Annotated in this window: 52 protein-coding genes, 3 pseudogenes and 2 riboswitches (1 of these 57 running past the window's edge); of the genes and pseudogenes, 8 read left to right on the top strand and 47 right to left on the bottom strand. The window is 47.9% G+C overall.

What is annotated here, in order from left to right; translation table 11 throughout:
• Positions 1 to 29: the 5' end (the start) of a DegV family protein gene (locus tag QOS03_RS03595; protein ID WP_056967742.1), read on the bottom strand. The gene continues 814 nt to the left of window position 1, outside the view; only the first 29 of its 843 coding nucleotides appear in the window; it begins with the start codon at positions 27 to 29; its stop codon lies off the left edge, out of view.
• 197 nt (positions 30 to 226) lie between these two features.
• Between QOS03_RS03595 and trhA the strand changes: the two genes are divergently transcribed.
• The gene (trhA, locus tag QOS03_RS03590) at positions 227 to 865 is read left to right on the top strand and encodes a PAQR family membrane homeostasis protein TrhA (protein WP_283575359.1); all 639 of its coding nucleotides are present in this window, start codon (positions 227 to 229) and stop codon (positions 863 to 865) included.
• Here the strand turns inward: trhA and QOS03_RS03585 are convergent.
• The 4 genes from QOS03_RS03585 to QOS03_RS03570 all read right to left on the bottom strand — a co-directional run bounded on the left by QOS03_RS03585 (position 862) and on the right by QOS03_RS03570 (position 5,532).
• Complete coding sequence (locus tag QOS03_RS03585) at positions 862 to 1,359, bottom strand: dihydrofolate reductase (RefSeq protein WP_169461526.1); 498 nt, start codon at positions 1,357 to 1,359, stop codon at positions 862 to 864. The genes trhA and QOS03_RS03585 overlap by 4 nt on opposite strands.
• A gap of 11 nt (positions 1,360 to 1,370) precedes the next feature.
• A complete protein-coding gene (locus QOS03_RS03580) occupies positions 1,371 to 2,333 on the bottom strand; it encodes a thymidylate synthase (RefSeq protein WP_283575358.1) in 963 nt (320 codons plus the stop codon).
• Positions 2,334 to 2,404: 71 nt separating this feature from the next.
• Positions 2,405 to 4,318: an ABC-F family ATP-binding cassette domain-containing protein gene (locus tag QOS03_RS03575; RefSeq protein ID WP_283575357.1), complete on the bottom strand. Its 1,914-nt coding sequence runs from the start codon at positions 4,316 to 4,318 to the stop codon at positions 2,405 to 2,407.
• Entirely contained in the window at positions 4,318 to 5,532 is a 1,215-nt protein-coding gene (locus QOS03_RS03570; protein ID WP_283575356.1) for a CCA tRNA nucleotidyltransferase, read from the bottom strand. Before QOS03_RS03570 ends, QOS03_RS03575 begins: the two co-directional genes overlap by 1 nt.
• A gap of 273 nt (positions 5,533 to 5,805) precedes the next feature.
• Here QOS03_RS03570 and QOS03_RS03565 point away from each other — a divergent pair, with 273 nt between their 5' ends.
• Positions 5,806 to 6,633: a site-specific integrase gene (locus QOS03_RS03565; RefSeq protein ID WP_240936853.1), complete on the top strand. Its 828-nt coding sequence runs from the start codon at positions 5,806 to 5,808 to the stop codon at positions 6,631 to 6,633.
• A gap of 228 nt (positions 6,634 to 6,861) precedes the next feature.
• Here the strand turns inward: QOS03_RS03565 and QOS03_RS03560 are convergent, their stop codons facing one another.
• The 19 genes from QOS03_RS03560 to QOS03_RS03470 all read right to left on the bottom strand — a co-directional run bounded on the left by QOS03_RS03560 (position 6,862) and on the right by QOS03_RS03470 (position 26,917).
• Positions 6,862 to 8,121: a tetratricopeptide repeat protein gene (locus QOS03_RS03560; RefSeq protein ID WP_283575355.1), complete on the bottom strand. Its 1,260-nt coding sequence runs from the start codon at positions 8,119 to 8,121 to the stop codon at positions 6,862 to 6,864.
• A 293-nt stretch (positions 8,122 to 8,414) separates the two neighbouring features.
• Positions 8,415 to 8,690 (bottom strand): HU family DNA-binding protein, encoded by a 276-nt coding sequence (locus tag QOS03_RS03555; RefSeq protein WP_033934753.1) that lies wholly within the window; start codon positions 8,688 to 8,690, stop codon positions 8,415 to 8,417.
• 307 nt (positions 8,691 to 8,997) lie between these two features.
• Positions 8,998 to 10,308, bottom strand: a complete 1,311-nt coding sequence (gene der, locus QOS03_RS03550; protein WP_272209106.1) for a ribosome biogenesis GTPase Der — start codon at positions 10,306 to 10,308, stop codon at positions 8,998 to 9,000.
• 141 nt (positions 10,309 to 10,449) lie between these two features.
• Positions 10,450 to 11,679, bottom strand: a complete 1,230-nt coding sequence (gene rpsA, locus QOS03_RS03545; RefSeq protein WP_283575354.1) for a 30S ribosomal protein S1 — start codon at positions 11,677 to 11,679, stop codon at positions 10,450 to 10,452.
• Positions 11,680 to 11,757: 78 nt separating this feature from the next.
• Positions 11,758 to 12,438 (bottom strand): (d)CMP kinase, encoded by a 681-nt coding sequence (gene cmk, locus QOS03_RS03540; protein ID WP_169461520.1) that lies wholly within the window; start codon positions 12,436 to 12,438, stop codon positions 11,758 to 11,760.
• 19 nt (positions 12,439 to 12,457) lie between these two features.
• On the bottom strand, positions 12,458 to 13,051 hold the full coding sequence (locus tag QOS03_RS03535) for an SAG1386/EF1546 family surface-associated protein (protein WP_283575353.1): 594 nt from the start codon (positions 13,049 to 13,051) through the stop codon (positions 12,458 to 12,460).
• 63 nt (positions 13,052 to 13,114) lie between these two features.
• On the bottom strand, positions 13,115 to 14,566 hold the full coding sequence (locus tag QOS03_RS03530) for a RecQ family ATP-dependent DNA helicase (protein WP_408612067.1): 1,452 nt from the start codon (positions 14,564 to 14,566) through the stop codon (positions 13,115 to 13,117).
• Entirely contained in the window at positions 14,556 to 15,617 is a 1,062-nt protein-coding gene (locus QOS03_RS03525; protein ID WP_283575351.1) for a helix-turn-helix domain-containing protein, read from the bottom strand. Before QOS03_RS03525 ends, QOS03_RS03530 begins: the two co-directional genes overlap by 11 nt.
• A gap of 132 nt (positions 15,618 to 15,749) precedes the next feature.
• Positions 15,750 to 16,325 carry an ECF transporter S component gene (locus tag QOS03_RS03520; protein ID WP_283575350.1) on the bottom strand — a complete coding sequence of 192 codons (576 nt, stop codon included), beginning with the start codon at positions 16,323 to 16,325 and terminating at the stop codon, positions 15,750 to 15,752.
• A gap of 107 nt (positions 16,326 to 16,432) precedes the next feature.
• Positions 16,433 to 16,563: riboswitch (FMN riboswitch) on the bottom strand.
• 68 nt (positions 16,564 to 16,631) lie between these two features.
• Positions 16,632 to 17,348, bottom strand: coding sequence for a pseudouridine synthase (locus QOS03_RS03515; protein WP_283575374.1), 717 nt, complete (start codon positions 17,346 to 17,348; stop codon positions 16,632 to 16,634).
• Positions 17,320 to 17,940, bottom strand: coding sequence for an SMC-Scp complex subunit ScpB (scpB, locus tag QOS03_RS03510; RefSeq protein ID WP_283575349.1), 621 nt, complete (start codon positions 17,938 to 17,940; stop codon positions 17,320 to 17,322). Before scpB ends, QOS03_RS03515 begins: the two co-directional genes overlap by 29 nt.
• A gap of 2 nt (positions 17,941 to 17,942) precedes the next feature.
• The gene (locus QOS03_RS03505) at positions 17,943 to 18,713 is read right to left on the bottom strand and encodes a segregation and condensation protein A (protein WP_169461515.1); all 771 of its coding nucleotides are present in this window, start codon (positions 18,711 to 18,713) and stop codon (positions 17,943 to 17,945) included.
• The gene (locus tag QOS03_RS03500) at positions 18,700 to 19,062 is read right to left on the bottom strand and encodes a reductase (RefSeq protein WP_169461514.1); all 363 of its coding nucleotides are present in this window, start codon (positions 19,060 to 19,062) and stop codon (positions 18,700 to 18,702) included. Before QOS03_RS03500 ends, QOS03_RS03505 begins: the two co-directional genes overlap by 14 nt.
• Positions 19,063 to 19,064: 2 nt before the next feature.
• Positions 19,065 to 19,976, bottom strand: a complete 912-nt coding sequence (locus tag QOS03_RS03495) for a tyrosine-type recombinase/integrase (RefSeq protein WP_169461513.1) — start codon at positions 19,974 to 19,976, stop codon at positions 19,065 to 19,067.
• On the bottom strand, positions 19,976 to 20,860 hold the full coding sequence (locus QOS03_RS03490) for a CvfB family protein (RefSeq protein WP_283575373.1): 885 nt from the start codon (positions 20,858 to 20,860) through the stop codon (positions 19,976 to 19,978). The genes QOS03_RS03495 and QOS03_RS03490 overlap by 1 nt, the downstream gene beginning before the upstream one ends.
• A 133-nt stretch (positions 20,861 to 20,993) precedes the next feature.
• On the bottom strand, positions 20,994 to 22,415 hold the full coding sequence (gene pyk / locus QOS03_RS03485) for a pyruvate kinase (RefSeq protein WP_169461512.1): 1,422 nt from the start codon (positions 22,413 to 22,415) through the stop codon (positions 20,994 to 20,996).
• A gap of 158 nt (positions 22,416 to 22,573) precedes the next feature.
• Positions 22,574 to 25,900 (bottom strand): DNA polymerase III subunit alpha, encoded by a 3,327-nt coding sequence (gene dnaE / locus QOS03_RS03480; RefSeq protein ID WP_283575348.1) that lies wholly within the window; start codon positions 25,898 to 25,900, stop codon positions 22,574 to 22,576.
• A 194-nt stretch (positions 25,901 to 26,094) separates the two neighbouring features.
• A complete protein-coding gene (locus QOS03_RS03475) occupies positions 26,095 to 26,565 on the bottom strand; it encodes a serine aminopeptidase domain-containing protein (RefSeq protein ID WP_283575347.1) in 471 nt (156 codons plus the stop codon).
• The gene (locus tag QOS03_RS03470) at positions 26,492 to 26,917 is read right to left on the bottom strand and encodes a serine aminopeptidase domain-containing protein (protein ID WP_283575346.1); all 426 of its coding nucleotides are present in this window, start codon (positions 26,915 to 26,917) and stop codon (positions 26,492 to 26,494) included. The genes QOS03_RS03475 and QOS03_RS03470 overlap by 74 nt, the downstream gene beginning before the upstream one ends.
• Before the next feature lie 274 nt (positions 26,918 to 27,191).
• Between QOS03_RS03470 and QOS03_RS03465 the strand changes: the two genes are divergently transcribed.
• Positions 27,192 to 27,395, top strand: coding sequence for a YjzD family protein (locus QOS03_RS03465; protein ID WP_272216253.1), 204 nt, complete (start codon positions 27,192 to 27,194; stop codon positions 27,393 to 27,395).
• Positions 27,396 to 27,679: 284 nt separating this feature from the next.
• Here the strand turns inward: QOS03_RS03465 and QOS03_RS03460 are convergent.
• Positions 27,680 to 28,453, bottom strand: a pseudogene (locus QOS03_RS03460) (DNA/RNA non-specific endonuclease); the annotation flags it as partial.
• A gap of 170 nt (positions 28,454 to 28,623) precedes the next feature.
• Between QOS03_RS03460 and QOS03_RS03455 the strand changes: the two are divergent.
• A pseudogene (locus QOS03_RS03455) lies at positions 28,624 to 29,094 on the top strand (low molecular weight protein-tyrosine-phosphatase).
• Positions 29,095 to 29,147: 53 nt separating this feature from the next.
• Here the strand turns inward: QOS03_RS03455 and QOS03_RS03450 are convergent.
• The 11 genes and pseudogenes from QOS03_RS03450 to lysA all read right to left on the bottom strand — a co-directional run bounded on the left by QOS03_RS03450 (position 29,148) and on the right by lysA (position 40,327).
• Positions 29,148 to 29,997: pseudogene (locus tag QOS03_RS03450) on the bottom strand (aldo/keto reductase).
• A gap of 120 nt (positions 29,998 to 30,117) precedes the next feature.
• On the bottom strand, positions 30,118 to 31,362 hold the full coding sequence (pepT, locus tag QOS03_RS03445) for a peptidase T (RefSeq protein ID WP_283575344.1): 1,245 nt from the start codon (positions 31,360 to 31,362) through the stop codon (positions 30,118 to 30,120).
• A gap of 88 nt (positions 31,363 to 31,450) precedes the next feature.
• Positions 31,451 to 32,275 (bottom strand): Nif3-like dinuclear metal center hexameric protein, encoded by an 825-nt coding sequence (locus QOS03_RS03440; protein ID WP_283575343.1) that lies wholly within the window; start codon positions 32,273 to 32,275, stop codon positions 31,451 to 31,453.
• A complete protein-coding gene (locus QOS03_RS03435; RefSeq protein ID WP_272221193.1) occupies positions 32,272 to 32,967 on the bottom strand; it encodes a tRNA (adenine(22)-N(1))-methyltransferase in 696 nt (231 codons plus the stop codon). Before QOS03_RS03435 ends, QOS03_RS03440 begins: the two co-directional genes overlap by 4 nt.
• A gap of 117 nt (positions 32,968 to 33,084) precedes the next feature.
• A complete protein-coding gene (locus QOS03_RS03430) occupies positions 33,085 to 34,143 on the bottom strand; it encodes an aspartate-semialdehyde dehydrogenase (protein WP_169461500.1) in 1,059 nt (352 codons plus the stop codon).
• A gap of 15 nt (positions 34,144 to 34,158) precedes the next feature.
• Complete coding sequence (locus tag QOS03_RS03425; protein WP_283575342.1) at positions 34,159 to 35,352, bottom strand: aminotransferase class I/II-fold pyridoxal phosphate-dependent enzyme; 1,194 nt, start codon at positions 35,350 to 35,352, stop codon at positions 34,159 to 34,161.
• Between the two features lie 20 nt (positions 35,353 to 35,372).
• Positions 35,373 to 36,158, bottom strand: a complete 786-nt coding sequence (dapB, locus tag QOS03_RS03420) for a 4-hydroxy-tetrahydrodipicolinate reductase (RefSeq protein ID WP_408612066.1) — start codon at positions 36,156 to 36,158, stop codon at positions 35,373 to 35,375.
• Entirely contained in the window at positions 36,145 to 37,077 is a 933-nt protein-coding gene (gene dapA / locus QOS03_RS03415) for a 4-hydroxy-tetrahydrodipicolinate synthase (RefSeq protein WP_408612065.1), read from the bottom strand. Before dapA ends, dapB begins: the two co-directional genes overlap by 14 nt.
• A gap of 12 nt (positions 37,078 to 37,089) precedes the next feature.
• Positions 37,090 to 38,241 carry an N-acetyldiaminopimelate deacetylase gene (locus QOS03_RS03410; protein ID WP_283575340.1) on the bottom strand — a complete coding sequence of 384 codons (1,152 nt, stop codon included), beginning with the start codon at positions 38,239 to 38,241 and terminating at the stop codon, positions 37,090 to 37,092.
• Positions 38,242 to 38,247: 6 nt separating this feature from the next.
• Entirely contained in the window at positions 38,248 to 38,958 is a 711-nt protein-coding gene (gene dapD, locus QOS03_RS03405) for a 2,3,4,5-tetrahydropyridine-2,6-dicarboxylate N-acetyltransferase (RefSeq protein ID WP_283575339.1), read from the bottom strand.
• A gap of 55 nt (positions 38,959 to 39,013) precedes the next feature.
• Positions 39,014 to 40,327: a diaminopimelate decarboxylase gene (gene lysA, locus QOS03_RS03400; RefSeq protein WP_283575338.1), complete on the bottom strand. Its 1,314-nt coding sequence runs from the start codon at positions 40,325 to 40,327 to the stop codon at positions 39,014 to 39,016.
• A 127-nt stretch (positions 40,328 to 40,454) separates the two neighbouring features.
• A riboswitch (Lysine riboswitch) is annotated at positions 40,455 to 40,634 on the bottom strand.
• Between the two features lie 204 nt (positions 40,635 to 40,838).
• On the opposite strand from lysA, the gene QOS03_RS03395 reads away from it, so the two are divergent.
• The 4 genes from QOS03_RS03395 (at position 40,839) to codA (ending at position 46,027) form a co-directional block, all read left to right on the top strand.
• A complete protein-coding gene (locus QOS03_RS03395; RefSeq protein WP_283575337.1) occupies positions 40,839 to 42,197 on the top strand; it encodes an aspartate kinase in 1,359 nt (452 codons plus the stop codon).
• A gap of 20 nt (positions 42,198 to 42,217) precedes the next feature.
• The gene (gene dapF, locus QOS03_RS03390) at positions 42,218 to 43,222 is read left to right on the top strand and encodes a diaminopimelate epimerase (protein WP_283575336.1); all 1,005 of its coding nucleotides are present in this window, start codon (positions 42,218 to 42,220) and stop codon (positions 43,220 to 43,222) included.
• A 189-nt stretch (positions 43,223 to 43,411) separates the two neighbouring features.
• On the top strand, positions 43,412 to 44,773 hold the full coding sequence (locus tag QOS03_RS03385; protein WP_283575371.1) for a cytosine permease: 1,362 nt from the start codon (positions 43,412 to 43,414) through the stop codon (positions 44,771 to 44,773).
• A 3-nt stretch (positions 44,774 to 44,776) separates the two neighbouring features.
• Positions 44,777 to 46,027, top strand: coding sequence for a cytosine deaminase (gene codA / locus QOS03_RS03380; RefSeq protein ID WP_283575335.1), 1,251 nt, complete (start codon positions 44,777 to 44,779; stop codon positions 46,025 to 46,027).
• 88 nt (positions 46,028 to 46,115) lie between these two features.
• Here codA and QOS03_RS03375 read toward each other — a convergent pair whose 3' ends face one another.
• The 11 genes from QOS03_RS03375 to QOS03_RS03325 form a co-directional block, all read right to left on the bottom strand.
• Positions 46,116 to 46,544, bottom strand: a complete 429-nt coding sequence (locus QOS03_RS03375; RefSeq protein ID WP_283575334.1) for an MmcQ/YjbR family DNA-binding protein — start codon at positions 46,542 to 46,544, stop codon at positions 46,116 to 46,118.
• A 186-nt stretch (positions 46,545 to 46,730) separates the two neighbouring features.
• Positions 46,731 to 47,873, bottom strand: coding sequence for an RNA polymerase sigma factor RpoD (gene rpoD / locus QOS03_RS03370; RefSeq protein WP_169461488.1), 1,143 nt, complete (start codon positions 47,871 to 47,873; stop codon positions 46,731 to 46,733).
• A 2-nt stretch (positions 47,874 to 47,875) separates the two neighbouring features.
• Positions 47,876 to 49,855 carry a DNA primase gene (gene dnaG, locus QOS03_RS03365; protein WP_283575333.1) on the bottom strand — a complete coding sequence of 660 codons (1,980 nt, stop codon included), beginning with the start codon at positions 49,853 to 49,855 and terminating at the stop codon, positions 47,876 to 47,878.
• A gap of 161 nt (positions 49,856 to 50,016) precedes the next feature.
• Complete coding sequence (gene glyS, locus QOS03_RS03360) at positions 50,017 to 52,095, bottom strand: glycine--tRNA ligase subunit beta (protein WP_283575332.1); 2,079 nt, start codon at positions 52,093 to 52,095, stop codon at positions 50,017 to 50,019.
• The gene (glyQ, locus tag QOS03_RS03355; protein ID WP_169461485.1) at positions 52,096 to 53,079 is read right to left on the bottom strand and encodes a glycine--tRNA ligase subunit alpha; all 984 of its coding nucleotides are present in this window, start codon (positions 53,077 to 53,079) and stop codon (positions 52,096 to 52,098) included.
• A 277-nt stretch (positions 53,080 to 53,356) separates the two neighbouring features.
• The gene (gene recO, locus QOS03_RS03350; RefSeq protein WP_169461484.1) at positions 53,357 to 54,145 is read right to left on the bottom strand and encodes a DNA repair protein RecO; all 789 of its coding nucleotides are present in this window, start codon (positions 54,143 to 54,145) and stop codon (positions 53,357 to 53,359) included.
• A gap of 14 nt (positions 54,146 to 54,159) precedes the next feature.
• Entirely contained in the window at positions 54,160 to 55,068 is a 909-nt protein-coding gene (gene era, locus QOS03_RS03345; RefSeq protein ID WP_272215550.1) for a GTPase Era, read from the bottom strand.
• A 19-nt stretch (positions 55,069 to 55,087) separates the two neighbouring features.
• Positions 55,088 to 55,492 (bottom strand): diacylglycerol kinase family protein, encoded by a 405-nt coding sequence (locus QOS03_RS03340; RefSeq protein ID WP_408612064.1) that lies wholly within the window; start codon positions 55,490 to 55,492, stop codon positions 55,088 to 55,090.
• Positions 55,470 to 55,952, bottom strand: a complete 483-nt coding sequence (gene ybeY, locus QOS03_RS03335) for an rRNA maturation RNase YbeY (protein WP_169461481.1) — start codon at positions 55,950 to 55,952, stop codon at positions 55,470 to 55,472. The genes QOS03_RS03340 and ybeY overlap by 23 nt, the downstream gene beginning before the upstream one ends.
• Positions 55,952 to 56,911, bottom strand: coding sequence for a PhoH family protein (locus tag QOS03_RS03330; RefSeq protein ID WP_169461549.1), 960 nt, complete (start codon positions 56,909 to 56,911; stop codon positions 55,952 to 55,954). Before QOS03_RS03330 ends, ybeY begins: the two co-directional genes overlap by 1 nt.
• Positions 56,912 to 57,120: 209 nt before the next feature.
• Positions 57,121 to 57,567 carry a GatB/YqeY domain-containing protein gene (locus tag QOS03_RS03325; RefSeq protein ID WP_283575331.1) on the bottom strand — a complete coding sequence of 149 codons (447 nt, stop codon included), beginning with the start codon at positions 57,565 to 57,567 and terminating at the stop codon, positions 57,121 to 57,123.
• Positions 57,568 to 57,671: the final 104 nt, after the last annotated feature.

Below are 57,671 nucleotides of genomic sequence, written 5' to 3'. Positions count from 1 at the left end.
GAGTCAGCCACAATTTTAATCTTTGACATGGAAATTACCCACTTCCTGATCAAGTTTGATATAATGTATCTAGTATCGAAAACTAGATACATTATTTTTAAGACTAAATACATTATAAACTTAGTCTACTGGGCTTGCAAACCGCCTTTATAATTAACTTTAGTATAGCAGAAATACCGGCTGATTTCACCGCCGAGCACTTTGCGAAAGGAGCCATCTGTTTTCAATGAAAAACTCAACATCACGTCACCAAACGCTTTTGATTGAGATTGCCAATGCCATTACGCACGGGGTTGGTGCCGCCTTAGCCATTGCCGGGCTGGTAATTTTGATCGTGCGCGCTGCCCATACCGGTAATCCAATGCGCATCGTTACCTTTTCGATCTACGGAGCCGCTTTGGTACTGTTCTTTTTGGCCTCAACGCTGTTTCACTCACTGATCTTCACACGTGCCAAACGCGTTTTTCAGATTCTGGACCATGATATGATCTATCTGGTGATCGCTGCCAGCTACACGCCTTATTGTCTGGTTGCCATTAAAGGCTGGCAGGGCTGGACGCTGTTTGGCATCATTTGGGCCATGGCTGCCTGCGGTATCGTCTATAAAAGCATCTGGTTTCAAAAGAAAAGCAAATGGTCAACGATTTTTTACGTGATTATGGGCTGGATGTGCGTACTGGCATTCTGGCCGCTGTGGCATGCATTGGGACCGGTTGGCTTTGGTCTGCTTTTGGCAGGCGGCATCACCTATACTCTGGGTGCTCTGCTCTATAGCATGCCAACGCGCTACACGCATCTGATCTGGCATCTTTTCGTTATGGTCGGCACGGTATTCATCTACTTTTCAATTTTGTTTTACGTTTAGTTCTTAACCCAGTGCTCAAAGCGACAGTCAGGAATCTTTTCTGGCTGATCGCTTTTTATTTTTTCAGTATCAACCAGGTGCCAAGCCTGATAGTCAATTTCCGGCATCTTGGTATCACCGCCAAAACGCTGCTCAACAACCGTGCGATAAAGATCCCCCGCCATTGGCAGCAAGTTTTGATAAATCTGCGCCCCACCGATAACAAAGCAGTGCTGATCTGCCAATCGATCATTGAGCAATTTCTGCAGCTCATCAACACTGTGAATTACCGTAATCCCAGAATCGTCAAGCTCTTGATGAGTCAAGACAATGTTTTCACGCTTGGGCAGCGGCCGGCCAATCGACTTAAACGTATTGGCTCCCATAATAACGGGATGATTGAGCGTAACGGCCTTAAAATGCTTCAGATCGGCTGGCAAATGCCATGGCATAGTACCATTTTTGCCGATATAGCCATCTGGATCCTGGGCCCAGATAAAGTCAAGCTGATTCATAAAAACACCTCTTAGACGGCTACTGGAGCCTTGATACCGGCCTCATGCTCATAGTTTTCCAGCTTGATGTCGGTCATTTCGTATTGATCAACCGGCTTAGGATCATCGGGCAAAATCAGTTTTGGTGCTGGATGTGGCGTCCGGGAAAGCTGTTCTTTGATCTGATCGATATGGTTGCTGTAGATGTGGGCATCCCCTAATGTGTGCACGAACTCGCCCACGCCCAGACCACACTCTTTGGCAATCATGTGGGTCAAAAGCGCGTAGCTGGCGATGTTGAACGGCACGCCCAAAAAGATGTCGGCACTGCGTTGATACAGCTGACAACTCAGCTTGCCGTCATTGACGTAGAACTGAAACATCGTGTGACAAGGTGGCAATGCCATGCTGTCAACATCTTCAGGATTCCAGGCCGAAACGATCATCCGCCGTGAATCCGGCGTCGTCTTGATCTGTTCAATGACTTTGGCAATCTGATCAATGTAATGTCCATCACTGGTCTTCCAATGGCGCCATTGTGAACCATAGACCAATCCTAAATCACCATATTTTTTAGCAAACTCGTTATCGTTTAAGATACGCTCACAAAAGGCATTCTTCTCAGCCAAATAAACCTTTTTAAATTCAGGATCCTTTAACCAGCGGTGACCGAAGTCCGTCATATCAGGGCCCTTGTATTCCGGACTTTCAACCCATTTTTTAAAGGCCCATTCATCCCAGATATGATTTTTATGCTGCAGCAGGAAGCGAATATTGGTATCACCGCGCAAAAACCACAACAACTCGCTTTTTACCAGGCCAAATGGAACAAACTTGGTGGTCAGAATCGGAAAGCCGGCGTTGAGGTCAAAATGCATCTGATAGCCAAATACTGAGCGCGTCCCCGTTCCTGTCCGGTCGCTTTTTTCGTGGCCATGTTCCAGCACATAGCGAGCCAGATCCAGGTACTGCTGCTCATTATCATTGATTGCCATGTCTTATCTTCCTTTCAATCATCAAATAAGTTTCATTCTAGCACATCACTGTGATAGGCGCGTCTATTTTACTATTCATCTACGAATTCGCTAAGATACTCCCAGCGTTCGGTCTTGTCTGCCAAGGCTTTTTGCACTTCATTCAATTCTTTTTGCAGCTCAGCCAACTTGGCATAGTTGTCACCATTTGCGGCCATTTTATTTTCGATTTGTTTTTGACGTTCGTCTAGCTGATCGATCTCTTCGTCAATATGGTCCCATTCCAGTTTTTCAGCATAGGTCAGTTTGGTCTTAGCCTTGTTTTCTTTAACAGGCTTAACGGCAGCTGCCGTTTTCTTAGCGGCTGCCTTGGCTGCGGATTTGGCCGCCTGAGCTGCCTGAGCATCGGCCTGGGCCTTTTTGAGATATTCTGTGTAATAGCCGCGATAGCGTTCAATCTTACCCTGACCATGGAAGATCAGCAGGTTGTCGGCTACCTTGTCCAAGAAGTAGCGGTCGTGAGAAACGGTAATGACCGTACCTGCAAAGTCGTCTAAATAGTCTTCCAAAACAGTCAGTGTGCCGATATCCAAATCATTGGTCGGTTCATCCAACAGCAGAACGTTTGGCTGCTGCATCAAGATCTTTAACAGATACAGCCGCCGTTTTTCACCACCAGAAAGCTTACGAATCAAGGTACCATGCATGAAGCGTGGGAACAAGAAACGCTCCAGCAGCTGCGTGACGTTGACGTGATTGCCATTTTTATCAACCACGTCATCGGCAACCTCGCTCAGATAACTGATCATGCGCTTGTCGTCATCAATGCCTTCCGTCTGCTGTGTATAGTATCCCAGCTTAACGGTCTCGCCAATCTTCAAAACGCCAGAATCAAGCTTGGTCCGACCCGCGATCACATTTAAAAGCGAGGTCTTGCCGGCACCATTTTCACCAGTAATGCCGATCCGATCGCCGGCTTGCACCAGCCAGTCAAAGTCGTTTAAGATTTCATGATTACCATACTTTAGATTGGCATGCTGCATTTCAATAACGTCTTTGCCCAATCGCTGCGAGCCTAGTTCAATTGAGATATCCTCATCGACTTTCAGCTTGCCCAGATTGTCCTTGAGCTCGTTAAAACGATTAATGCGTCCTTTTTGCTTGGTTGAGCGAGCCTTGGCACCATGCCGCATCCAGGCCAGTTCTTTTTTGTAAAGGGCCTGCCGCTTACGCTCGCCTTCCTGCGCTAATTCAACCCGTGTCGCTTTTTGAGCCACAAAATCTTGATAGTTGCCGTCATAATGATAAAGTTTGCCAAACGACAGCTCCCAGATATGATTGGCAACCTGATCCAAAAAGTAACGGTCATGCGTAACGACCAGCACGGCCCCGCGATAGCTGGCCAGATAGTCTTGCAGCCACATGATTGAATCAATATCCAAGTGGTTGGTTGGCTCATCCAGCATCAAAAGATCCGGTTCTTGAATCAAAACCTGAGCCAAGCCGACTCGCTTACGCTGACCACCGGAGAGTTCTTTGATCTTTTGATTGGCATCATTGATCTTCAGCTGCGTCAAAATCGTCTTAACGCGACTGTCGGCTTCCCAGGCATCTTCTTGATCCATGGCTGCCTGCATCTTGGTAAAACGATCACTGAGTTTGGAATCTTCGGGATGCGCACTGAAGTCCAGCAAGGCCTTTTCATATTGACGAATCGTTTGAAAGACCGGTTGGCCGCCTGCAAACACGGCATCCATAATTGTCTTTTCCTCGTCTAAGTCAGGCTGTTGCTTTAAATATCCAATCGAATAATCGCTGGGCTTGATGATCTCGCCTGATTCAGCGTTGACTGCCCCACTGATAACGTTTAATAGCGAGGTTTTACCGCTGCCGTTGGTACCGATCAATCCAATCCGATCCTGTTCGTTGATAATAAACGAAACGTCTTTAAACAGCGTTTTTTCGCCATACGTGCTGGTTAGATTTTCAGCTCTTAATGTTTTCATTAATCTTCCTCTTTTGCTAATTGTGCAGCTGCCGCCAACAAAGCATTTTGATCATTGGGCAGACTGCGATCCAAGACCCGCTGCTGCAATTCATGCAAAATCTGCCCCATCTTTGGCCCAGGCTTGACATGCGCCAGTTTGATCAGCTGACCGCCATTAACTGCCAGCTCTTTTGTACTTTTAATCGGCAAAGCCTGATAGCGATCGCGCAAATCAAGTTCTTCTAGGCTGTGGCCAAACATTGCCGCCACGCGATTGGCACTGAGCAGCAGTCGGTCGCCAGTATCAAACAAGAGCTTGGGCGTCAATTGATCGTTTAAGATTGCTTGGACGGCTGGTACGATTTTTTGGACGTCGCTGATCAGATCATTGGATGTCTTCCAAGCCTTTAAAAATGCATTGCGCTGGGGATGATCAAACCGCATGACCTGCATCAGCACTGCCCAGGCTTCGGCTTCGGTTTTCAGATGCCATTGCTTAAGGTCCAAAAGCTGCTCCAGAGCCGTTTTTTGATCGGCCAATCTTGGACAGTAGCGGTATAGATCAGTAACGAGCAGGTCCTTGAGGCCAGCGGTTGGATTTTGACCAAGCAAAAGCTTCTCAAATTCAACGCGAATCCGTTCAATGGCAATCTTTTCTAGAAGCGGTGCATTTTCTTGAATGCCTTGTCTGGTCTTTTCATCAATCTGAAAGTCAAGCTTGCTGGCAAAGCGGACCGCCCGCATCATGCGCAGCGCGTCTTCATGAAAGCGTTCGGCTGGCTCACCGACTGCCTTGATCAAGTGCCGTTTTAAGTCGCCTAGGCCATCAAACAAATCGATGACCTCACCGTTTTCCTTCAATGCCAAAGCATTAATCGTAAAATCACGCCGCCTTAGATCCTCAGCCAGCGAGCGAACGAACGTAACTGAATCGGGACGCCGAAAGTCCTGGTAGCCTGATTCAGTTCGAAAAGTGGTGGTCTCATAGCCAACGCCATGATCCAAAATCATAACCGTACCATGCTCAATACCGGTATCGACCGTACGGGTAAAAATCTGCTTGATTTCAGCAGGATAGGCACTGGTGGCAATATCAATGTCGTGAATCTCATCACCCAAGATCGTATCACGTACGCAGCCACCGACAAAATATGCCTCAAAACCGGCCTGCTCAATGCGCTGTAAAATTGGACGCGCAGGTTCAAAGATGGCCGGTAGTTTCTCGATTTTCACGGATATCATTTCCTTATTGCGTGGATTTGGTTGTCATAACCAGTCCTAACTATTTTAGCAAACTTTAGAGAAGTCGAAAACGAGAACTACGATTTACTATTGATCGGCATTAAACAATACGATAATCCAAATAATAATTGATCAGCCTATCGTGAACCTCAGCCAGATAAATGTCAGGCAATTCTAAGTTTGATTGCTTGCTTTGCGTTTGGTTTGGCGTTATTGTTAAGGTAAATCAATACTGCTTAATTCAAATCAGAAAGGAGCTTACTTTTGGATCAATACCCTTACCAAGCGGCGTTTCATCGTGAATTAAAAGCTAGAGGCCGGGCACCGATGACCATTGATGCCTATGATGCCACACTGCGGCAACTGTTCAACTATTTGGAAGATCAGCGCCCTGGCTATGCCCATGATCCAAGCGCCAAAAACGTTACCGAAACCGACGTCCGGGCCTATCTGAACTGGCTGCGTGATGAGCAAGACATTACGCTGGCAACTTTTAACAAGGTCCTTTCCCAGCTCAGTCGCTATTTCCGCTTTTTGTTTACGCATCAATTAATCGATACCTACCCTACGCTGACCATTCACGGCAAGGCCACCAAGCCCAATCAGCATCTTTCAACTAAGTGGCTGCTTAAATTAGACGATATTTTGGCTGATGATCAGATTCAATACTTTACCCGCGCCGTTTTGTTTTTAAGCAGTCGCGGTTATACGGTCAGCGAGTTTTTGCAGCCGGGCTTTGGCGATGTCTGGCGCAGTCTCCAGCCGAAAAACGAGGCTGAAAAACGATTTATGACGGCATTTGATGAATATATCGCTCCCATCCAGCAGCTGCAGCACTGTCAGGATATTTTTTTAAAGCAGCGACTCAACCGTGAGCATCCCTGGATCAGCAATGCCGGATTGTTCAAATACCTCAAAGCCGATGAGGAATATCTGGGCATCCGCTTGGCACCCAAGTATCTGCATCAAAGCTATATTCTTTATCAGCTTGCCCAGCATCGCAATGCTACGCCCCAAGAGCTGCAGACCATGCTGAGGCTGAATCCACAATCACTGCTCTACTATCAGCGCCTGCTGCTGCAGATCAAATAAACTTTCCAATCAAAAGAGAGTGAGAAAAAACTCCGAAAATCAGCTTGCAACCGATTTTCGGAGTTTGTCTTCGAACCTCCGCAAGGATGGCTAGGTAGTTCAAATACTGATTTATCAGTGTTTGAACTACCAGCCAGCTACTGTGCTGAGGCATTATTATCCATAGAGGTTGAGTTAATTCCCAGCCTCTTTTCAATTACTGCAGCTGTGCATTTTTGACTGGCTGAATCAAAACATTTCTTGATCCAAGCGCTCCTGCATTTCACTGTCGGTAGGATTAAGCCGCACATAATGCTCCAGTTCGTCGATCATTAAGTCGCGCTGACCGGTTTCTTGATAAAAACTGATGAGATTCTTTAAGAAAGCCAGATTCTCATTGTAGCTTGACATCGCCGCTTGGTAGCATTGCCCTGCTAAATCGTATTTCTCCAATGCCTGATATGATACTGCCAGATTCCAGTAGAGCTGCGGATCAACCTCATCATCTTTGATCAGCGGTGCAATCAATTCAACGTTTGCCTGATGCTCACCTTGTTTAACCAACAGATTGCTGTATTCCAAAGTAATCGTCAGATTGTCTGGATCCAGCTCATGGGCTTTTTGCAGATACTTTTGCATCAGTTTGAGATCGTCAACGTGACTGGCCATTTTGGCAGCCAATTCAAAGAGATGCTCGTTGTACTGATCCACGCCGAGTCCTTCTTGAACAGTCTTTAAAGCAGCCTCATACTGCTGCGTCTGCTCATAGGATCGTGCCAATGCTGGATAGGCCGAGGCATACTGATCATCATCTTTGATCAGATCGGTCAGCGTTTGAATCGCATCCTTGTACTCACCCAATTCGAGCTGTGTCAGCCCGGTCTGAAAACGGACGTCGCTGGTCTGATACTCGGGCGCTACTTGTTTGAGATAGCCCAGTGCCTGCTCATAGTGACCGCTTTGAGCATAGGCCATCCCCAGCCGTGCCGCGATATCAACTTTGGCAAATTCAACGGCCCCGGTTTGAATCAAGGCAAAGTAAAATGGAATTGCCTTGTCAAACTGACCAACCAGATAATAAAACTCACCCATGGCAAACAAAACGGCCGGTTCTTCAGGAGCTGCCTGATAAGCCTGTTTGAGCTTGGTCTCAGTTACTTCAAACTGTCCCTCGGTTTGATAAAGATCAGCTGCCACCAATAATGCCTGGACATAGGCTGGTGAGTCCGGCGCAATCTGTGTTAAATAGGCCAGCGCCTCATCGTTGTGACCATTGTCGATGGCAATCTCGGCCAAAGACGTTCGCAATTCATCTTCATCTGGATAGCGCTCCAAAAGCTTCAGATAAGCGCGGCGAGCTTGGGGCATCAATCCCAGTGCATAAAGCTGCTCCGCCAAATTGTACAAAATCTCATCATCGTCTTTGCGTAAGGCCCAGGTGAATTCTTTTTGGGCGGTTTCCATATCGCCATCTTCAATTGCCTGGAGACATTTTTCGGAAAAAGTCACGCTATTTCCCCCTTAATTAATCATGCTTATTTAGTTTAACATAAAATCAGCATCAATCCCTTGTCAAAGCATCGTTGGACCAACTCGACGGTCTAATCTTAGTAATGTTATCCATGATTAAAACGTCATCAAGATTTTGGCAACCGACCCGGCATTGCGTTTCAATTGGTATCATTGCTTTATTATTGCTGTCGCCAGTGCTCACATTCGGCGCGGCGATCTAAAACTACGGCTGACATAAAAAGCGACGACCGTCAAAAACGATCGTCGCTTCATTTTTTTACCGTCGTTAATTACTTAACGGCGTCCTTCAAAGCTTTGCCCGGCTTGAATGCTGGAACCTTGCTTGCAGGGATTTCAATTTCTTGTCCAGTTTGTGGGTTGCGGCCTTTGCGTGCGGCACGTTGCCGTACTTCAAAGTTACCAAAACCGATTAATTGAACCTTTTCACCCTTGGCCAGAGATGCTTGGATGGAACTGAAGACAGCGTCTACAGCAGCCGTAGCATCCTTCTTCGTCAGACCAGTTGCCGTAGCAACGTCGCTAACCAGTTGTGCTTTGTTTGCCATGTGTTTCACCTCCCACCATTGACGATGGAAATTTCCCCGTCATAGGATCAGTTAATTTTGAGTGGTCCAAAATTAACGAAACAATAACGTTTCACGCATCATTTCAAAAACTAGATTAGCATAGTGAAACTGCGCTGACAAGCGGTTTATAGGACTTTTTAAATGAAAATTCAATGAAACGCTGATTTGCGAACGTTATCATGTTCATATGCCTCTTTTGATCGCTTCGGCTGCCAAAAAATGACTTAAAGTCCCTTTTCACTAAAGCTGGTCCGGCTTGATTTTTGATGCAAAAAACATCATTATGCTATTTACGCTTACGTTTAATCAAATGAATCGGCGTTCCTGAGAAATCAAATGCTTGACGAATCTGGTTTTCCAGATAACGCGCATATGAGAAGTGCATCAGATCCGGATCGTTGACAAAAATAACAAACGTTGGCGGTTCAATCGCCACCTGGGTTGCATAGTAGACGCGCAGCCGCCGACCATTCGTACTTGGCGTTGGGTTGGCTGCAATGGCATCCATGATTACATCGTTAAGTACGGATGACTGAATACGACGCCGGCTGTGATCGTAGACCTCCTCAATCATCTTAGGCAATTTGAGCAGCCGTTGCCGCGTCTTAGCGGAAACAAAGATGATTGGGGCATAGCTAAGGTATTGGAATTCTTGACGAATCAGGTTGGTAAAGTCGGTCATCGTACGTTGATCACGGTCAGGAATCGTATCCCACTTGTTGACTACGATGATGATCCCCTTGCCAGCTTCATGAGCATACCCAGCAATGTGCTTGTCCAGCTCGCGAATCCCCTCTTCGGCATTCAAAACGACCAGCACGACATCACTGCCGTCAATCGCCCGCATCGAACGCATCAGAGCATATCGTTCGGTATTTTCATAGAGCTTGCCTTTTTTCTTGATTCCGGCCGTATCGACCATCGTAAATTCACGGCCATCCGCCTTAAAATGCGTATCAATGGCATCACGCGTTGTCCCAGCAATATTGGATACAATAACTCGATCCTCACCCAGCATGGCATTGACGATCGAAGACTTGCCAACGTTGGGCCGGCCAATCAAACTAAAGTGAATCGTGTCGTCTTCATCGTTAGCGGCATTTTCAGGGAAGTTTTTGATGACGGCATCCAACAAATCCCCAACGCCGACTCCATGCACGCTGGAAACTGGATATGGTTCGCCCAGGCCCAGTGAATAAAAGTCATACACATCGGAACGTCGCTCTGGGTTGTCGACCTTATTGACCGCCAAAACAACTGGCTTGTCAGACCGGTACAGAATTTGAGCAACCTGCTCATCGGCATCGGTAACGCCGCTACGCACGTCGACCACCATTACGATAACATCAGCCTCGTCAATCGCCACTTCGGCCTGCTCTCTAATCTGAGTCGACAACGGTTGATCGGACATCTCAATCCCACCAGTATCGATCAGACTAAAATGCTTGCCCAGCCATTCACCATGCGCATAGATCCGGTCGCGCGTCACACCTGGCGTATCCTCAACGATTGAGATTCGTTCGCCGGCAATTCGATTAAACAGCGTAGATTTACCAACGTTGGGGCGACCAACGATGGCTACGATTGGATTTGCCATAAATCGGCACCTTCTTTCTAATTAGATTTATTTTGATTGATCTCAGATATTTTAGCGTTCCCTTCAACTGATTGCCAAAGGGCCCTAACGAAAAAACAAAGCTGGGAAAAATCCCAGCTTTGCTCTTAACGCAATGTTAAATTACTTGCGAGCGTTCTTCAGTTCGTCACCGATCAGATCGCCCAGCGTAAAGCCGTTTTCTTCTTCTGGCATGTTGGCCTTGTAGTCGTTGTTACGACGACGAGGACGACGGTTGCCGCCACGGTGGCCTTCGTTGTTGTCAGAACCAGCTGGCTTTTCTTCCAGTGCCTTGATGGACAGACCAAGACGTTGGTGTTCAGGGTCAACGTTCAGAACCTTAACCTTGACTTCTTCGCCTGGCTTCAGAACATCAGCTGGCGTAGCAATGTGCTTGTGGGAGATTTGGGAAATGTGTACCAAACCTTCAACGCCAGGGAATACTTCAACAAAAGCACCAAAGCTGGTCAGGCGCTTAACAGTACCAGTCAGAACTGCGCCAACTGGAGCCTTGTCTTGAATGTCATCCCATGGTCCAGGCAGCGTTTGCTTGATGGACAGGGAAATACGTTCGCGTTCTGGTTCAACGCTCAGAACCTTAACCTTAACGTCTTGGCCAACTTCCAGAACGTCAGATGGCTTGTCAACGTGGTCGTAGGAAATTTCAGAAACGTGAACCAGACCGTCTACGCCACCAAGGTCGATGAAGGCACCAAAGTTGGTCATCCGAGCTACCTTACCTTCGACAACGTCGCCAGGTTGCAGTTCAGAGAAGACCTTCTTAGCAGCTTCTTCGTGTTGAGCTTGAACGATTTCCTTGTGAGAAAGAATCAGGCGATTGTCGCTTGGTTCGATTTCAACAATCTTGAATTCAAGTTCTTGACCTTTGAATTGGTTCAAGTCTTCAACGTAGTGGTCAGTAATCATTGAGGCAGGTACGAAACCACGAACGCCGGCATCTACAACCAGACCACCCTTAACAGCTTGGGTAACCTTAGCCGTGATCGTTTCACCAGCTTCGAATTTCTTTTCCAGATCGTCCCATACCTTCATGGCTTCCAAGCGCCGGTGTGAAAGCAGGTAACTGCCGTTTTCCTTGTCGCTGCCAATCTTGGAGATGACAACCAGGTCCAGTTCGTCGCCGACCTTCACAACCGTGTTGATGTCTTCAACGGGCTTGGAAGACAGTTGGTTAGCCGGGACAACCCCTTCAACACCTGAGTCTTCAATACCAACGATCGCTTGACGATCATCAATTTGCAGTACCTTGCCCTTAACAACATCGCCAACCTTAACTTCTTTGATGCTGTCGAGCGCTTCTAACATCGCGTCTTTGTTTTCGTTTTCAGCCATTAAAAAAAATCCTCCTTGCAACAATCAACTCTAGGCACTATTTTACTAGAGTTGAACCAAGTTTACCAGTGTTTAGAATTAATTGTCCTGGTTTTTTTTGATCAGTGCGCTGATTTCATCAACTACCTGATCAATCGTTAAGCTCGTCGTATCAATTAAAATCGCATCTTTGGCCTGGGTCAGCGGCGAGACTTTGCGCGTAGAATCTTTTTGATCCCGCAGCTTGATGGCTGCTTCCAGTTCAGCCAATGATTGCGTAGCTAAGCCTTTTTGCAGGTTTTCTTCATAACGACGCCGTGCCCGCTCATGAGCACTGGCAACCAAAAATACCTTGACCTGCGCATTAGGGAGCACCGTTGTTCCAATGTCACGGCCGTCCATTACGATACCACCAGCCTGCGCGATTTGACGCTGCTGTTCAACCATTTGCTCGCGAACCTCAGGAATCGCGGCTACTGCCGAAACGTTGGCTGCAATTTGTTCAGTGCGGATGTCTTTGGTGACTTCATGACCGTCAACGAACACGCGCTGATCCGGCTCACCAGGTTCAAACGTAATCTTGATCTGGCGAGCCAGCTCAATAACGTCCTTGGTATCACTGACGGCAATCCCATTTTTCAATGCCGCCCACGTTACTGACCGATACATGGCACCCGTATCACAGTAAACATAGCCAAATCGCTTGGCAATGATTTTGGCAACCGTGCTTTTGCCCGATGAAGCTGGACCATCAATGGCCACTTGCAATCCTTTTTCCATAAAAATTCAAATTCCCCTTTTATTTGACCCGCAGCCGCTGGCCTGGATGCAGCGGTGCATTGGGTGATATTTTGTTGAGACTGGCCAGTTCCGCAACCGTCAGTCCATTATTAGCCGCCACGCGATAGATACCCTGTCCTGATTCAACCGTGGCATACTTAGCACCACTTTGACTGGTTGATGAGGTACTGGCAGCCGTACTTGACGTTGAGCTGCTCTGAGTACTGGTAATGCTGGTTGGCTCAGCCTCATTCTCGCTGCTTTTGGCCTGCGACTTGGCAGAGGCTGTCTTGGACTGGGATTTAGCTTTTGTTTTAGACTTCGCGTGGCTGGACGCTTTTTTTACCTTGCTCGATGTGGCTTGAGCAACCTTTTCCGTTTGCTGCGGATGATTGAAGGACTGCTCATGATGTACCCAATAAATGATTGGGGTTGCTGCCAAAATCACGATTAAAACGATCAGAATCGTCGTGATTCGTGAATTATGCGAGCTTTGCTTACGATGGGCCGTACGCGACAGGTGACCGGAATCATCAAGATCTTGATTGTCCTCAAAGGTCTTGTCCCAAAGCTTACCGGCCTCCTGACGATGGTCCTCACGTCGTTCACTCATTAACGAACGCTCCTTTATATTTCAGTGATTGAATCGATTGTAGCGCAAAAAAGCCATGCCTGTCTAGCCAGATTTCGATTCCTTGGCAAACAGAATTCGCAGCTGCTTTTGCCAGTCCCATTGATCAGCGATAACTAGAGCTGGGGGAGTTGGTAGTTTGAGATCACTCAGCTGCCAGTCATTTTGATGACAATCACAGCAAACATTTTCTTCAACCGGCCGTTCACCAAAATAACGCATGATCTTGGCCCGCCGGCACCGTGTTTCATTAACGTAGTCAAGCATTGCCCCTAACTGCCGCTCTGTAAGCTGGCTTCTTTTTTTAAGCATGGTGTAAAGCTTTGCATAAGCCCAGCCATGCGCTAGATAAAACTCGATCAGTTCAGCCTGTGGGCCCAGTGCCTGACTTGGCAGCTCATGTTTTTGCACCTTTTCAACGACTATCTGATTGGGCAGCTCAATTTGGCTAAGCTGTCTTGGGATCTGTTCATCACCAGGTGCATACATCAGCAAGGCCAGCGCCGGTTTTTGATTACGGCCGGCGCGCCCAATTTCTTGAACGTAGCTTTCCAGACTGCCCGGCAAATGATAATGAATGACATAGCGAATATCATCCTTATCAATACCCATCCCAAACGCACTGGTGGCACAGACAATCTGCAGCTGGCCATGCATGAACTGTTGTTGTATGCGAAACCGATCGATTGCCGAGATGCCAGCGTGATATGCCGCAACCCCAAATCCAGTTGCTGCTGCCAGCTCACCAGCCAGTTCATTAGCTAAGCGGCGGCTGGAAAAGTAGACGATCCCACCACCACCCAGCTGATGCAGCCACTGAGACAGATGCTTGCGCTTTTCTTGATCGTTGGCTACCCGATCGACTGCCAAAAAGATGTTGGGACGATTGACCGAACGAATTACTTTTTTGACCCGTTCGTAATTAAGATCCATCTTTTGTAAAATATCAGCTTGAACGCGTGGCGTCGCCGTGGCCGTTAACAACAGGATCGGTGGATTTTGCAGTTCTTTTTTAATATTTTTGAGCAATAGGTACTCAGGACGAAAATCCGGCCCCCATTGTGAAATACAGTGTGCTTCGTCAATTACCAACAGACTGATCTGACAATTTCTTAGCGCTTGTTTAATCGGCGGCTGAGCCAAAATCTCTGGTGAAGCAAAAATAAAGCGATAGCTGCGCAGATTCTTTAAGACCTGCTGCCTTGATCGGCCAGTCAATGTGGCATTCAGCATCACAACGCTGCGCTCACCTCGCTGACGCAACCGATCAACTTGATCCTGCATTAAAGAGATCAGCGGCGAAACGATCAAGACGCTGCCAGCCATTAAATAACCCGGTAGTTGATAAAGCAGCGTCTTACCCGCGCCGGTTGGCAGTACTGCCAGGACGTCTTCTCGCTTTAAGACGGCCTCAATTGTCTCTTTTTGACCAGGTCGAAATTCGTCAAAGCCAAATCGCTGCTTGAGTGTTTGATAAAGTATATCTTCATTCATCATTTTGGCCCCCTTTGATAATCTGGAAAAGCCGATACTCAAAAAAGGCCTGCTCATTTTGGGCTTTGTCAGCTACGGTTAATGGCTCAGCAACCGGTGGCATAAACGTCCAGTCAGCCGGTACGCCATGATAGCGTTCAGTCAGTTGCCGAACCTGTTTGGGATCAATCAAACGCTTAAGATCGATTAAACGTGGCATAAAGATCGCTGCTTCCAAGATGTGTTCACGAATCGTTCCCAGTTTTAGCCGCCTTTTTTGACTGATCCGATCAATAGACATCCCCTGCTCAAACATTTGCAGCGTTACTGCAGCGCTATGATTAAGCGGCGTTTCATGCAGGCGATCAGCCAATAATTGATTCATTAAGCTGCCAGGCTGATTGAGTGCCAGATAGCCAATTCCCAGCCAGATATCGCGCTCCATAACCATAATCTCATCAGTCGAAGCATCCAGGGCCAAAGCTGCCTGGTCAAGCGTCCAACCCGTTGCTTGATAACCAGGTAAGGAAAAAACCAGCAGTTTGGCCAGCCTTTCATCCAGCTTGGCCAGATTAAAAGCCGCCTGCTGTAGTTCTTGATCCCAATTATCGATGATTTGAACCCGGTTTTTATAAAACCACTGGCGGACAAAGTAAAGCTCGGCCGGTGCCAGATTCAATGGAACATAATGGTTCTGGTGGTAGGCAAATTGACTGACCGCTTGCGTTGCCAATAAGACGCGCGGAGCCAGCTGATCAGTTCTGCCCAGCCAAAACCAGTCACCGAGCCGCGGCTGATAATGCGTCTTTAAAAATTTTTCTTTTTCAGCAATGCCATTGGGGGTGAGCCAAGCCAGCTGATCGTCTACTTTGACCAAGCCTGCCTGTTTCATTTGAGCGAGCCATTGTTCAAAGTCATTGACCGTCAGTCTCGGAGCAGCTCCCAGCCACTTTAAAATACCGTATTCGCGTGCCCAAAACAATGTTGCCACCGTCCGCTTGTTTTTGACGGTATTGCGCAGGACCGCCGTTCTTCTGGGCTGATCGGTCAGCATTTCAATAAAATAGCTCTTCATTGTTTCACCCCCTCAAGATACTATATGCTAATTTTACGAAATTTCATCAAACAAAAAAAGACTGCCACCGTCTTATCCACATGCCAATTAAAATTGGTCTTGGATCCTCCGTTAGCAGTCGTCTGGTTAATGTTACATTTGATGCTTAGCCAGCCAATTGGACAGGCGCATTGCCAAAAGCGAGGAGACCCCGCCAACCAAAAGTCCTTTGATAAGGTTAAAAGGTACTACACCCAATGCCACCAAAGAAGCGATCGGCATCGTTGGCTTCCAGCCCCAAATCTTCATGTAAAGCGGCGTCAGAACCCACAGATTAAGTAAAGACATTACAACCGTCAAAACCAGCGTCCCGGATACGGTTCCCAGCAAGTAGCGACGTGCCGGCTTCAGCGAGGCCTTCTTAGCTGCCCAGGCAAATGGCAGCATCAAGGCCAAAGAAGAAATAAAGTCACTGCCGACCCCCAGCAGCTCACCAATCGAAAAGCCGTAGACCAATGCATGAATCAAGCACTTGATGGCTGCGATAATGATGCCGCCAACTGGACCATAGATCAGCGTTCCCAGCAATACGGGTACGTCAGAAAAGTCCAGCTTTAGATAAGTGGCAACCGGAACGATTGGAAACTCCAGCATCATCAATACAAATGCCAGTGCGCTCAAGCAGGCGATCCCAGCCAGGCGCTGGATACGGATACGAGAAACTGTCATGATTAAAACCTCCTAAAATTGAAGGTCATCTCCGGGGCTGCTCGCCCAACGAAAAAAGCCGCTGATGAAAACGGTTCATCAGCGGCTGTCATTGATTTCGTATAAGCGAAAATCTTCTATATACCAGACTATACTGTCGGCACCTGGAATTACGCCAGGTTCCACCGATAACCAATCTGTCATCGGGTTGCGGGCTTTTACCGCCGGTCGGGAATCACACCCTGCCTTGAAGATAAACCTATTATTAAATTAATTTCATGAACGATTACACTATAGCATAAGCAAACTTTTTCTTCAATTTGATGCTTATAGTTTTTTTAAGGCATTGATCTCATCCATCTTCAGCTCACGCCATTGACCGCCTGGCAGTCCCTTTAGATTTAGAATGCCATCACTTTCCCGCGTCAGTTTTTGAACCGGGTGACCGACCGCCTTAAACATCTTTTTAACCTGGTGATAGCGGCCTTCGTGAATCGTCAGCCGCACGACCGAGACACGATGTTCCTTGTCAACTTTAAGCAGCTTGGGTTTGGCCTCTTTGGTCTTTTTACCATCGATCATCACGCCATGACGCAGCTGTTCCAGATCATGGTTGGAAATCAAGCCCTTAACCTTGGCAACGTAGGTCTTTTCAATCTCAAACTTAGGATGCATAAGCTTGTTGGCCAGTGCGCCATCATTGGTCAGCAGCAAAACGCCCGTCGTATCGTAATCCAGTCGTCCAACCGGATAAATACGCGAGGTTACGCCGCCGTCTTTTAAAATATCGACCACGGTGCGGCGACCATGCTCATCATTAGCTGACGTGATAACACCCCGCGGCTTATTGAGCAGGTAGTATTCCGGCTGCTCACGCTCTAGTGGAACGCCGTCAACCGTTACCTGATCACTGGAGCTGACCTTGGTGCCCAGTTCGGTAACCAGCTTGCCATTGACCTTGACGTGGCCTTGAGCAATCAGTTTCTCCGAGGCTCGTCGACTGGCCACGCCGGCCTCAGCCATTGCTTTTTGGAGTCTTTCCATCTTCATTTTCTGATATTTCCTTTCTCATTTGTCGCGACTGCAGTGCCCGCAAGAAGATATCGCCATCCAAGTCTTCTGGCTGCAGATTTTTGTCTAGAGCCGGCAGCTCATCCAATGTCGTCAAACCAAAGTAGTCCAAAAAAGCCGGCGTCGTAACATATAAAAACGGACGTCCTGGAACTGCCAGGCGACCGTGCGTCTCAACCAAGCCTCGCGCCGTCAGCTTTTGAAGCGATCCAGAGCTTTGTACGCCGCGAATCTCATCAATTTCAAGACGCGTCAATGGCTGCTTATAAGCAACGATGGCCAATACCTCCAGCAACGTTTGGGTAAGCGGTGTTGTCAGCGGCTCTTCAAAGTAGTGCTGCATAACGTCGGCCAATTGGGCCTTGGTTGCCAATCGATAGACCGAGTCGCTGTCCAAAAGCGTTAAGGCACTGTTTTCATCTTGCTGATATTTTTCTTTTAACTGCGCAATCATCTCCAGAACTGCCGGTTTCAAATATCCCGTAACCTTAGACAGATCTCCCAGCGAAATGCCTTCATCGCCACTGATAAACAGCAGACCTTCAATTTCAGCTAATGGGTTCAAGCTTAATCTTCCTCACTTATTTTTCCAGGCGTCAAAATCAATGGTGCAAACCGGGCCGCTTGATGCAAAACGACGCGGCGATGTTTAGCCAGTTCCAGGACTGCCAAAAAAGTCGTCACTAAATTATCACGCGTTTTTAGATCCTCAAACAGTTCCTCAAAAGCAACTGCTCCTTGTCTGACTCGCTGCATGACAAACTGAATTCGCTCTTCAACGGTCGTCTTTTCTGGCGCCACGGTAGCCGTTTCGGGCTCAAGTGCCTGGTGTCGTTTCAAAACCTGCTCAAAAGCTTCTTTGAGCTGTTCGAGCGTTGTCCCAGGTGCCGTTTGAGAGTGAATAAATTCCGCTGGCACCGCCATCGCTGTACGCGTAAACTCTTTTTGCCGAAAAGCCTCTTTATCCTTGAGCTTTTCAGCAGCCTGTTTGTAGCGTTGATATTCCAGCAGCTGTTCAACCAGCTCTTCACGTGGATCCTCTTCAATTGGTTCCTCATCTTCTGGTACGGACGGCTTAGGCAAAAGCATCTGGCTCTTAATCGCCATTAAAGTTGCTGCCATGACGAAATACTCACCGGCAACCTCTAGTTGATGCTGCTGCATCTGACGCAGATATTGCATGTATTGTCCCGTAATCTCAGCAATCTGAATGTCATAGATATCCATTTCAGACTGACGAATCAAATGCAGCAATAGATCAAGTGGGCCCTCAAAATCCGCAAGCTTGATGTTGGGCTGGTATGGGTGCTGCAGCAGCTGATTTTCATTGTTTTTCATTCGTTTTCTCCCAATTTGTAATCAAAGGCTGCGTAGCCATGGTTCCCATCAAGCGCCGATTGGCATACTTTTGGTGCAGCGCCGTTAAAAAGGCATAGACGTTTTTGCCTGAACGCTCGCTGGGCAGAAACGAAATTCGGCGAATCAAAACATACTCTGGTCCCAGTTCGATAATGGCCGCACCGCTGAAGTCGCCATCCTCATCATTTTGCCACAGATAAATCGGGTTGCCGACCCCCAGTGACCAATCCACTTCCTCAGCCACGCGATCATAATCATGCAGGCTGGGAATAAATGACAAAATACCCAGAATGATTTTACGATAGTCCTTGCGATATGGCACCAGCATAATTATTCCACCTCGTTTATTGATTGGGGATGATACTGCCGATACTGAGCAGCCAGGTGAACGTCATCGCTTGGTGCATAGCGTTCCGTCGTACTCAGCGACTGATGACCAAGCATTATTTGAACGGCCCTGAGATCGGCCCCATTGACCAGCATTTCGTGGGCAAAAGTGGCCCTTAAGACATCCGGCGTTACGTCCAATTCCAATTCAGCCCGGCTGCCGGCTGAGCGCAATTTTTGCCAGATTGCTTGACGAGTCAAGGACTGACCCCGATTGTTCAAGAAGAAAACGTCGGTGTCATCACGCATCAGTTTAAAACGAGACTCATCAGCATAGCGCTTGAGCCATTTCGTGCATTCATCACTGATTGGCACGACCCTGGTGCGTCCTGATCGATCATGCGGCATAACCAGCTGTGCATTTAGGTCAATATCTGCTACCTTAAGACTCAGCAGTTCGTTGACGCGCATTCCGGTTGCATACAGCAGCTCAAAAATTGCTCGATCCCGCAGTCCGGTTCGATTGTTAACGTTTGGTACGGCTAAAAGAGCCGCAATCTGGCTGGTCGACATAACGGGGGTCTGTTTAGCCGGAATAGCCGCAGTCGTCAAATTAGCCAAAGGGTCAACATCAACCCGACCCATCTGACGCAGATACTTATAGAGCTGACGCAGACTGACGATATGACGATTGATGGTTTCTCTAGCCACGCCCTGTTGTTTTAGCTGATCCAAAAAAGCCATGACTGCCGTTTGATCAACATCTTGCCAGTCAGCATGCGTATCTTGTAAATAGCGAACGGCATCCAAAAGATCACGCTGGTAACTGGTGATAGTATTTTGGGCCAGCCGATTTTCGATTTTCAGTTGTTTGATATAGTCGGCAGCAGCCGGTTGTAGCGGTGCTTTACTCATTATTTATCATCTGGATCCTTAATTAAAATCAGCTTGCCATTGACCATGCTGACCATTCTTGCCTTCAAGAGATGACCAACCGCGCGTTTGAACTGGCCCTTGCTGATGCCAAACTCTTGCCGAATTGCCTCGGGATCACTCTTGTCAGTAAACGGCAGCGTATGGTCAGGCGTGCGACGCAGCATCTCCAAAAGCATCTGAGCATCTTCGCCGATTGCCTGGTAGGCACGCGGCTTTAATGAAAGATTAAGACTGCCATGACTTGATAGACCGATTACTCGTGCCGAGATTCGCTGACCTAATCTAGGCTCTTGATCGCGCTCACTTGGGTGAATGAAGCCCAGGCAGTAGTCATCTGTAATCACAAACGTTCCTGCCATCTTCAAACGGTAGACCGTTGCCTTAACGTCCTTGTTTTTCATCCGGGGATTAGGACGATTGGCGATAGCTTCAAAAACGCTCTCATCTGCCAACTGGCCCCAGATTCGATTTTTATCGTCAACCTTAAGCGCCATCATCAAGCGATCGCCTTTTTGCGGCCATAGATGCTTGAGACTCGGCAGATCATCCAATGAAACGACGATGTCTTTATTAGGCAGACCAATATCGACAAAGACGCCCAAGTCGCGCCGAACACCAACAACCGTCCCAAAATCATAATGATCAACTTGTACCGTTGGAATATGCTGACAGGTCATTTGCAGCTGGTGATTTTCATTTTCATAGACAAAGCCGCGAACGGAACCACCAATATGCAGAACCTGAGGGCTTTCATCCTTGGACAGGCGATAGGTTTGACCGTTGCGCGCAGGCTGTACGAAATAATCATGGTCGTTTTCGTCGATCATTACGGCATCGACGACTTTGCCAAGTACTGAATTTATCATTTTATCATCCTTAATTTTCTCAGTTGGGTATCTAGCCTATTTTACATAATATTAGAACAAAATAAAAGCAAAGGAGTAAAAAAACCGCCTGTCTAATGACAGACGGTTTTTGCGGATGAAATAATCAAGACTACTTGATCGTTTCAACCCGCATCAGGTTGGTTGCACCTGGCGTGCCCATAGGAACACCGGCAACCACGATGATCTTGTCGCCCTTCTTGGCAAAACCAAGTTCAACTGCCTTCTTAGCAGCCAGAGCAAACATTTCATCAGTGTCAGCTGGCTTGTCAACAACGTATGGTTGAACACCCCAGTTAACCATCAGACCACGTTCAGTCCGTTCATCAAACGTCAAAGCCAGAATGTCGGCGTTTGGACGGTACTTGGAGATCATACGGGCCGTGTAGCCTGAAGAAGTAGCGGCTACGATAACCTTGATGTCAAGGTCCTTAGCGGCTTGGGCAACTGCAGAACCGATCGTTTCCGTAACGTCGCTCTTGTCAAAGTTGAACGTTTCCGTACCGAACAGGTCCAGGTTGTTTTCAGCCTTAACGTCAATGCGAGCCATCGTAGAAACGGCTTCTACTGGCCAGTCACCGTTGGCACTTTCACCAGACAGCATCGTTGCATCAGTACCATCAAAGACAGCGTTGGCAACGTCAGAAACTTCGGCACGCGTTGGGCGTGGGTTTTCTTCCATGGAGTCCAGCATTTGGGTAGCCGTGATAACTGGCTTGCCCATTTCGTTGCAGCGGCGAATCATCTTCTTTTGTACCAATGGCACGTTTTCAGCTGGGATTTCAACACCCATGTCACCACGTGGAACCATCAGACCATCAGCAACTTGCATAATTGCTTCGAAGTTGTCGATACCTTCTTGAGATTCGATCTTAGGGAAGATTTGAACGTCTTCCATGTTCTTTTCCTTCAGCAGTGCACGAATGTCTTCGATATCTTCTGGCTTACGAACGAAGGAAGCGGCGATGTAGTTGATACCTTGTTCCAGGCCAAAACGAATGTCGCTAGAGTCCTTTTCCGTGATACCAGGCAGGTTGATGGAAACGCCAGGTGCGTTGACACCCTTGCGTGAACCCAGCAGACCATGGTTTTGAACCGTGCAGACCAGTTCATGGTTAGCTTCGTCCTTTTCGTCGATGATCATGTCGATCAGACCATCATCAAACAGAACGTGGCCGCCAACGTGAACGTCATCGTACAGACCTGGGTAGGTAACAGCAATCTTTTCGTGCGTACCTTCAATGGAGTCGTCCATTGAGATCCGAACCTTGTCACCAGCATTGAATTCGATCTTACCGTCTTTTTCAACAGTAGTACGAATTTCAGCACCCTTAGTGTCCAACATCAGACCAACGTGCTTACCGGTGATTTCTTGAGCCTTCTTAACATTGTTCATACGGCCCAGGTGTTCTGGGTGATCACCGTGTGAGAAGTTGAAACGGAAAATGTTGGCACCAGCATTGATCAGCTTTACAATCGTGTCAACATCAGTACTTGCAGGACCAAGGGTACTTACAATCTTGGTTTTCTTCATAAGTGACATCTCTCCTTTGCATTAATGCAGAAACTGCGCCATTGCGCACCTCATTTGCACAACACTTATCATAGCACTTTTTAAATTCGTTGTCTTTACTAATTGCATTAAGAAAACGCTAACACTTTAATTATTTTTGACGCTGGCAACAAACCATTTCATGGCACGGATTGATAAACCACGTTGCTGACTCCCAAAAGATCAATCAGTCCCTTTTTAGTAGCTTCATCCCCATTGAGCCACTGACTACGCGGCAGCAGCTGCGTCTGTTTTTTTTCAGGATAATAAACCATTACTGGCACATTGCCATGGTGAAGCTTGATAAATTCCTGCAGCTGAGCAGAAAGCTGCGGTGTCAAGACACCAGGTCGCAACTGCAGAAACCAGCGCGTCTTGGCTGGCGCCGATCCACGCTCACCAGCAGTCAAAGTCAGCTGAATTCGACTGGCCAGCAGCTGCAGACTGCCATTACGATTTTCCACTCGGCCGCTGATAATCAAGACATTGCGCGCAGCAATCAGTTCTTGGTAGCGCTGAAACTGTTTTGGAAAAACCGTTACCTCAATACTGCCGGTTTCATCAGAGGCACTGATAAATGCCATGGGCTGACGCGTTTTTTTGGTATTGATCGTCTTAACGCGACTGACATATAAGATCAAAGTCGCATTCATTCCCTCTTTAAGCTGAGTGACCTTGACCGCATGCAGCTGATTGGCCAAAGCCCGATACTGACTGACGGGATGTCCCGACAAGTAGATGCCCAGATACTCATGCTCTTTTTCCAGCCGCTGTGCCAAAGAATACTCCGGCCGCGCCGGGATCGTCGTCTGAAAAGTATCGTTGCCCATCAGCGCTTGATTAAACTCAGCTCCGTCAATCAAGTCCGGCAAGGCATCAATCATCTCAGCCCGGTTGCTGCCCAAATGATCAAAAGCACCGGCATAAATCAGCGGCGCAATCAGTTCGACTTTTCTAAATTTAACGTCGATGCGGCCAATAAAGTCGGCCAGATTGGCAAACGGTTTTTGTTTTCGCTGATCGATAACCGCTTTGATCAGATCGCGTCGGATGCCCTTAATCATTGCAAGGCCAAACAAGACCCGACCCTGGTACAGACTAAAGTCGGCCTGGCTGAAGTTGATATTGGGACCGATAATTGCCACGCCAAACGATCTGGCATCCTCAAAATAGGCGCGCATTTTTTCTGAACCAGCATGGGCATTCAATAATGCGGCAAAAAACGCTGGTGCAAAATGACACTTCAAATAAGCCATTTCAAAGGCCATCATCGAATAAGCCACGGCATGGGAACGATTGAAGCCATAGTTGGCAAAACGATCAATATAATCAAAGACCTGCTCGGCAACCGTCTTGGAATAGCCATTGGCAATCGCGCCTTGCACAAAGCGACCACGCATTTTTTCCATTACATCTTGCTTTTTCTTGCTCATCGCCCGCCGCAAAAGATCAGCCTGCCCCAGTGTAAAGCCAGCCATCTTAGCTGCCAGTTGCATGACCTGCTCTTGATAGACCAAAATCCCATAGGTTGGTGCCAGAATCGGTGCTAGCGATGGATCAGGCAGACTGACCTTTTCACGACCCTCTTTACGGGCGATAAAATGCGTAATGTTGTCCATTGGTCCAGGACGATACAGCGCGTTGACGGCCACGATCATTTCAAAGTTTTCGGGATACAGCCGTATCAATACCTGCCGAATCCCGCTTGACTCAAATTGAAAAATTCCTTCCGTTGCTCCTTTTTGAAACAGCTGCAAGGTCAATGGATCATTGAGACTGATTTTTCGCAGATTAAAATCTGGTTGGCTCTTTTCGACCAGTCGCAAAGCCGCATCCATGATCGACAGGTTTCGCAATCCCAAAAAGTCCATCTTCAAAAGGCCCAATGCCTCAACCGTATCTTTGGGAAACTGCGTCATCAACAGGCCATCACTGCCGTTTTGCAATGGTACCAGTTGATTCAAAGGATCCTGGGACAAAACGATTCCGGCCGCATGCGTGGAATAATGACGCGGTAGTCCCTCAATCCGCAGTGCGGTTTTCATTAAAAGCGCGTTTTGTGAAGAATCGCTGAGCAGATTATTGAGCGATCGCGATTCATTTAAGGCTTGCTGCAACGTAATCTTGGGCAGATTGGGAACGGCGCGGGCCAGCTCATCGATAGCATAGACTGGCATGCCAAAAACCCGGCCCACGTCCCTGACAGCCTGCTTGGCACCAAACGTCCCAAACGTAATGATCTGAGCAACTCGGCTATGACCATACTTTTGGTGAACATAAGCCAACACCTCATCACGCCGATTGTCAGGCAGGTCAAGGTCGATATCCGGCATCTGCGCCCGTTCCGGATTTAAGAACCGTTCGAACAGCAATTGGTATTTTAATGGATCAACCTCGGTAATCGCCAAAACATAGGCAACCAGCGAACCAGCCGCCGAGCCTCGTCCTGGATCAGTCGCCATTTTCTGCTGGTGAACGAAGCGCATAACGTCCCAGACAATCAGAAAATAATCGTCAAACCCCATTTCATGAATCGTCGTCAGCTCACTTTGCAGCCGCTTTTGATAGTCAGCCAAGGTATATCCTGGTGCCAATGGTCGTTTCTGAAGTCCCGCCTGACACAGTGACTTTAGATAATCCGCGGCATTCTGCTGATCTGGTGTTGGAAACTTGGGTAAGACAGGCTTTTGAAACCGAACCTCAACAGCGCATTCTTGAGCGATTCTAGTCGTTTGTTCAACTGCATTTTCAAATCCCGAATCCAAGAATGCCTGGCTGAGCTTTTCTTGTTCAGGCAGTGCGCGACTGATTGATTGATGTGCCTGAAAAAACGGATTGGCCATCTTAGTTCCCGCATCAATATGGCGCAACACATCAGCCGCAAATGCATCGTCGTCTTCTAAATATTCAACCCGTGGTGCAGCTGCCAACGATACATCATAATGTTGTGCCGTTTGTTTGATCTGCTCACGCTGAATGGCATCAAGTTCCAGATCAACGCCCAGCCAAAGATGCCCGGCCGTAGCTTCAATCATTGCCGGCAGCCACTGGTCAATCAATGACTGGTCAAGCGTCAATGGCTGCGCGGGTAGGATCAAATCCAGATCGTTTAGATAAGGCTTGATCTCCTGATGCGTCAAAAATCGTGTTTGTGCCTGCGTCTGTTTGAGCGTCGACAGCTGCATCAAATTGAGATAGCCTGCCTGCGTCCGTGCCAAAAACAAGACTTCCAGGCCTCTAGTGGTCATGGCCGCAGTCTTTAGATGCAGCCGTAGTCCCAATAAAGGCTTGATACCGGCTGCTTTGGCGGCATTGTAAAAATCAATCGCACCATACATCACGTTCCAATCAGCCAAAGCTACGGCATGATACCCCTTGGCCTTGGCTCCTTGCACCAGCTCTTGCGGGCGCAACGGACTCTGCAATAGACTATAGGTGCTGATTACGTTAAGCGGCACTAGTTCCATTCGTGATCCATCCTTTCACTTAAAATTATAGCAGAAGCCGCCGCCAAAAAACGTACCGTTGCATCAATAAAAGGGAGTAAGAAAAAACGTCGAAAATCGGTAGCAAACTGATTTTCAGCGTTTGGCCCGCCAGGCTAACATACTGGTGCAATATTATCTATAAAATAGTTAGGCAATTGATCTCTTTAACTCATTTAGCCATGTTTTTTCATCCAGTTCAAGATTTCTTGATATACTTCCCGGCGGCGCGATGGTTCGTTTAAAACCTGATGTCTTAAACATGGGTAAACATGCAGTTCTTTATCTACCGAAGCGATTTCACGATAACTGTCCATTGAGTCATCGACACTGACCACGCCATCTTCGGCACCATGCAGAACCAAAACCGGATCCACAAAATCAGCAGCATGCGATTTATTAAACGCAACCAGATCCAAAGCCGCATTCAGCAGTGATCCTTTAATTACGGTTAGATTCAAGGGATCGTCTTGATAGTCTTTTCGCATCCAGGCACTGCTGTTGCTTCGATCACCAAAACTACCACTGATTGTCTCATCAGTTTTAAAACGATGAACTGGTCCAAAGATCTGATTATGATATCTCGTTAAGGCCCCAACGGAAATAATGCCATTGACCGTTGCTGGATATTTGGCACCAAATGCCATCGCCGTGCCGCCGCCCAGACTGTGACCAACGACAAAGATTGGCAGATGCGGCGTGTTTTTTTTTGGCCCAATCGACAACGGTTTTAAGATCATCAGGAAAATGGTTAAAGTCGCCATAAACGCCATGTACCCCAGGAGTCTGACCATGGCCGCGATGATCATAGCGGTAAACGGCAACATAATGGGTAACAAACCAGTTGGTCAGATAGTCATAGCGCCCTTGATGTCCACCTAGACCATGCACGACTACCAAAACAGCTTGTGGTGCCAGTGGCCGATTCTGTTTTACAAACAATTGCTGATGATCTGGGGTCTTAATCAGCAGCTGAGATTCACCGATCGCTTCTGACATAGTTCTTCCTCCCTCAATTAGAAAATCATTAAAATTATAACATCATTTTCACATTTAGGACGTTAATCTTTAGAAAATTTTGTCAATCAAATCATGAGCCGTTCAATCATCCAATGGGTTGGGGCTGATCGCTGAAAATCAGACATCACCAACTCAGATGGATTGCCCACGATGTTTACTGCGACAGCTGATCCGAAAAGCTTTTGATTCACGATACTCAATTCAATCTTTTTATGATAAAATATTCTTGTATATAACTAAGGGGTGAACTAAAATGCGTACAATTGGCAAAGAAATCATGATCATTATCTGGAGCTTTATCCTGGGTGACGTTTTAGGCTACATCGCTGGTCAACTGGAAGGCGCCACGGTCAACTACACAACCACTGGAATCGTTGCCGTAGTTGTAGCATTATTGGCAACCAACTGCATTTCCCTGATTTCAAAGCAGGCTAACCCAGACAAGGCTGCTAAATAATTTATTTCTGCAATTATAAAAAGAGCACTGAGAATTCATCTCGGTGCTCTTTTTTATCGTTCAAAACCACACAGCGTATAGCCGTCAGCAATTGCCTGTCCCTGTGTCATCGTCTCAACCGTTTTGGAACGAGATAATGCCCGACAGTTGCGATTCAAATGATACTTAGTACCGTTTGGCGTAACGTAGACGGTTGCCTGATCATTGCTGCCCTGCTCTGCAGTCGTATCGCTGACCTTTGAAACCACCGCTGGCGCAGAGCTGGCCGCCTGAGCATTACTATCAACCGTACTGGTACCGTCAGCATAGTTGAGCGTGACGCCATTTTGAACGTTAAATATATAAACGTTAAAGCTGACCGCCTGGCTGTTAACCGATTGTGCCTGCATGTGCACGCCGCGCGCCAACAGCTCATCGCCTCGAAAAACCGGTGTAACCTGATAACGCACATAATCATTTGGATTAGCCCGCAGATAGTCGGCTACCTCGTCTTCATAGCGTACCATCTCGGGATCATTCAGCGAGCGCGTTCCCGTAATCAGATTTTTCCAGTTGTTGTTTTGACCCGTCAGCTGGTAGCCAATCAGATGCGAGCGATTATATAAATAGCCACCTTTGATTTTTTTGTTGTGCCAACCGGTTGGATCAACAGTCAGCGGCTCGCGCTTGGCCTTTGGCATCAAAGAACGATTAAGCAGTGCATTAGCCTGCGTAGCCCGGTTCAAACGATCTAAATTGCCATACTGCTGCCAGGCACCATGACTGGTATCTAAGTCCTCATTGCTAAACGTCGGCTGGCCGTTATTAACGCTGATTGTCTGAGTACCTTGATAATCGAGCTGAGCCAGCTGCTCATCAGATTGACTGGAAGACGCAGCTGCCTGCTTTTTGACCCGCTGCGACTGATGCTTTGCCTGCTTTTTGGCGGCCAAAGCGACAGTTGACTGAACCGAGCTTGTCATTGAAGGCTGCGGTAACGACAGACCGACTCCCAAGGCCAGCAACGGCACCAACATTATCTTTATAATTTTATTTTTCTTTATAATTTTATTTTTCATTGAACACTCCCCCAGAATCAACAAAAAAGGAGCGATCTTATTTCAATCGCTCCATCTCTAATTTTAGAGTAACACATTTTCAGCAATCCCGCGACTCTTTTCTATTTTGACCCAATTTAGACTAACCAGCTGTTATAATGCCTAAACAAAAGTAAATGAGGTAGCTTTTAATGAAGGTTATTTTTGTCTGCTTAGGCAACATCTGCCGCTCACCAATGGCTGAATCCATGTTTCGTCAAATGGTGATTGATGCCGAATTGGCTGATCAGATTCAGATTGACTCAGCCGGTACCAGCGACATTGCAGCCGGCTCGCCAGCTGACTCCAGAACCAAGGCCGTTCTTGCCGAACACGATTTATCAGCAGATGGACTGATTGCGCGGCAGTTAAATGATCAAGACTTTTATGATGCCGACTACATTTTGGTAATGGATCAGATGAATATGCTGGATGCCCGCTCCATGGCACCAGCTGGTTTGGCTGACAAGGTTCATGGAATCTATGTGACTGTAGCTGGCAAAGAGGATCACTGGATTGTCGATCCTTGAATTACGCATCGTTTCCATGATACGTATGAGTCATTAAGCGAAGCACTGCCAGCCTGGCTGAAACGATTTCAAAAAGAGCTTAATCGGGCTTAAAGAGATGGCTGTTATAATACCACAACTAAAAGTCAGACGCGTCAATTCGGCTGCTAGATCGTTGCCAATGGCTGCTTTTGCTTTGGTGACGGAAAGGCCTGCTCTAATTTTAAAAGCTCGACGTCACTAAATTCAATCTCACCCGCAGCCACGTTTTGTTCGGCATGTTTTTGGATTGCTGGATTGTGGAATCGTTAACGTGTTGCCGCAGCGAATGGTCCAGGCCAGCATGATCTGATAAACCGTGGCATGATGGACTGCCGCCAGCTTCTTAAGCGTTGGATTATTACTTAAGCGTCCACTAAGCGAATCAGCTTGCGCAACCGGTGAATAGGCAATCAATGGCAGTTGATGATCCTTTTGCCAGGTCAGCAGATCATACTCAATACCACGGCGATCTAGATTGTAAAGATCTTCATTAGCCGCACAGTTGATGCCATTTGGCAAGGCAAAGAGCTCTTTGAGATCGGCCACATCGAAATTGGAAACGCCCCAAGCGCGAATCTTGCCTGCCTGCTTAACCCGTTCCAATTCAGCTACGGTTTCAGCCAACGGAATCTGCCCGCGCCAGTGCAATAGATACAGATCAAAATAATCGGTACCAGCGTTTTTCAAACTGCGATCCAGACTTTTTTCCAACTGCGCACGGCCGGCATTTTGCGGCAGCACCTTGTCGATGATAAACAAATCTTCCCGTTCAAACGGTTTGATAGCTTGAGCAACCAGTCGTTCTGCGTTGCCGTTGCCATACATTTCGGCCGTATCAATTGCCCGAGCTCCTGCTTTGATACCAGCTTGCAGCGCCTTGATTTCTTGTTCGGTTTTAACAGGATCATCTCCAATATGCCAGGTACCCAGACCAACTGCTGGCAAGACGCGTTGATTAATCGTAACGGTTTGCATCTTCATCATCCTTTCTGATTGAGGTTGTTTGTTTCAGCTTATCACCGTTGGCCAAATGATGACAGCGTTTTCTGAAATTCAGTTAAAAAGCCCGCCGCGAGTTTGCGACGGGCTTTTTGACTATTTTTCTTGTGCCGTCAGCTTGGCGATTTCAACCAAGACATCCAATGCTTTTTCCATGGTCTGCAAAGAAACGTACTCAAAGCGTGAGTGCATGTTCTCGCCACCAGCAAACAGGTTTGGCGTTGGTAATCCTAAATAGGAGATTGTCGAACCATCCGTGCCGCCACGAACCGGATAGATCACTGGTTTGATATCCAGATTTTCCATCGCCTGCTTGGCAATTTCAACGACTTCCATGTGATCTTTGAGCGCATCTTTTAAGTTGTAGTATTGATCGTACAGCTTCATCTGAATGCGATCCTCGCCCAGCTTTTGATTCAGCTGTGCCACGATCTGCATTAGATTCTTTTTACGATTCTCAAACTTTTGCCGGTCATGATCGCGAATCAGATAGGTCATCTCGGCATGATCAACACCGCCATTAAACTTGTAAAGGTGATAAAAGCCTTCACGACCTTCAGTTTCTTCGGCACGGTCATGTTCTGGCAGACGATTATGCAGATCAATACCGACTTGAATGGCATTGATCATCGTTCCTTTAGCGACCCCAGTGTGCACGTCTTTGCCCGTAATCGTGATCTCAGCCTGAGCAGCATTAAACGTTTCGTATTCCAGCTCACCCAGTGGACCGCCATCGACCGTGTAGGCAAAGTCAGCGCCAAAGTCCTTGACATCAAAGTGATCGGCTCCGGTTCCGATTTCTTCATCCGGACCCAGCCCAATTTGAATCGTACCATGCTTGATTTCAGGATGCTGCAAAAGATACGAAGCCATTGTAACAATCTCGGCCACGCCTGATTTGTCATCAGCACCCAGCAGCGTCCGGCCATCCGTGGTAATCAAAGTATCATGAGCATACTTTTTTAACGATGGGAACTCAGCTGGTGAAAGCTGGTAGCCGCTATCAGAAAGTGCAATATCTGATTGACCATCATAGTCTTCCACAACCTGTGGCAAAACATGATCAGCATTGAAATCAGCCGTATCAACATGAGCAATGAACCCAACAACCGGCGCATCATGATCCAGATTGCTTGGAATCGTTGCCAGAAGATACGAATTCTTGGGATGAATCCGCACGTTGCTTAATCCCAATTCCTTAAGCTCTTGGACCAGCTGATTTAAAAAGGCCGTTTCCTTAGGGCTGGAAGGTACCGTATCTGACTTTGGATCAGAGCGTGTTTCAACTTTGACGTACTTTAAAAACCGCGGCAGCAGTTCAGGATATGTTTGTTCTGTCAAATCTATCACCTTTTCTTTACAAATCAATCACTACTATCGATTAAATCAACTTTAGCACTTTTTGACAGTTATGCTGGACTTTTTTGATCTATCTGACAATAAATTCAAAGGGTTCCGTATTAACCTCAGAAGTAATGACCTCAAAGTCCCAGCCGTTTTCTTGACGCCACTTTTCAAGCAAAGTTGCTAAGCGATCTTGGCAAACGACCTCAATATGATGTCCAGCATCCACAACCGTTAAGTGATTGGCAATCATATCATGGGCAAAGTGATAGCTGACATCTCCAGTTACATAGGCATCGGCGCCACGTTTTTTAGCCAGCTGCCAAAAATCCTGTCCCGAACCGCCTAAAACGGCTACCCGCTTGATCAGCTGCTTTTGATCCATTGGGTTGACAATCAGTCGTGCACCCTTTAGATCAAGCTTTTCTAGACACCATTGACCAAACGCCGCTGGGCTCATCGGCTGCACCAGCTCACCAATACGACCCATGCCATAATCGCGACCCGAGATGGGATCAACACCCGTCAGCTGCAGTGGCTCAACGTCAGTCAATTCTAATTGATCAGCCAGCCAATCGTTCATACCGCCATTGGCATTGTCAAGATTGGTATGCGCAGCATAGACCGTAATATCATGATTCAAAAGCGCTTGGTACATGGCAATCTGGGGGTCGCGTACATCCAAGGTCTTAACGGCATGAAACATAGCTGGATGATGGTTGAAGATAAAATCAGCCTGTTTTTCGATAGCTTCTTTAACTACCTCAGGGCGACAGTCCAGCGCTACCATGACCCGCCTAACCTTGCGCTCGGGATTGCCTAGCTGCAGGCCAACATGATCCCAAGACTCGGCTAGTTTAGGATTGGCAAACAGTTCAAAGCGTTGAATGATATCATTAACGGTTGTCATTTGATCACCTCTTTGATCATCTGCATCTCTTTTTCAAATTCGCGAATCTTTTCAACTGGCGGCTGGGCAGCTTTTTGCATCTGCTTGATCGCCGTTTCTTGCCGCGCTAATTCAGCCTGCCATTCCTTTTTAAAGGCCGGACTGTCCTGCTCCAGTAGAAATGGACCAAACTTGAGCTCACGGTCGTTATATGCAAACGGCACAATCGATGGCTCAGCCATAATAATTTCATAGATGTGATCGTCTTCTTCGACAACTTCTTCAGCCATGATCTGCCAGCGATTAGCCAAGAGCCATTCTCGGACGCGCTCGCCGCCAACGTTAGGCTGCAGGACCAGCCGCTTGACGCCGGAAAGCTTGCTTTGATCGGCATCCAAAATCTTGGCAATCAAGGTTCCACCCATTCCGGCAATCGTAATCGTATCAACATGATCAGCAGGATGGATAGCAGCCAGTCCATCGGCTAAGCGTGGCTGAATCACATCGGTCAGCCCTAACTGGTTGATCTCATGGGCAGCATTTTCGTAGGGACCTTTGACGACCTCACCGGCTACGGCATACTCAATCTGGTGATTCAATGCCAGATGGGCCGGCAAATAGGCATGATCTGAGCCGATATCAGCCATGCGGGCTCCTTTAGGCACATAGCTGGCAACACGCGCCAATCGTAATGAAAGATGGTTGGCATCCATAAATAAATCTTCCTTCCTGATTCCAAATTATATTTCCAGTATAACAAAAAAATCCGTCCCGCAATCAGCAAGACGGATTTTCAATTTAAGGCAGTTTCTGAGTTCAACGTATCTTAATTAGACCAGACCCAGTGCTACCAGGCGCTCGGCATTTTCAACCGTGTTCCAGGCAGCTCCCTTCAACAGATTGTCAGCTACAACCCACATGTTGAAGGCACCCTTGTTTTCATAATCAGGACGAATCCGACCAACAAACGTTTCCCGCTTGCCAACCGCATTGATTGGCTGTGGGTAGATCTGATGAGCAATGTCATCTTCCAAAACGTTGCCAGGGAAGTCAGCCACAACCCGCATAATATCTTGAGCCGTAGCCGATTCATCCTCAACCGTAAAGTAGACGCTTTCGCCGTGTGCGATCGGAACCGGTACCCGGACACAAGTAGCCGTAACCTTAATGTCTTGTGAGTTCATGTCGCCAAGCATGATCTTCTTGGTTTCATGAATCATCTTCCATTCTTCGTGTGAGTAGCCGGATTCCTCCAAAACGTCAATCTGTGGCAACAGGTTGAAAGCCAGTGGATAGTGCTTCTTGTCGCCTTTAGTTGGCAGAATATGAGCATCTGCCTGCATGTCCTTGCCATCCAAAAAGTCTTGGGCTTCTTGATACATTTCGTTTAAAGCGGATTGACCAGCACCAGAGGCTGCCTGATAAGTGGAAACCACGATCTGCTTTAAGCCGAAGTTGCGGCGAACTGGTTCCAAAGCCATTACCATTTGAATCGTGGAACAGTTAGGATTGGCCACGATGCCATGGTGACCCTTCAAGGCTGCTTCGTTGACTTCTGGTACGACCAACGGCACATCCGGCTCCATCCGAAAGGCACTGGTGTTGTCAACACAGACCGCCCCGCGCTTAACGGCTTCTGGCAAGAACTTTTTGGAAACCGATCCGCCAGCTGAGGACAATACAATGTCGACACCATCAAATGATTCCGGAGTGGTTTCTTCAACAGTTACCGGCTGGCCCTTAAACTGCAGGGTCTTACCGGCTGATTTCTTGGATGCCAACAGCTTAACGTGCTTGACAGGAATCGTGGACTGGGCTAATTGTTCAATCATCCGCGTGCCAACCGCCCCCGTGGCACCCAGAATTGCGACATTGTATTGCTTACTCATATTAGAATCGCTCCTTTAGTTCTTTGCGTTAACCTTTTCAATAAATGGCTTCATGCGTTCCATGGCCGTGTGCAGATCCTCATCAGAAGCCGCGTATGACAGCCGAACCCAGCCAGCACCACCAGCACCAAATGCGTTGCCTGGCGTTACGCCGACTTGAGCCTCCTTGGCCAGATCCAAGGCGAACTGCATGTCGTCCGTACCATAGCTGGCTGGAATCTTAGCGAAGATGTAGAACGCGCCTTGTGGTGGAACCGTTTCGATGCCCATGTCGTTTAAGGACTTCAAAACATAGTCCCGCCGTTTTTGGTAGATGGCCCGGGCCTTGACCGGATCTTCTTCCCCGTTGTTGTAGGCTTCAATAGCCGCAGCCTGCGTTGAGTCGGTAATTGAGGTTACCAAGAATGAGTGCAGCTTGGTAATGTTGTCAATGGCTTCTTTAGGACCGGCAAAGTAACCCATTCGGTAGCCGGTCATGGCATGTGACTTGGACAAACCAGAGATAAAGATCGTCCGGTCTGGCAGCAATGTAGCCATCGAGGTGTGCTCAACGCCGTAGACCAGGTCACTGTAGATTTCATCGGCAAAAACGTACAGATGATGATCCGCAATCACCTTGGCCAAACCTTCCAGCACGTCGCGTGGGTATTCGCGACCGGTTGGGTTGACTGGGTAGTTGAGCAAAACTGCCTTAACGGCAGGACCTTCTTTTTTCAAAACGTTTTCCAATAGCTCTGGCGTCAAGACGAAATCGTCCTCAGAAACGTCAACCTGCACTGGCGTCCCACCTGCCAGAGAAACCAGCGGGAAGTACAGTGAAAAGACCGGCGTTGGAATAATCACCTTGTCGCCTTCATTGATCAGAGAAAAGATCGTTGCTGCCAGGGCCTCGGTCGCACCAACCGTAGCAACGATTTCCGTTTCTGGATCATAGTGCACGCCGCGTGTCCGTTCCAGATAGCCGCTGATGGCTTCACGCAGCTCAATCTTGCCGCGGTTGGACGTGTAGTGCGAGTCGTTGTCAACGATGCTTTGCACGGCTGCCTGCTTAACGTGTTCAGGAACGTTAAGATCAGGTTCGCCAATCGTCAGCTTAACGATGCCTGGAATCTTGGACACGTGAGCATCAAAAGAGCGGATTCCAGATGGTGAGATTGCAGCCACGCGTGGGTTGACCGTTTCATTAAGATCTTTTGCTAGAGTTGGCATAAACAAATTTCCCCTTTATATTAAAGAATATTTTCCAAACCGACAACCAGTTCATTCAGCGACGCAACCTTTTGCAAGGCTACCTTAACGCCGCTCATAAACGAGCCCCGATCAAATGAATCCTGACGAATGGTCAATGCCTCTCCCATGCCGCCAAACAGCACCTGCTCATGGGCAATGTAGCCAGGCAGCCGCACGGAATGAATCCGAATACCTTGATAGTCGCCACCACGGACGTTGGCCAGCGTTTCAACCTCGTCTGGATTGCTTTGGTGCGGCTTGCGATTTTGGGCGATCATCTTAGCCGTACTCAAAGCTGTTCCGGATGGTGCATCTTTTTTATCAGCATGGTGCATTTCGATTACTTCCACGTCTGGAAAATACTTGGCAGCCTCTTTGGCAAACTTCATCAGCAATACGGCCGACATGCCAAAGTTTGGTGCAATCAAGCCACCCAGCTGATTGGCTTTAGCAAGGTTCTTTAACTCAGCTTCTTGCTCATCGGTCAGTCCTGTCGTGCCGACGATTGGCCGCATGCCGTGACTCAATGCGAACTTGACGTTTTCATAAACCGCGCTGGGCACGGTAAAGTCAATCCACACATCAGCTGCTTGATCGGGAATCGCTGCTAAATCATTAAAAATCTGTACGTCATCATTTAGATTGTAGCGTTCCGGATCGTCACGGTCGGTTTGTGGCGAAAACGCGGCAACGATTTGAAAATCCGTCATGCCATTGACCAGATCAACGGCCTTTTGTCCTATTGCACCAGCAAACCCAGCGATCAGTACACTAGTCATCAACATCACCCTTTCCAAGATCTAATGGCAATTCATGAAACAGCGCGTCTTCAGGCAAAGACAGTGCCTTAGCCAGCGCCTGCTTTTCATCGTCATTCAAAGTAGCGATTGGCAGACGGCAGCCACCCACGCCAAAGCCTTGTGCGTTCAAGACTGCCTTGACCGGCGATGGCGATGGATACATAAACAGCGCAGCCATCCTTGGCGTCAGCCAACGCTGCAGACGGGCGGCAGCCTGCCAATTACCATTATACAATTGATCATACATTTCCCGCATCTGGGCACAATAATTATGCGAGGCAACCGAGATTACACCATTAGCTCCTAAAACGCGGGCCGTCAATGCTTGAGCGTCCTCGCCGGTAAAGACTTGGAAATCCTCATCCTTATGATCGATCACGTACTGCATTTCTTCTAACGAGGCGCATTGCTTAACGGCCTTGATGTTTTTATGATGTGAAAGCTCCACGATCGTTTCGGCAGCCATCTTAACGCCGGTTCGGCCAGGAATGTTATAGATCACGATTGGCAACTTGGACTGATCTGCTACCGCCGTAAAGTGAGCAATCATGCCACGCTGATTTGGCTTGTTGTATGGCGGTACCACGACCAGTGCGTAGTCAATGCCTTCGATCTCAGCTACTTCATTGGTAAAAGCAATCGTTTCGGCAGTATTGTTGCTGCCAGTGCCGGCAATTACCGGCACGCGGCCATCAACGATCTTGGCAAACTCACGATACAGAGCGAGCTTTGCGTCATGACTGAGCGTTGGCGTCTCACCAGTCGTACCGCCAATGACAAAACCATTGCTGCCTTGTTCGATCAAATGGTTGGTCAGCTTGGCCAGACTGGCAAAGTCCAATTCATTTTGTTCATTAAATGGCGTTACGATTGCGGTCAGCAGATCGGCATCCTTTAAATTCATAATCAATTCCCCCTAGTCTTGCATGCGATAGTTCAAAAATCCGGTAATAGCATCCACACCTCGTTTAATGGCGCGCTCATCCGGTTTTAAAGTCGCCGAATGCAACTGTGAGTCATCTTCAACTCCCAGCCAAAACATGGTGCCGGGAAACTTGGCCAGCAGATAGCCAAAGTCTTCACCGGTCATTGCCGGCGCAGTTTCGATAAATTCGACGCCAGCAGCCTGTTTCATATATTCAATAAAGCGTTTGGTCAGTTCGGGATTGTTTTCAACGGGCCAGTAGCCACCTTGATTCAACTGCAGATCAACTTTAACGTTAAAACTTTTAGCAATTCCTTCACAGACGTCTTTTAAACGCTGATCGATCTTTAAAATCATTTCCTGCGTCAGACCGCGAATCGTGCCTTCCAGATGGGCATGACCGGCAATCACATTGCGAATCGTACCGGCTTGTACCTTGCCCAGCGTAATCACTCCGCTTTGGATTGGATCAATGCTGCGTGAAATGATCGTCTGGACCTGCATGATCAAAGAAGCCATGGCCACAACCGTATCGTTGGCATCCTGTGGGAAGGCAGCATGTCCGCCCTTACCAGTGATGTCGATGTTGACTTCGGTCGTACCGGCAAACAGCGTCCCCATGCGGCAGCCAATCGCTCCGGCCGGCAGATCCGGGTTGTCGTGCAAACCATAAAATTCATCAGGCTTCCACTTGCCTTCAAACAGCCCTCGTTCATAGGCCAGCTTACCGCCATTTTCGCTTTCCTCCGCCGGCTGAAAGAAAAACAGCAGATTGTCTTTAGGCTGATGCTCGCTAAACCAGCTTAAGACACCCAAAGCAACCGTCATGTGAACGTCGTGACCGCAGGCATGCATAACGCCCGGATGCTTGGAAGCAAACGGCAATCCCGTTTTTTCCTCAACCGGCAAGGCATCAATATCGGTTCGATAGCCGATCGTTCTGGTTGGCTGACTGCCGTGCACTAAAACCATCAATGCAGTCGGCAGTTTTTCCGGCTGGCAAATTTCTAGATGAGTCTGGTCTAACCCTCTGATCGTATCCAATAAGTAGTCATGCGTCTGAAATTCTTTAAGTGCCAATTCCGGAATCTGGTGCAGATCGCGACGAATCTTGATTAATTGTGCTTCATTTAATTCGGTCATTGTTCATCACAGCTTCCGCAGATCTTCTTCCAGACCGGTCTTTGATTCGGTCTTGTCGTCAACGTTCTTGATAAACTTGGCTGGTACGCCAGCAACAACCGTGTGTGGTGCAACGTCTTGGGTAACGACGGCCCCAGCAGCAATGACGGCCCCTTCCCCAACATGCACGCCTTCGATCACAACGGCATTGGCACCAATCAAAACGTTGTCATCGATTCGGACCGGTTCAGCTGAGGCTGGTTCGATCACGCCGGCTAAAACCGCGCCCGCGCCAACGTGACAGTGCTTGCCAACGATGGCCCGGCCGCCCAGCACCGCACCCATGTCAATCATGGAATCGGCACCGATTTCAGCACCAATGTTGATGATTGCGCCCATCATGATAACGGCATTGTCGCCAATCAGTACTTGGTCGCGAATCAAGGCGCCCGGTTCGATCCGCGCGTTGATTCCCTTCAGATCCAACAGTGGCACGGCTGAGTTGCGGGCATCGTTTTCCACGCGATAGTCTTCAATCTGCACAGCATTAGCAGTCAAGAATGGCTTAACGTCAGCCCAGTCGCCAAACAAAACGCCGGTATGGGCTTCTAAGAAACTTTGAATCGTTTCAGGAACGTTTAAAGCTGTCAGATTACCCTTAACGAATACTTTTACGGGCGTCTTTTTAGGGGCATTGCCAATGTAGTTGATGATACTTTGTGCGTCTAATTGTGCCATTTAGATTAACTCCAATCTTTTTTCTACTATATTAATAACGTGTGGATAAACTTGCCTAGACTTCTGGATATGGACGATCCAGGTGAACCAGATCCTCAAGCGATTCACGCTCGATTACCAGATGTGCCTGACCATTTTCAGCAAAGACAACGGCTGGTCGTGGATTACGGTTATAGTTGGATGCCATCGCATATCCATAGGCACCGGTGTCCAGCATGGCCAAGACGTCACCAGGCTTGGTTTTTGGCAATGGCTGATGCTGACTGAGAATATCGCCTGACTCACAGTATTTACCGGCCAGCCGCACCGTTTCAGCATTTTCAGCCTGCGGATCAGCAGCCAGCACCGTCTCGTATTCAGCCTGATAAAGTGCTGGCCGAATGTTGTCACCCATCCCGCCATCGATCATGACATATGGCATCAAGCCTGGAACGTCTTTTCGCGAGCCAACCGTGTAAAGATTGTAGCCAGCAGGGCCGGCAATTGAACGACCTGGTTCGATCCAGACGGCTGGCAGCCTAAGATTCAATTTTTGCGTTTCTTCTTTGATAGTTTCGATAATAGCAGCCACAAAATCTTCTGGTTTTAATGGATGATCGGCACTGACGTAGCGAATGCCAAAGCCACCACCGACATTGACGATTTCTGGCTCATAACCAAATGCGTCTCGCCAATGTGCCGCAATTTCAACTAGTTTGGCGGCAGCCATTTGAAAGCCATTCAGTTCAAAGATCTGGGAGCCAATGTGAGCATGCATCCCTTTCATATTCATCCGTGGACTGTTTAAAATCTGCTGTAGGGCTTCATCAGCCTGACCCGATTGCAGATCAAAGCCAAATTTGCTGTCAACCTGACCAGTTTGAATATACTTATTCGTATGTGCGGAAATCCCCGGTGTGATCCGCATCATAACGTCGATTGACTGATCACGACTGGCCAGTACTTCATTAAGCAACTCAATTTCATGGAAGTTATCGATCACGATCATGCCGACATGGTGATCAACGGCCATTTCCAATTCGGCTCGTGATTTGTTGTTACCATGAAAAGATACGTTTTCCATTGGGAAGTTGGCTTTGATTGCCGTATAGAGCTCACCGGCCGAAACCACATCGACATGACCGCCTTCATGAGCTACAACCTGGTACATGGCAATCGCGGCAAACGCCTTGCTGGCATAGCTGACCGCGTAGTCAACCTGGCGCTGCTCAAACACCTTTTTAAAAGCACGAATCTGGCGACGAATCTGAGCCACGTCGTAGACTACCAACGGCGTGCCATATTCGTTAGCCAATTCGAGCGAATCAACACCGCCAATGGTCAAATGACCTGCGGCGTTGATCTGATCCGGTGTAATCTGAGAATTCATAATCTAAAAACCTCCGTTGTTTTGACGGGGAAAACGCTAAGAAAAAATCCATTGTTCGTGCGCGCACAAACAACGGATCCCATTTTCAAAAAGCCACCCACTGCGGCTGTTGTCAAATTTAATCTGATTGGTCGATAGCGCTCCGCGAAGTTTTTCTCCGCGACAGTCCGTGACTTGTTCAGCCACGCCCCAGCAATCAGGCTGCGGCCCAGTCTGAAAGCTTCGGCAGTCGTCCCTTTCCCGTACGGTCCTTGTCTGGTCTGCGACTAACATACGGTACTAATGTTGATTGCGCCTCTTCGATTTACTAGTAAGTCTATAATTAAGTTTCATAATCGTCAAGGTAATTCTAATAATTTTTCTCATTTATTTTTTCTACTATGATTTGTAAAACGTTTATGCTACCAGATTTATAAACACAAGACTTGCATGGACGTCAATAAATGTTAGAATCCTATTAAATTAATTCGCGTTCTTTAGACTATTTTCAACGCACAAAGGAGTCTGTAATATGAAAGTTGTAAAGTTCGGTGGCACTTCATTGGCTACGGGTGCCGCCGTTAAACAGGCATTGAACATCATCACGGCTGATCCAGCTCGTCAAATCGTTGTGGTTTCGGCTCCTGGTAAACGACACGATGGCGATATCAAGGTGACTGACCTTCTGATCCGCTATGCCAATGAAACGATCAACGGCGAAGATACCGCCAAGACCGTTGATGAAATCTTTGAACGCTACGAAGCAATCGGCCATTTCTTTGATCTGCCTGATGAAAAGCTTAAGGTCATCAAAGAGCTGCTGGCTGACCTGCCCAAGAAAGACTACCCAAACGATGAATACCTGTTGGCTGCTTTTAAGGCGCATGGTGAACGGCTGAACGCCCGGCTGATCGCGATGGTTATGAATCATCTAGGCATCAAGGCACGATTCGTTGATCCAACTGAAGCCGGCATCATGGTTACCGGTGCTCCCAACGATGCAATTGTGAATCCAGAAACTTACCGCAACCTGGCCAATTTCAAGTATGAAGTCTACGATCGGCTGGTCTTTCCAGGATTTTTCGGCATCACGCCTTCTGGTCACATTGCCACATTCTCGCGTGGTGGTTCTGACATTACCGGCGCAATCCTGGCTCGTGGATTCCATGCTCGGCTGTATGAGAACTTTACCGATGTGGATGCAATCTTTTCGGCCAATCCAAATGTCGTTGACAACCCTGAACCAATCCGGACGATGACTTATCGTGAGATGCGTGAGCTTTCCTATGCTGGCTTTTCGGTTTTCCATGACGAGGCCTTGATTCCAGCTATTCAAGGTCAGATTCCCATTAACGTCAAAAACACGCATGCACCAGAAAAGCCTGGTACCATGATCGTTCCTGAAAAAGGATTCAAACCGGAAAACATCATCACTGGGGTCGCTTCGGGCAAACATTTTTCGGCACTTTATCTGCACAAGTATCTCTTAAACAAAGAAGCCGGCTTCACCCTGCGCATTCTGGATATTCTGGAAAAGCACAACGTTCCTTATGAGCACATGCCATCTGGGATCGATGATATTTCGATTATCTTTGACAAAAAGTTTTTGAATGATCAATTGATTGACGTTTTGTGCGATGAGATTCAAAATAAGATCAATCCCGATCGTCTGGAATGGATTGACGACTACTCCATTACCATGATCGTCGGTGAAGGAATGCGTGATCGCGTTGGCGCTGCTGCCGGCATTTTGCAGCCATTAGCCGATGCCCACATCTCGCTGCAGATGATCAACCAAGGGGCCTCTCAGATCTCAATCATGCTGGGGACCAAGCGTGCCGATGCTGATAAAGCCGTTCAGGTCATCTACCACCAATTCTTCGCAAACTAATCAGACAAAGAGGTATTTTTATGACGGAACTACTAAAGGTTCATGGATCGCAAAACCAATTCTTTATCCTGGACCAGACAACTCTGGAACAGCCACTCACCGATTCTGAGCTCCAGGCCCTTGCGCCTAGAATCACCAATCCCCAGACTGGCCTTTTAGGCGGTGCAGATGGCATTCTGGTTGTCAATCAGCCAACTAAAGCCGGAGCCCTGGCACAAATGCGTGTCATCAACGCCGATGGCAGCGAGGCCTCCATGTGCGGTAACGGGCTACGTACCGTGGCCCGCTATCTGGCAGAAAAATTTGATCAAGACGAGTTCCAGGTTGATACGCGCGATGCCAACCTGCTTGTTCGGCGCCAGCCTGATTTTGCGCCGGGCGTACCTGCTTTTGCCGTTGAGATCTCACCCGTCCGCTTTAACAAAGAAGCCCTGCCGTTTGACAATCTGGGCCATGAACGGCTGCTTGATACGCTGGTTCCCGAGTTTATTCCTGGACTGCGTTTTACCAGCATCGCGGTTCCTAATCCACATCTGATCAGTTTTGTTTCAGCAGCTGAATTGTCCGATAACGTTTTAGGCGTCTTAGGTGAACGACTGAATGGTCAAAACCCATATTTCCCTGATGGCGTCAACGTAAACTTTGCCCAGATTCTGAATGAAAACGAGCTGTTCGTACGGACGTTTGAACGCGGCGTCGGCTTTACCAATGCCTGCGGGACCGGGATGTCAGCAACCTCATTGGCCTTCGCGCTGACGCATCCTGAACTGGCGCATTTCGACGTGCCAATGACCATCTACAACCCTGGCGGCATGGTCAAGACCATCGTTCACCACCAAGCTGATCACTACTGGATTGAACTGGTCGGCAACGCCACCTTCACGCATCATGTTACGGTTGCCGAAACCGAGCTGCATCAAGCAAGCTTTGCGGATGCTCAAACCAGCGCAACTGGTGAAGAAACGGCTTATGAAAAGTTTGTTGCGGATTTACCGCACGTTAACGATCTACAAATTGGAAAATAAACATTGACAACGAACATTAACATTGTTTACACTTAGTTTATTAATTATTATTCAACCTTTAATCTGGTCCCGTGAGGCCTCCAAGGATGTTCGTTAAAATAAAATCTTCGCCCTTTTTAGGGAGGACATTATTTGCATCGTCACTGGTCTCACTTGGCCAGTGACGATTTTTTCTTTGGGGGTAACACCATGCAAAACGACAATGATCAGATTACCAGCATCGCGATGCATCAACGCAAGACCTCAACCTGGGATATGTTCGCGACCTGGGTTGGCGCCAATGCCAACAACGGCACGTGGTTCGTTGGCGGGGTTTTGGCAGCGTGCGGTTTTTCAGTCGCCATAAACGTGCTGGTTCTGTCATCGGCACTTTCTTACGTCTTCTTGAGTCTAATTGGCTACATTGGCTATCAGACCGGCGTTTCAACCATGGCCGTCAGCCGAGCCTCATTTGGGGTTCGCGGCAGCTATCTGCCATCTTTGGTCAACCTGACGCAGTTTATTGGCTGGACGGCCGTTAATACGTTTATCGCAGCCCAATCCGTCAGTCTGCTTTTAAATGATCTGCTTGGCTGGCCAGTCTGGGGTAAGCCAGGCGGTTGGAAAGGCATCGTTGCCGGGATCGTCGTCATGAGCATTTTACACATCATCAGTATCGCCAGCGGTTCGCGTTCCGTACAGATGATTGAGCGCTTGGGAATTATCCTGGTTTTGATCTTTGTCATCTGGGAATCGGTAGTCGTATTAAAGACCGTGCCATTCTCGCATATCGTTAAATGGCAAGTCCCAGCCAGCGCCAAAATGGCTACTGGAGCGGCCATTGATTATGTAGCGGCCTTTAACCTGGCTTGGGTAACCGCTGGGGCGGACTTTACCCGTTTCACGCCAAAAAAGCACAACTCCACGCTGACGCCGTTTTTCGGTGCCATGGTCGGTGTGATCTGGTTTGCCTTTATCGGTCTGATCTCAACCATCAGTATCGCCATTACCTCTGGTGCCTATAATGCCAACAACTCCGATCCAAGTACCATCGCCAGTCAATTAGGGCTGGGGGTCGTAGCCCTTTTGGTTATCATCTTAACTTCGATGACTGCCAATGCCGTTAACCTCTTGGCAGCCGGTTCGGCACTTTCCAATATCTTTACCAAAATCAAGCTGAAGTACTCACTTTGGATCGTTGCCATCGTTGCTACCATTGTTACGTTTATTCCAATGATTATCGGTAGTTTTCTTGACACGTTTACCGCTTTCTTGGATTATGTAGGTATGGTACTGGGACCAATCATTGCCATTATCTGTACCGACTTTTACCTGCGCTGCCACAAGAAATACGATGTCACTCAGCTGACCAAGAAAAACGGCAGCTACTGGTATTCCCACGGGATCAACTGGTCAGCCGTGGCTACCTGGGTCATCGGCACGGTACTGTTCTTGATTCTGCACAACGTTGCTGCCCTCAAGAACACGATCGGGGCAACGTTCTTGGTTATGTTGATCAGTGGTGCCATTTATTATGTCTTAATGCTTATGTTTAATCGAAAGGTCGCGTAATCTATGCTGATTAAAAACGTTCATGTAGACAATCAAAAAAATGCTGTTGACGTCCGGATTGAAGACGGCAAGTTTAAAGAAATCAAGGTCGGTCTAATTGCTAACCCTGGCGAAGAAGTCATCAATGGCCAAGGCAAGGTATTATTGCCGCCATTTATCGACTCGCATGTTCACTTGGATGCCACGCTGACAGCCGGTCAGCCTGAATGGAACGAAACGGGAACCTTGTTTGACGGGATTCGTATCTGGTCAGAGCGTAAAAAGGACCTGACGATTCAAGACGTCAAAGAACGGGCCAAAAAGACGCTGCTAAACATGGTAAGTCATGGGATTCAACACGTCCGCAGCCACGTTGACGTTACTGATCCTCACCTGATTGCTTTGCAGGCACTTTTGGAATTAAAGCATGAGATGCAGGATGTGGTTGATCTGCAATTGGTTGCCTTTCCGCAAGAAGGCATTCTCTCCTACCCGCATGGCAAAAAGCTGATGAAGCAAGCCGTTAAAGAAGGTGCCGATGCCGTTGGTGGAATTCCACACTTTGAATTTACGACTGAGTATGGCTGGAAATCAGTCAAGTTCCTAGTCAAGCTAGCCGAAAAATACAACAAGCTGGTTGACGTTCACTGTGATGAGATTGACGATCCTGCCTCCCGCAATCTGGAAGTTCTGGCAACGATGGCCTACAAGACCGGTCTTACCGATATGGTCACCGCCAGCCACACCACGGCCATGGGATCATATAACGACGCTTACACCTACAAGCTGTTCCGCTTATTAAAGATGTCAAACATCAACTTTGTCTCCAATCCATTGGTCAACATGCACCTGGGCGGCCGTTTTGACACCTATCCAAAGCGCCGTGGACTGACACGGATCAAGGAACTGGATGCTGCCAACATCAACGTCTCATTTGGTGAAGATGACATTCAAGATCCATGGAATCCGCTTGGCAATGGCAACATGCTCGATTCGGTCTCAATGGGTGTTTACGCTGCTCACTTGATGGGCTACAGCCAGCTGCAGGACTCATTTAAGTTTGTGACCTACAACGCTGCCAAGACTCTGCACATTGCTGATCAATACGGTATCAAAGAAGGTCTTGATGCCAACTGTATCCTGTTAAACGCTGAAGACTTCTACAACGCCTTAAACAAGCATGTCGAAGTCCTCTACAATATTCGTCATGGCAAGGTACTGGCTAAGACGACGCCTGCTGAGACGACGCTTAACCTGCCAGACAGTTTGAAATAAGACTTACAAACACTAAATAACCCGCCATCCAAGCTTTCGGACGGCGGGTTTTATATTGGAAATGGGGGTGATGTTATTGATTGGCTGCTTAGCCTGTCAGCACGAAGCTTTCACCGATCATTTTCATTATGGTATCATCACTCAACCGATCATCTAACACCACTGAGATCCAGTAGCGATGATTCATATGGTACGCTGGAAAAACACTTTTGGCATCAATTGGCAGCGAATTGCTCTTTAAGTTGATCACATCAACAAATTGTTCATCATTATCCTTGGTCAATAGACTGCGCTTAATATTCATGATCAATCCAAACCACTTGCCTGAATCAAGATGACGAAAAACGCCGTTATCTTGATTCTGCTTAGAATGCCAAGGAAAATCTGGTTTCACGTGGTACTTTTGCTTGATCAATTCTGTAATTGTTTGATAAGCGGGACTGTTCAGTAGTTCTCGCAGAATATGACCGCCAACTTCACCCGTAGCGCCTAAAAAAATTGTAGTTTGATTAGACATGAATTTTTTCCTTTATAGTTAGATTTGATGATTTCATTTTAGATAAAATCATCCTGTTTCTGAACATCTTTACGCGTCATCGTTTAATCAATTCATGCCAATTTGCAAAAAAATCCCCACTTCAATTTTGAAGCAGGGAATCGATCTTCATCAATTCGACTTGATAAAGATCCTTTATAACTCGGATTATTCCAAGAAGTCCTTTAATTGCTTGGAACGTGATGGGTGACGCAGCTTACGCAAAGCTTTGGCCTCGATTTGACGAATCCGTTCCCGCGTAACGCCAAAGACCTTACCGACTTCTTCCAGCGTGCGCGTCCGGCCATCATCCAAACCAAAGCGCAGCCGTAAGACGTTTTCTTCACGGTCAGTCAGCGTATCCAATACGTTTTCCAGCTGCTTTTTCATCATTTCATAGGCAGCATGGTCAGCCGGACTGGTAGCATCCTGGTCTTCGATAAAGTCACCCAGGTGCGAGTCGTCCTCTTCACCGATTGGCGTTTCCAAAGAGACCGGTTCTTGCGCAATCTTGAGAATTTCACGTACCTTCTTGGTTGGCATGTCCATTTCGGCACCGATTTCTTCTGGTAATGGTTCCCGGCCAAGATCCTGCAGCAGTTGACGCTGAATCCGGATCAGCTTGTTGATGGTTTCAACCATGTGTACCGGAATCCGAATCGTCCGCGCCTGGTCGGCAATGGCCCGCGTAATGGCCTGACGAATCCACCAGGTAGCGTAGGTCGAGAACTTGAATCCTTTCCGGTAGTCGAACTTTTCAACGGCCTTCATCAGCCCCATATTCCCTTCTTGAATCAGATCCAAGAACTGCATGCCACGCCCTACGTAGCGCTTGGCAATGGAAACTACCAGACGCAGGTTGGCTTCGGCCAGTTCCTGTTTAGCCTGCTCGTCGCCTTTTTCGATGCGCTGAGCCAGGGCAATTTCTTCATCAGCCGTCAACAGGTTGACCCGACCAATTTCTTTTAAGTACATCCGCACCGGATCATTGATCTTGACGTTGGTTGGCGCTGACGTGTCCTTTAAGGCTTTATTGGACAGTTTTTCCGTTGCCTTGAGCGCACGTGGATCCGGATCACCCTTTTCGTCAACGACGCTGATTCCGGCATCTTCAACGTTTTGCAGCAGATTGTCCATCCCCTGGGCATTTAAGCCAAACGGAGTCGCGATCTGGTCAGTCAAGTCATCGTACTGAATTTCCTTGGCCTTCTTGTAGCTTCTGATCAGCTTGCCGACAGCTTTGTCGTATTCAGTTTGATCAAAGTCGGCTTTGTTGGAAATTACCATGTCTTTCTTTTTGCTGTTTGCCATTATTAACTGGTCTCCTCCGTTTTTAATCGTTGCTTTTGGCCATAAAGCTCAATCAGCTCTACAGTCAACTGGGTGATTAGTTCTTGATTGCTCCGTGCCTTGGCTTCCTGCAGCGACAGTTTAACCTGAGCAATCTTTTGTGTTAAGGGTGTTTTTTGCATAATGATGCGCAGACAATCATCAATTGCTTCTGGTGACAGCGCTGCTTGTGCATCTAGTCCATCTAGCTGCGTTAATGTTGCTTTAAGGGCCGGATCATCAACATAGTCCAAAAAGCTGGCCAATTCGTATTCATCATGCTCAGTAAAATAATTCAATGCCAACTGGTACAGATGACGATACTGGTCATGAATAAAGTCAAAATCAGGCATGGCCTTCAGCTGAGCTCTGACGCCATAATCATGCAGCACGGCCACCAATAACAGGCGTTCGGCTCGTTCCGTTTGATCAAGCGCCAATGACTGCTGTTCGCTGGCCGTCAGCACAACGGCCTGTGGTACTGGTTGGGTTGTAGCCTGGCGTTTTTTTCGATTATAGCGGCCATAACGCTGACCATGGCTGCCATTAAACGGTCGCCGTCCTGGTATGACCGCTGAATCATCAGACCACTGTTCCCCTGGTGGTGTTGGATTTGGCACAGCAACTGGCGGCTGTTTTTTCACTTGCACGGCCAGCTGCTGCTGCAGGTTTTGTGGGCTGAGTTGAAATTCCTTGGCCAATTGCTGAATATACACATCGCGGGCTACTGGGTCGCTAACCTTGGCAATTACGCCAATAGCTGCATTCAGATAGCTCAACAGCTCAGCCTGATTGCTCAGATTCAGCCCTTGCCTTAGATAGCGCAGCCGAAATGCCGTTGGCGTCTCTTCGGTATTCTTGAGATATTCCCGAAACCGCGCCCCACCATTTTGCTGGATGTATTCATCCGGGTCCTGCCCGGTTGGCAATTGAACGACCCGCAGCCTAAGCTGATTGGCAACCGGGCTGGCCTCGATCAGCTTTAGGGCCCGTTCAATGGCGTTTTGTCCTGGGGCATCGCCATCATAGCAAATATCCAGCTGATTGGTGGTCTTGACGATCATTGACAGCTGCTCATCAGTCAGGCTGGTCCCCATTGAGGCAATTCCATTTGAAACCCCGGCTCCATATGCCGAGATCACGTCCATGTAGCCTTCAAAAAGCAACAGTTTCCCATTCTCTCTGGCTGCCTTCTTGGCAAGATCAAAATTAAAGATCAGACGCCGCTTGTTGAAGATCGGTGTCTCTGGACTGTTGAGATACTTAGGTGAATCAGCACTCTTTTGCAGCAATCGTCCCGAAAAGGCAACCGGTCTTCCCTGACCATCCTTTAGTGGGAACATGACACGATCAAAAAAGCGATCATGCAGGCTGCCATCCCGATTCTCAGTAAACAATCCCGAGCGTCGCAGCAGCTGATAGTCGTGGCCCTCTTTTTCCAAAACGACCTTTAGGACTTCTTCTTTGGGTGCATATCCAAGGTTGAATTGGTCAATCAGTTCCTGGGTCAGCCCCCGTTTTTTGAGATAGCGCCGCGCGGGTTCACCAGCTGGCGTATTCATCAAAATATGGTGATAGAGTCGCATTGCCGTTTGATGCAGCTTGATCAACTGGCTTTGCTGCGAGTCAGGTGCTTGACTTTGACGCGCCTCGTCATTAGCCTGAAAATCACTTGGCAAAGTCACGCTGCCAAGTTTGGCCACCTGCTCGACAGCTTGCGGAAACGATAGGTGATGCAGCTCCATCAAAAAATCAAAAACCGATCCTGATCGATGACAGCTAAAGCAATAAAAGAACTGCTTTTGCTCGCTGACTGAAAACGATGGCGTATTGTCCTCGTGAAACGGACAGTGCCCAACCAGATTCTTTCCCTGCCGCTGCAGCTGCACGTCTTGGCTGATGACATCAGCAATATCAACGGACTGCCGCACCTGGTCAATCAGTTCCTGTGAAAGTCGCGCCATTCGTTCACCCCATTTCTCACGAATAGTAGCAAAAGGTCGCCTCCATTAGGAATGCGACCTTCGACGACTCTAGGTAGTATTTGACACACTACCTAATATACCTATTTAATATGATACCACAAGTCTTTGACAAAACAATTTATTTGCCAGATAAACCAAAACTATTTAACGATCAGCTTATCCAGGTTGCCCAGTACGTAGACGTCATCAGCCAGCTGTTTCAATAGTGCCAGCCGGTTGTTGCGGATGTCTTCGTCCTTGTCCATAATCATGTTTTCTTCGAAGTAGCTGGTGATTACCGGTGCCATGGCCCGCAGATCGGCAAAGTTTTGCTCCAGAGTCTGGTCAGCCCACTTTTCGTTCAATCCGTTGACCCGATCAAACAGCTGCTTTTCAGATGGGTTCTGGAACTTGGCTGGATCAATAGTTGGTACGCCATCCTTGAAGTCGGCTTTTTTGGCAATCCGCAGCACCCGCGTCAAGGCTTCAATATCTTCTTTAAAGCCTTCGTCATCCTTGTGTGCATCAATGGTTTCAGCTGCAGCCAAGACATTGGCAACGTCTTCGGATTTAGTATCAACAACGGCATCGATCACGTCATAGCGCAGATCCTGCGTGTTGAAGAATTGCTTGAGCCGGTCCAAGAAGAAGGCGTGTACTTGGTCAGCATTGTGCTGAACGTCAAATGATGGCATCAATTCCTTAGCAGCCAGGGCAGCGGCAAATTCGTCAGCCATTCCCATCACCGGCAGATGCCAGCCGCGTGCAGCAATGATCCGCACAATCCCGTATGCTTGACGGCGCAGTGCATATGGGTCGTTGGAGCCGCTTGGAATCATATCAACGGCAAAGAAGCTGATGATGCTGTCGAGCTTGTCGGCAATGGCCAGTACGGCACCAATCTTGCTTTCTGGCAGATCGCCTTCAGCTGAGATTGGCATGTAGTGTTCCTTGATGGCTGCTGCTACATCGGCTTTTTCACCCAGCAGCTTGGCGTAGATCTCACCCATGATCCCTTGCAGCTCAGAGAATTCACCAACCATTTGCGTAGTCAGGTCAAACTTGTAGATGTGAGCGGCCCGATCTAAATCGGCCAGCTCTGCATCATTGAAGTTCAGCTTTTGGCCAAGCAGTTGAGCCAATACTGCCGTGCGTGCCATCTTATCGTACATTGAGCTGATCTTGTCATGGAAGCTGACCTTCTTTAAGCGTTCCACGTATTGATCGATCGTAATCTTTTGGTCCTCTTCATAAAAGAACTTGGCATCTTCCAAACGTGGTACCAGCACCCGTTCGTTACCCTTGATCACGTTTTCCAGGTATTCGCTGTTACCATTGCGGACCGCAATAAAGTGTGGCAAAAGCTTGCCTTCATGATCACGTACGCAGAAGAAGCGCTGGTTGTCTTTCATGGAGGTAATCAGAACCTCTTCAGGCAGCACCAGGTACTTTTCGTCAAACGAACCGGCAAATGAGGTTGGCCATTCAACCAGATTGTTGACTTCTTCCAGCAGTTCTTCATCCCAGTCGATAACCCAGTCGTTTTCAGCCAGGATCTGGTCAATTTGCGACTTGATCAAAGCCTTGCGCTGCTTTTGGTTAGCAATGACAAAATCATCATGCAAAGCGGCTTCGTAGTCCTCGGCATTCTTGATCTCGATATCGTGGCCCAAGAAACGGTGACCCCGCGTCTTGCGGTCAGCGGTAACGTCCAGGATGGCAAATGGCACGACCTCGTCATCCAAAAGCGATACCAGCCAGCGAATTGGCCGTACGAACTGCAGCGAGTGGTGGCCCCACTTCATCATGGTTGGGAAGTTCATGGATTCGATGACATTCTTTAAGCCCGGCAGCACTTGGTCTACCGGCTTACCGGCAACATGCTTTTCAACGTAGACATATTCGACGCCCTTGATTTCTTTAAACTCAATGTCATCAACGCTGACGCCTTGACCACGCGTAAAGCCGATTGCCGCCTTGGTCCAGTTGCCATCAGCGTCTTGGGCGATCTTTTTGGCCGGGCCCTTTACGGATTCGTTGACATCGGGCTGTTTGTCGGCCAGGCCGGAAATCAGCAGGGCCAAGCGACGCGGCGTGGCAAATTCCTGAATCTTTTCAAAGTCAATGCGCTGTTCCTTCAAGTATTGGGCTACGCGCTCATGCAGTTGCTTGATGCTTGGCGTTACGACATGCGCAGGCATTTCTTCAAGCCCAATTTCCAACAGATATGAATGTGCCATTTACTTGTCCTCCTTCTTAGCCTTGGCAGCCTGCTTAGCTGCCCGTGCCGCTGCTTTTTCCGCCAGCTTGGTGTACTTTTCAACCGTTGCCTGACGCTCTTTTTCATCGTGAATCAATGGGAAGCCCAGCTTGCGACGTTCTTCAACAAACGCCTTGGCAATCGACTTGGCCATGATCCGGATCCGGTGTAGATAGCCGGCCCGCTCGGTAACAGAAACTGCCCCGCGCGCATCCAACAGATTAAACGTGTGGCTGCACTTCAAAACGTAATCGTACGCTGGGTGTACCAGACCAAGCTTGATCAAGCGTTTGGCTTCTGCTTCATAGTCGTTGAATTCTTGGAGCAGCATGTCTTGGTTGCTTTCTTCAAAACTGTACTTGGAGTGCTCGTATTCAGGTTCTTTAAAGATATCACCGTACTTAACGCCGTCTGCCCATTCCAGATCATAGACGCTGTCAACGTTTTGGATGTATTCAGCTAATCGTTCCAGACCATAAGTAACTTCGGCTGCTACTGGATCCATCTGCAGTTCACCAACCACTTGGAAGTAGGTAAACTGCGTAACTTCCATTCCATCAAGCCAGATTTCCCAACCAACGCCGGCACAGCCCATTGAAGGGTTTTCCCAGTTGTCTTCAACAAAACGGATATCATGTTCCAATGGCTCAATGCCCAGCTGCTTTAAACTGCCTAAATAAAGCTCTTGAATATTGTCTGGTGATGGCTTCATTAAAACCTGGAACTGGTGGTGCTGGTAAAGCCGGTTCGGGTTTTCACCATAACGTCCATCGGCAGGCCGCCGTGATGGCTCAACGTAGGCTACGTTCCATGGTTCAGGACCGATTGCCCGCAAGAAGGTATATGGGCTCATCGTCCCGGCACCCTTTTCGTTGTCGTAGGCCTGCATCAGCATGCAACCTTGATCGGTCCAATACTTTTCAAGAGTAAAAATGATCTCTTGAACGGTGAGTTTCTTTGACATAATCTGACTCCTTTCAACGTAAAAAGTCCCCACAATGGCCAGTTGGACTGGTCATTGCAGGGACGAAGTTAATTCGCGGTTCCACCCTGCTTTTCTGCATCCTAAATACAGAACAGCTTAATTAAGCGACTGTTAAAGTGCCACGCTGCCCGATCGTTATCATGGCTTTCACCATCCCATGATCGCTTTGGTTCGACAGTAGACAGCGACTCTTTGTCATCGTCGATTAGATTTAAATTTAGTTGCCTCTTTATCATAGACAACTGCTTTGGACTTGTCAATTTTCAGAGCGAAGATTTTTCAATTGATTTTCCCAGGTCGCCATTTGATCAATGAATCGCTTGCTCTTTAAATGCAGACCTAGCTCATCGTCATAGATACGATCCAGCGTATAGCGCAGGCGCTTTTTGACGCTTTGATCAACCTGAATCCGATTGATCTGTGCCAGATTCAAGCCGGCAAACAGCTGCAGGTAGCCAACCGTCCGGCGATCCAGATGAAACCTTCGCTCATCTAAATTCCAATGCCGACTGCACAGCATCCCCCCATTGGCTTCGGAAAAATCCAGGGGCCGATCATTTTGACCACAGACCGTGCAGCGATCCCAGGTCTGAGCCGCTCCCAACAGCGGTAAAAACTGGACTTCCAAGACATTGGCCACGATTTGCGGATCTTGCCCCTTGTCGATTAGATTAAGCGCCGATTCAACCTGATGAAACCAGCCGCCAATTGAGCGTCCTTCTTCAAAAGTCGCATCGACCAGCTCCAAAATGTAAGTTGCATAGGCGCTACGCAGGGGATCTTCGCCCAGATGCACGTACTGGCGCGTATCGCGAGCCGCGCTCAAATAGCTCAGCGACCCGTCATCAGCCAGCCAGCCGGTATACTGACCATGGGTAAATGGCAAAATATCGCTGGTAATCTTGGCATGGGAGCGATTGCCGCCCCGCACGAAAAACATCATTGGTCCGCGCTTGTCGGTTAAAAACTTGACCAGCAGATCACGTTCCTTGTATGGTCGCCGATACATAACGATACCGGCAAAGGACGTGTTTTCCCGCGCCATGGTCTCAGCCCCTTTTAATAGTCGGTGTTGCGATAGCCGTAGTCTTTGAGCATGGCTGACTTGTCCCGCCAGCCGGGTACGACCTTGACCCACAGCTGCAAGTAGACCCGATCGCCCAACAAATGCTCGATGTCTTTTCTGGCCATGGTACCGATTTGTTTAAGCATCTGGCCTTTTTTGCCAATGATGATGCCTTTTTGACCAGGACGCTCCACGATAATGTTGGCATTGATGTGAATCGTCTCGTCATCTTGGCGCTTGACTGACATAACATCGACAGCAACCGAATGTGGTACTTCCTGACGCGTCATCATAAAGACTTTTTCTCTAATCATTTCAGCAATTACGAAGCGCTCGGGGTGGTCGCTGATCTGATCGCTTGGATAATACTGCGGACCGTTTGGCAGCTGCTCGACCAGCTTGTTAATCAAGGCATTGACGTTGTTGCCATTTAATGCCGAAACGGGTACGACGTCAGCAAACTTGACCGTACCGTCTTCAAACTGCTTAACGATGCCTGGCAGCTCGTTAGGGTGCACCTTGTCAATTTTGTTGACGACCAGATAGATCGGTTTTTTAACCTGTTTGAGTCGTTCCATGATGAAGTTGTCGCCAGGGCCGCGTTTTTCATCAGCTGCGACCACGTACAAGACCGCATCGACTTCATCCAATGCGGACAGCGTTGAGCGCTCCATAAAGTCGCCCAGCTTGGTTTGCGGCTTGTGCACCCCTGGCGTATCGATAAAGACGATCTGCGCCTCATCAGTCGTATAGATTCCTTGAATCTTGTTGCGCGTCGTTTGGGCCACGTTACTCATGATGGCAACCTTTTGACCAACGACATAGTTTAAAAGCGTTGACTTGCCGACGTTGGGCCGACCAATCAAAGCTACAAAACCAGATTTAAAATTTGGATTGTCCATAATTGTCCTTTCTTAACGTTTAAATACCAAACAAAGCCCTTAGTTTGGGCCAGAAGATAAACAACCCGACCAGCACCGCGTAAAAGGCCGCCAATAAAACGACCCCCGCAGCAATGTCTTTGGCATACTTGGCATCCAGATCATAATGATGGTGCACGACCAGGTCCACCAATTCTTCAACGATCGTATTGGCAAATTCAGCGGCAAACACAACAAAAATCGCTGAAAGCAGCCACAGCCACTCAAAAACGTTGACCTGCAGCCAAAACGCCACAATTATCACCAAAATAGCTGCAACGATGTGAAAGCACATGTTGCGTTCTTTTTTGACGACATCTTTGACCCCATCCCAGGCATGTCCCAGCGCCTGAATGAAATGGCGATTTTTTTCAACCTGATGCTTATCTTGGGAGCCCATAGCCATTTAAAATCTCCTCTTGCAGCTTAAACATTTTTTCCTCATCGTCTTTTTGCTCGTGATCATAGCCATTTAGATGCAAAAAGCCATGCACGATCAAAAAGCCCAGCTCACGATCGGCAGAGTGCCCTAGAAATCTAGCCTGCTCAGCAACCTTGTCAATTGAGATGAACAAGTCGCCTAGATTTTCCGGAATCTGGGCTGCCAATTCTGGATCCAGTAAAATTGGTGAGTCATCGCTGTCATCCTCTAAAGCAAAGCTCAAAACGTCGGTTGCCCGATCAACGCCACGATACTGGGCATTCAGCTTTCTAATCTGCGGATTATGGACAAAGGTCAAAGAGATCTCCGTATTGTCCTTTAATTCAAGATACTTAGCGGCATAGTCTAAAATGTCATGTGCCAGCTGCAATTGTGATTGACTGACGGCGTGATCGTCGGTTTGGTCGTAGATTTCAATATCCATTATTTTTTCTCCAAAGTCTGCTGCTCATCATTTTCATAAGCCGTAATGATCCGCGCTACAACTGGATGCCGAACCACATCCGCCGCACTGAAGCGCACAAATTCAATCGATGGGACGTCTTTTAAAATCTTTGGGGCTGAGATCAAGCCACTGCGCGTTCCCCTTGGCAAGTCGATTTGAGAAACGTCACCATTGACGACCATTTTAGAGCCAAAGCCCAGTCGCGTTAAAAACATCTTCATCTGGGCATTGGTAGTGTTTTGAGCCTCATCCAAAATTACAAAAGCATTGTCCAGCGTCCGACCCCGCATGTAGGCTAAAGGCGCAATCTCAATCGTCCCACGATCAATCAAACGCTCCACGTGATCGGCGCCAAAGATTTCGTTTAAGGCATCATAGATCGGCCGCAGATATGGATCAACCTTTTCTTTCAGATCACCTGGCAAAAAGCCCAGACTCTCACCAGCTTCAACAGCCGGCCGCGTTAAAATGATCCGCTCAACCTCGCCGCGTTTTAAAGCCGCTACGGCCATCGCTACTGCCAGGTAGGTCTTACCAGTACCGGCCGGCCCGATGCCAAACGTAATATCATTGTCTTTAACGGCATGCACATATTGCCGCTGACCAAAATTTTTGACCCGAATCGACCGCCCCTTGCGATCCTTGATAATCGTTTCACTGTACAGATCGCTAAAGTACTGCAGCGTCCCGCGATGAGCCATCTTCATCGCACTGACGATATCCGTGCTGCTTAAACTGATGCCATGATGCAATAGATCCACCAGCTGCTCTAAGACATCATAGGTTAGATGAACGTCTTCATCTTCACCGCTGATTTTCAAATCGGTGCCAAACGGATTGATGGTTACGTTCATGCCTTCTTCTAAAAGCACCACGAATTTGTCCTGCGCACCCAAAAGTCCTAGTTCAATTTCAGGGCTTTCAATGCGAAAAGTCATTTCTGTCAAATGAAAAATTCCCCTTTGCTTTTGTTTTAATCAATACCATCAAAAATTATAACATAGCAAGCTATAATCCGCATAAACCGCAGCACGGCAAAAGAAAAGAGGCTGGGAATCAACTCAACCTCTTAACTACGAATCGATAATAATGCCTCAGCGCAGCAGCTGACTGGCATCTATTACGCTCTTTTATTACTTGACGCTGATTACTTCTTCAGAGCATCCTTAACGGTCTGGTTGACCACCTTGCCATCAGCCTTGCCCTTAACCTTAGGCATTACGGACTTCATCACTTTACCAAAGTCCTTCATGCTGTCGGCACCGGTAGCGGCAACGGCCTCATCAACGATCTGCTTGATCTCGTCATCGGAGAGCTGCTTTGGCATGTACTTTTCAACGACTTTCATCTCAGCCTTGGTCTTATCAATCAGGTCTTGGCGCTTAGCAGTCACGAATTCTTCCAGTGATTCCTTGCGCTGCTTGTATTCGCGAGCCAGTACCGAGTTTTCTTCATCTTCGCTCAGTTCATGGCCCAGCTTGATCTTTTCGTTTTGAACCGCCGCTTTAAGCATCCGAACCGTACTCAGGGTTTCCTTGTCCTTTTCCTTCATTGCGGCAACCATGTCTTTAGTCAGCTTATCCAATAGACTCATTTCAAGTTCCTCCCGTTTCGTAATTATTGAGTATTTACAATCTAAGTGCAACAGATTTTAAAAAATAAACCCATAGCGGGTAGAATATGTTTAACGACCAAATC

Source organism: Limosilactobacillus pulli, from assembly GCF_947381555.1.
Taxonomy (GTDB): Bacteria; Bacillota; Bacilli; order Lactobacillales; family Lactobacillaceae; genus Limosilactobacillus; species Limosilactobacillus pulli.
The sequence above is the reverse complement of the archived record's forward strand: the minus strand, read 5'-3'. Positions and strand labels throughout refer to the sequence as shown.

What these genes read in the sequence shown, in the direction of transcription:
- QOS03_RS03555 (WP_033934753.1), bottom strand. Translation starts at nt 8,690, where the DNA reads ATGGCAAACAAAGCACAACTGGTTAGCGACGTTGCTACGGCAACTGGT.
- QOS03_RS03340 (WP_408612064.1), bottom strand. Translation starts at nt 55,492, where the DNA reads ATGGCTATGGGCTCCCAAGATAAGCATCAGGTTGAAAAAAATCGCCAT.
- QOS03_RS03535 (WP_283575353.1), bottom strand. Translation starts at nt 13,051, where the DNA reads ATGAGTGAACGACGTGAGGACCATCGTCAGGAGGCCGGTAAGCTTTGG.
- rpsA (WP_283575354.1), bottom strand. Translation starts at nt 11,679, where the DNA reads ATGGCTGAAAACGAAAACAAAGACGCGATGTTAGAAGCGCTCGACAGC.
- QOS03_RS03465 (WP_272216253.1), top strand. Translation starts at nt 27,192, where the DNA reads ATGCGTACAATTGGCAAAGAAATCATGATCATTATCTGGAGCTTTATC.
- rpoD (WP_169461488.1), bottom strand. Translation starts at nt 47,873, where the DNA reads ATGGCAAACAGCAAAAAGAAAGACATGGTAATTTCCAACAAAGCCGAC.
- dapA (WP_408612065.1), bottom strand. Translation starts at nt 37,077, where the DNA reads ATGAATTTAAAGGATGCCGATCTGCTGACCGCAATCGTAACGCCATTT.
- dapB (WP_408612066.1), bottom strand. Translation starts at nt 36,158, where the DNA reads ATGTTGATGACTAGTGTACTGATCGCTGGGTTTGCTGGTGCAATAGGA.
- QOS03_RS03525 (WP_283575351.1), bottom strand. Translation starts at nt 15,617, where the DNA reads ATGAAGAGCTATTTTATTGAAATGCTGACCGATCAGCCCAGAAGAACG.
- QOS03_RS03505 (WP_169461515.1), bottom strand. Translation starts at nt 18,713, where the DNA reads ATGAAAAACAATGAAAATCAGCTGCTGCAGCACCCATACCAGCCCAAC.
- QOS03_RS03375 (WP_283575334.1), bottom strand. Translation starts at nt 46,544, where the DNA reads ATGTCTAATCAAACTACAATTTTTTTAGGCGCTACGGGTGAAGTTGGC.
- QOS03_RS03410 (WP_283575340.1), bottom strand. Translation starts at nt 38,241, where the DNA reads ATGACCGAATTAAATGAAGCACAATTAATCAAGATTCGTCGCGATCTG.
- trhA (WP_283575359.1), top strand. Translation starts at nt 227, where the DNA reads ATGAAAAACTCAACATCACGTCACCAAACGCTTTTGATTGAGATTGCC.
- codA (WP_283575335.1), top strand. Translation starts at nt 44,777, where the DNA reads ATGCTGATTAAAAACGTTCATGTAGACAATCAAAAAAATGCTGTTGAC.
- QOS03_RS03515 (WP_283575374.1), bottom strand. Translation starts at nt 17,348, where the DNA reads ATGGAAAGACTCCAAAAAGCAATGGCTGAGGCCGGCGTGGCCAGTCGA.
- QOS03_RS03580 (WP_283575358.1), bottom strand. Translation starts at nt 2,333, where the DNA reads ATGGCAATCAATGATAATGAGCAGCAGTACCTGGATCTGGCTCGCTAT.
- ybeY (WP_169461481.1), bottom strand. Translation starts at nt 55,952, where the DNA reads ATGGATATTGAAATCTACGACCAAACCGACGATCACGCCGTCAGTCAA.
- pyk (WP_169461512.1), bottom strand. Translation starts at nt 22,415, where the DNA reads ATGAAGAAAACCAAGATTGTAAGTACCCTTGGTCCTGCAAGTACTGAT.
- der (WP_272209106.1), bottom strand. Translation starts at nt 10,308, where the DNA reads ATGGCAAATCCAATCGTAGCCATCGTTGGTCGCCCCAACGTTGGTAAA.
- glyS (WP_283575332.1), bottom strand. Translation starts at nt 52,095, where the DNA reads ATGGCACATTCATATCTGTTGGAAATTGGGCTTGAAGAAATGCCTGCG.
- QOS03_RS03395 (WP_283575337.1), top strand. Translation starts at nt 40,839, where the DNA reads ATGAAAGTTGTAAAGTTCGGTGGCACTTCATTGGCTACGGGTGCCGCC.
- QOS03_RS03495 (WP_169461513.1), bottom strand. Translation starts at nt 19,976, where the DNA reads ATGAGTAAAGCACCGCTACAACCGGCTGCTGCCGACTATATCAAACAA.
- cmk (WP_169461520.1), bottom strand. Translation starts at nt 12,438, where the DNA reads ATGGAAAAAGGATTGCAAGTGGCCATTGATGGTCCAGCTTCATCGGGC.
- QOS03_RS03530 (WP_408612067.1), bottom strand. Translation starts at nt 14,566, where the DNA reads ATGATGAATGAAGATATACTTTATCAAACACTCAAGCAGCGATTTGGC.
- QOS03_RS03430 (WP_169461500.1), bottom strand. Translation starts at nt 34,143, where the DNA reads ATGAGTAAGCAATACAATGTCGCAATTCTGGGTGCCACGGGGGCGGTT.
- QOS03_RS03435 (WP_272221193.1), bottom strand. Translation starts at nt 32,967, where the DNA reads ATGGATGCCAACCATCTTTCATTACGATTGGCGCGTGTTGCCAGCTAT.
- dapD (WP_283575339.1), bottom strand. Translation starts at nt 38,958, where the DNA reads ATGGCACAATTAGACGCACAAAGTATCATCAACTACATTGGCAATGCC.
- QOS03_RS03520 (WP_283575350.1), bottom strand. Translation starts at nt 16,325, where the DNA reads ATGACAGTTTCTCGTATCCGTATCCAGCGCCTGGCTGGGATCGCCTGC.
- QOS03_RS03440 (WP_283575343.1), bottom strand. Translation starts at nt 32,275, where the DNA reads ATGACAACCGTTAATGATATCATTCAACGCTTTGAACTGTTTGCCAAT.
- QOS03_RS03385 (WP_283575371.1), top strand. Translation starts at nt 43,412, where the DNA reads ATGCAAAACGACAATGATCAGATTACCAGCATCGCGATGCATCAACGC.
- QOS03_RS03585 (WP_169461526.1), bottom strand. Translation starts at nt 1,359, where the DNA reads ATGAATCAGCTTGACTTTATCTGGGCCCAGGATCCAGATGGCTATATC.
- lysA (WP_283575338.1), bottom strand. Translation starts at nt 40,327, where the DNA reads ATGAATTCTCAGATTACACCGGATCAGATCAACGCCGCAGGTCATTTG.
- QOS03_RS03575 (WP_283575357.1), bottom strand. Translation starts at nt 4,318, where the DNA reads ATGAAAACATTAAGAGCTGAAAATCTAACCAGCACGTATGGCGAAAAA.
- QOS03_RS03330 (WP_169461549.1), bottom strand. Translation starts at nt 56,911, where the DNA reads ATGACTTTTCGCATTGAAAGCCCTGAAATTGAACTAGGACTTTTGGGT.
- QOS03_RS03425 (WP_283575342.1), bottom strand. Translation starts at nt 35,352, where the DNA reads ATGCCAACTCTAGCAAAAGATCTTAATGAAACGGTCAACCCACGCGTG.
- dnaG (WP_283575333.1), bottom strand. Translation starts at nt 49,855, where the DNA reads ATGGCGCGACTTTCACAGGAACTGATTGACCAGGTGCGGCAGTCCGTT.
- era (WP_272215550.1), bottom strand. Translation starts at nt 55,068, where the DNA reads ATGGACAATCCAAATTTTAAATCTGGTTTTGTAGCTTTGATTGGTCGG.
- recO (WP_169461484.1), bottom strand. Translation starts at nt 54,145, where the DNA reads ATGGCGCGGGAAAACACGTCCTTTGCCGGTATCGTTATGTATCGGCGA.
- QOS03_RS03470 (WP_283575346.1), bottom strand. Translation starts at nt 26,917, where the DNA reads ATGTCAGAAGCGATCGGTGAATCTCAGCTGCTGATTAAGACCCCAGAT.
- QOS03_RS03500 (WP_169461514.1), bottom strand. Translation starts at nt 19,062, where the DNA reads ATGCTGGTGCCATATCGCAAGGACTATCGTAAAATCATTCTGGGTATT.
- dapF (WP_283575336.1), top strand. Translation starts at nt 42,218, where the DNA reads ATGACGGAACTACTAAAGGTTCATGGATCGCAAAACCAATTCTTTATC.
- QOS03_RS03475 (WP_283575347.1), bottom strand. Translation starts at nt 26,565, where the DNA reads ATGGCATTTGGTGCCAAATATCCAGCAACGGTCAATGGCATTATTTCC.
- QOS03_RS03325 (WP_283575331.1), bottom strand. Translation starts at nt 57,567, where the DNA reads ATGAGTCTATTGGATAAGCTGACTAAAGACATGGTTGCCGCAATGAAG.
- glyQ (WP_169461485.1), bottom strand. Translation starts at nt 53,079, where the DNA reads ATGTCAAAGAAACTCACCGTTCAAGAGATCATTTTTACTCTTGAAAAG.
- dnaE (WP_283575348.1), bottom strand. Translation starts at nt 25,900, where the DNA reads ATGGAACTAGTGCCGCTTAACGTAATCAGCACCTATAGTCTATTGCAG.